Below are 53,240 nucleotides of genomic sequence, written 5' to 3' on the forward strand. Positions count from 1 at the left end.
GGGCCGTTGGAGCCGGGGAAACTGGAAAGATCGCGCTTAACGAATGGCCGTTGTCGGGAGCCCGGATCGCCATCCCCAACGTCCGATTGTGGGCGAAGACACCCTGCCCTACAGCTTCCGGCCAGACCCAGTGGCGGACACTCGCGACCTGTCTTCGGCAACCTAACTTCGGTCATTCATTCATGTCGAAGCTGGCGGTGATGCCGGCACCCATAACCTTCTCAAAAAACGATCGAGAAATGGGAATGGCTGGATTTGGGTCGTAGTCGTAAAGCTACCGCTCAACCCCATCATTGTTGAGGATATCCCATGAAGATCAGCGCCCGCAATCAACTCTCAGGCCGCATCGCCAGCATCCAGCCCGGTGCCGTCAATGGCTCAGTCAAGGTCGATATCGGCAACGGTATGATCATCACCGCGAATATCACCGAGGAGGCCGTCTCCGACCTGGCGCTCAGCGAAGGCGATCAAGTGACGGTGCTCATCAAGGCAAGCGACGTCCTGATAGGAAAATGACATTGCCCTCAGAACTGACGCTGGACCATTGTCGCGGTTTTCGCAGGAGATGCCAGCTTGGCTATTGATGGACCATTGAAGGTCAACGTTCAGTTTCTGAGAGGCACGGAGCCGGCGATAGGACCGGGCAAGGCGCTCGTTCTTGATGCCATCGGTCGTACCGGCTCTATTTCAGCCGCGGGACGCGATTTAAGGATGAGCTACCGACGTATCTGGCTGCTCGTCGACAGTCTCAACCATGCCTGGACCCAGCCGGTCGTCGAAACCCGCGTTGGGGGAGGAAAGGCTGGCGGCGCGCAGCTGACAGCGTTTGGTGAGCAAATGCTTGCCAGCTACCGCGACATTGAAGCGCGCATGGTCGCCGCTGCCAAGGGAGCAGACTTCGACTGGCTAGTCGACGCGCTCAAGCCGGAAAGTTGAGCCCGCGGCGCGTCACGGCGTGTCGTCCACCCATGCGTTGCCCGGGCTGAACGAGAAGCCACCGGCATCCATCGACAATTGGCGGGACCAAACGGTTTCGATATGTGGGTTCTCGATAGCATCGTGTCGGCAGGACGCTCTCACATATCGGCGAGGAAGCGGGCATAATCATCGGACCATGCCGGCGAAATTACGCCTGCTTCATTCTCCGTCTTCATGCGCTGCCAGGCGCGATACGTGGCGTCATGGCGGTGTTGTGCACGGTGCCCATGTTGAGTGAGGCGGGCGGCGCAGATTTCGCGGTGCAGGCAACCACAGCTCGCCGTGCGTCCTGATCGGACGTTACCTCCCGCTGCTACAAGCTCAGTCCCGCAATCGCACTGGAACAGCCAATGCGCGTGCCCGCTCCGGCTTTTGTGCGCGAAGCAGATGCCAATGAGCCGACCAAAGCGCATGCCCGTCATGTCGATCCTGATTTTCATGACCACGTCCGTTCTGAAGTGCACATCTATATTCAGACGGATATAGTTATTAGCATAAGGCTAAAGTTCATTCTGCAAGCCGGTCGAGGCACCGACGTCAGGTGGAGGGCACGCGCACGATCATCAGTGAAAGTGTCGGAGAAGCGTTACCAGCCACCTGCAAAAGGTAACGCCCAGGCTTCAGATCGAAGTCGACCATCTTGCGAATGCCCGTGCAATCAGGCCCGTGGCTGTGTGCCACGGATGTCGCTGGCGATGAGCCACTTAGGACGTCGATCCACGCGGCAGCTCCCAGCGCGACGCGGTAGCGCCCGGAGGCAGGCACGTTGAAGGCGAACATCCCGCCGCTGTTGGCGGGTGTGCCGGGCTTCTCCGGTCGGACAGCATAGGTAACGGCCGGCATCGGCAATAGCATGGCCGTAATGCCGGCGCCGAGCGGAAGTGTTGTAGCCGCCTTGACCCTCGCTCCGGCGCGAACAGGCCGCCTGCGTGTCCAACCCTCAAGCTCCGCCGGTAGCGGCACCGCCTTCGCCGGGCAGGCGTCGGGCGCGTGATCCATCTCCGGCGTCGCCTGCGGGCTGGCGGCAAGAAAGAGCAGCGGGATCAGGATTATAGCCGGCAAGGTCTTCTCCAATCGAGATAGGCCTGTATATGGCCGGATATAGATCCGGCATAGCCCGTAATAGCAGGGTGTTGGATGACAAGGGGAACTTCCGATGCGTCACCTGCTTTGCGCCGCCAGCCTCATTGCGCTTACCACTTCTGCCTATGCGCAGGATCGCTCGGTCCCGGCTGTAGATGCGGCTGCTGCGACCGACGCCAGTGGCGATGGTGGTCAAGTCGGCCTGCCCGAAATTACAGTAACGGCACGTCGCCGTGCCGAGGATGCGCAGCGCATTCCCGGTTCGCTGTCGGTCGTTGGTGGCGAACTGCTGGACCGGTCCTACACGGTGAATACGCAGCAACTGTCGCAGCTAGTGCCGTCGCTCAATTACAACTCGGCGAACCCTCGCAACACCGCCTTCACGATCCGGGGCTTGGGCAGCAGTGTCGTCGCGGTCAGCCAGGCCAATGACGGCCTGGAGCCGGGCGTCGGCTTTTACGTTGATCAGGTCTATCACGCGCGGCCGGCGACCGCCGCGTTCGATTTCAGCGACATCGGTCAGGTGGAAATCCTGCGCGGTCCTCAGGGCACGTTGTTCGGCAAGAACAGCACGGCGGGCGCGATCAACATCACGACGCGCGCACCAACCTTCACACCTGAGGCGACCGAGGAAATCACCGTCGGCAGCTTCAACTTCGTCCAGGCCAAGGCTTCTGCGTCGGGTCCCATCACCGATACGCTCGCCTTCCGTATATCAGGCGTCTCCACACGCCGTGACGGGGTGATCGACAATATCCGCACCGGCCGGGATCAGAACCAGATCGGCAACCAGGCCGTGCGCGCCCAGTTGCTGTTCAAGCCGTCCGAGATGTTACAGGTGAAGCTCAGCGCCGACTTCACCAGTTTCCAGAGCAACTGCTGCACGCAGGTTTATTACCGCGTCGCCACGCGTGACGTGCCGCGCACGGCAACGCGGCAGTTTGCCGGGCCGACCGGCCTTGCCGCGCAGTTCAACTACACCCCGCCCAGCACCAACCCCTATGACCGCGTGACCGACATTGACGCGCAACTCGGCGTCGATACCAACGAGGGGGGTGTCGCCGCGATCGCCGACTGGAACATTGGCGGCGCGACGCTGACGTCGGTCAGTGCGTGGCGTTTCTGGAACTGGGATGCGGCCAACGACCGCGACTATACCGGCATTCCGATCCAGATCGAACAGCACATCCCGTCGCGCCAGGATCAGTACAGCCAAGAACTGCGCCTCGCCTCGAACGGCGATCACGCCCTAAGCTACGTCGGCGGGCTGTATTTCTTCCGCCAGCGCGTCGAGGGACGGCCGATCTCGATCTACGGCCCGTCAGCCGCGCGCTATTTGATCGGCACCTCCGTCACCACCGGCACTGCGCCCAATCAGGTCGTCACGCCGGTTCCTGCGAACCTTCTCGACGGCTACGGCACCGATGGTCGCACCGATTTCCAGTCGAACAGCTATGCCGCGTTCGGCGAGGTCAATTGGCGGCCGGTTGATCGCCTGACCCTGACCGGTGGTCTGCGCTACACCTACGAGCATAAGACCGGCACCTACGACACGTTCGTCTTTGGCGGTCCGGCCACTACCAGCACTGCGCTGATCAACGCACGGCTCGGCATCCTGCGCGGCCAGACCTACGCCGCAAAGGTCAATGACGGTGCGCTGACCGGTCGCGCCAACATCGCCTGGCAGGCGACCGACAACGTACTCGGCTACGCGAGCTATGCCCGCGGCGAGAAGTCGGGCGGCATCAATATGTCGGGGCTACCGCTCAACGATCAGAACTTGCCGGCAGTCGGTACGGCCGTCGTGCGGCCCGAAAAGAACACGGCTTATGAGGTAGGCCTCAAGACCCTGCTGTTCGACAATCGCCTGACCTTCAACATCGATGCCTTTTATACCCGCGTCACCGACTTCCAGACCAACGTCAGCGACACCCGCGCCGCAGCAGCGCTGCGCACGTATCTCTCCAACATTCCAAAGGTGACGTCGAAGGGCGTGGAGGCCGACGCCGTTGCGGCCGTCACAGGCGACCTGTCGCTCTTCGCATCGGTCGCTTACGCCGACGGCAAGTATGACAGCTACCCGACCGGGCCGTGCCCTATCGAGCTAATCGGCAACACAGCCGCAACCTGCAATCTGAGCGGCACGGGACTACCCGGCCTTCCGAAATGGTCCTCGACCGTGGGCGGCGACTACCGTGTTCCTGTGGAAACCCTGGGTGGAAGCGTGTTCGCACATGCCGATGCCAACTACCGCAGCAAGCAGTTCGGCGATCCGACCGGTTCGCGCTTCACGACGATCGGCAGCTACACAGTCGTCAACGGCAGCGTCGGCTATCGCAGCAGTAAGGGCTGGGAGCTGGCAGTGTTCGCACGCAACCTGTTCGATCGGGACTATATTCAGAACGTCACGATCCAGGCCGGAAACTCAGGCCTGATTCTCGCTACGCCAAGCGACCCGCGCACGATCGGAGTGACGTTCCGCGCACATCCGTAAAGACCCATAAAGCGACATTGAAGCCCCCTGAGTCACGCCCCAAGACCCGACACTTGTTCAGGTTCGCTTGCGGCTTTGCCACTAGACGACTGTCAGGTATCAGAAGGCTGTGACGGCGAGTGTCAGTGCGCCCGATATGAACCCCAGCGCGTTCTCCTATCGACACCGACTGGTCAGGAAACGCGATGACGACATACCCCTTGAGTGAGCCGGCGACGATTTATTCGGTCGATGCGTCTGGTGACGTGACCTCAGACGCGCTCGGACAAGGAACGCTGGAAGACTGCGTTGAAATTATCGCCGGTCTGTCCACAGATAGGCAGAAAGCCATATCCATTCGTATGGATGGCCTTGCCCTAACGTTTGGACCGAAAGAATTTGGCGAACTCTTGCACTTCCTGCACGAGGAAGGCGCGGGTCTTTCGAACAACGAAATTACAGACATCAAGAGTACCAAACGGTGATTGCCCATTTTGGGGGTATCGCACGGCTTCGCCATAGCGGTAGGCGGATCCTATGATTACCGGGTCAGTCGACGTTCGCGCCGACCCATAGCCGGACGCTGGGGGTCGGCTTGTCGTTCCCCAACTTCGCCCGTTTGTTCATGTAGGCAAACCGTTGCCGATGGGGCCGTATTGATGGCGGGAATTGGGACGACCCTCGAGAGCCTGGCGATGCGTACCCCCGCTATAGTCGGCCCAATTGCGCACCGTCAGATGAAATACGCCGCGGCGCGCACCGACGAGGCGCTGACTTTCGAGGGTGATTGACGGGCGTTGCGCATGGCCGACGCCACAGCGCGATCTGCGAGTGAAACAGGCCAGGCCGACGCCTTCAAGAGTAGCGACGGCGATCGATTTTAGACCAGCGATAGCACGCCAAACGGCACATTTCTGCTGCGACCGGCCGTTGTGCTGGTCCACATTGCCGACTGGCTCGTTAGATCGGGATGCGCTTGAAGACATTGTACCAATCCACGGTCCCGCTGCTGATCCTGCTTACCCACGGAGCGGCGCACGCTCAGATCGTTCCGATCGACGCCGTAACCCGTCCAGACCCCATCGCGATTGCGATCGACAAGGCCGAAGTGACGGACCCCAGACTTCGGACGTTGTACGCCAAGTCGAAATGGCGAGCTTTGTGGTCCAAACAGAGCATCACGGCATTCCAGTCCGCGCTCGCCGACCGCGGCCGGCACGGTCTCGACCACCTGGCCTTCGCCGCCGCGGACGCAATGGATGCAAGCCCCGCCGTCGCCGACGTAGCGCGGTCGCGCGCCGCCCTGTCCTATGCCGAAGCGTTGGCAAGAGGACACATCGATCCTGCCTCGTTGCACGAAGTCTATACCCTGCCGCGGCCGAAAACCGACGTAACGGCCGGCCTCGGCGTCGCCCTTGCGACCGGTAAACTCACCGAGTGGCTGGCGTCGCTGGCACCGCAGGACGCAGAATACCGGGCTTTGTCCGACGCCTATCTCCGCTTCAGTCAGGCTGCGGCCGCGGCCGGACCAGCCCAGCCGATCACCGGTGGCCTGATCCGCGTCGGCGATCGAAACCCGCGGGTAGCGGCCATCGCCGATCAGCTGACGCAAAGCGGCTATCTGGCACCCTCCGGTTTAGCGACCGAGCCGTTGCAACTCGCGCCTTCCCCCATGTCGGCGCTCTACACGCAAGCGCTGGCGGACGCGCTGAAAGGGTTGCAAACCGATTACGGGATTGCCGCCGACGGCGTCGTCGGCCCCGAGACGCTGAAGGTGCTCAACCTTGGCGCCGGCGATCGCGCCCGGGCGTTGGGCGTAGCGCTGGAGCGCCGGCGCTGGCTCGAACGCACGCCACCGGCCACGCGGATCGACGTCAACACCGCGGCGTCACAGTTGCGCTATTACCGCGACGGCACGGTGGCGGACGAGCGAAAGGTCGTGGTCGGAGAACCCGGGCACGAGACCCCGGCGCTCGCATCGCCGATCTTCAGGCTGGTCGCCAATCCGACCTGGACCGTGCCGAAATCGATCCAGAACGGCGAAATGGCGAATGTCGACGACGCGTATCTGCAGGCGCACAACATGGTGCTGCGTGACGGATGGATCGTCCAGCAGCCGGGGCCCGACAATGCGCTCGGCCTCATTAAGTTCGACATGGCCAACAACCAGGCGATCTACCTGCACGACACCTCGGCACCAGCCCTGTTCGAGCGCAGCCAGCGCCATCTCAGCCATGGCTGCGTCCGCGTCGAGGACGCGCTCGGCTTCGCGCAGATGCTCGCCGAGGACGAGGGCGTCGCGGACGCCTGGCAGGCCGCGCAGGCGACGGGCGAGATGACCTTCGTGCCGTTGCCGCGTCGTATTCCGGTCCGGCTGCTCTATCACAATGTCTATGTCGGCGCCGACGGGGCGATAGCCTTCCGCACCGACCCGTACGGATGGAACGATCCAATCGCTGAGCAACTGGGTTTTGCCAAGTCGTCGGCGCGCCGGGCGGAAGCGCAGGCGATCGACATCGGCCCTTAGTCACAACCCTTCCCCTTGCCCGCGAACGCGAGCGCATGGGTTTGGCCATTGGTTCCTGCCTATTGAGGGATCGCTTAGACAAAGCGTTGCTGGCCGCTGGGCAGCCATACCCCACCAAGCGGATCGGCGTTGAATTCCAACCGCCGTCGTGTATCCGTACCGCACCACAAAAAGGGTTGATCATGAAGAAAGTTTTTGCTGTCGCCGTCGTTACCGGTCTGCTCTCGCTCGCAGCCTGCAATTCCAGCCCGCGCGAGCAGGCGGCCGATAAGATCGAGTCGAACACTGAAGCCGTCGCCGATAACCTCGAAGACGCGGCCGACGCCACGGGCAACGAAGCAGCTGAAGCGAGCCTGGAGAACAAGGCCGACGCAGTGCGCGCCACAGGCCAGAATCAGGCGGAAGACATGCGCACCAACGATCCGGATACCAATCTTTCGAATGGCATCTAAGCGACTGAGCGCTTAGAGCTGCAGGCAGGTTGCTCCCAAGCGGCTTGCAAAATTAGGGCATTCGAGGCGACTCGGATGCCCTTCTTGCGTCTTGAAGTAAGCTCCAGGGCTGTTGGCAGCTGTAGTCCTCCGATGCACCATGCATGATCGAAAGGCTGCCCCCGAACGTGGCGACTTCACCGGCGCTTGGCGCTTCTTCCTTGGTTGGGGACAGGTTTGGCTGACGCTGTTGCGGAACGAGTCGCTCCGACAGCAACTGGTCAGCTCCCCGCACTCGCGGGGCCAGATCCACGCGGTGAACCCGCTACGCAACGTGGATGCTTGGTACGCCGGGTGGAGGATCGATGCTAGCCAGAGGCAGTATCTCGCGCCGGCCGACCGCGTACGGATCTGGCTACAGTGTCATCCGCCAGATATCTACGCCGGGCGGCAAATGGGGAGTTCAGGATTGAGGTGACTTGCTGCCCCTATTCGTCCGCCAGCGCTACTCATCCGCGCGAAAACCCACTTGTGGACATTCAGATCGCCCTTTCCGGCCCCCAACTTCGGCCGTTCGTTAATGTGCTTTGAAGCGGTTTGAGACGCGCGTCCCGAGGCCGCTCAAAATCGCAAACTTGCCCATAGAGCTGCGTAAGACGAGTCCCGGTAACCCGCAGTCTCCAGCCCACTTTTGGCGAAAGCGTGTTCCAGCCGGCCGGTCAACGACAGGCGAGGACTGACAGTCCAGATCGTTTGCAGCCGTGCGACGTCGACAGTGCGTCGACCACCAGTGCCGGCCGTGTCAGCAAAGGGCGTCCCGTTCGATCGGTAGACGGCATCGCTCGTCCTCTCGCGCCAGGTGAACTGGTACTCGCCCGTCACGCGGACCGTCTTGGCAGGCGAGACGGTCAGGCTGGGCGCGATGGCGATGAGGTTGGTCGGGGTCAGATAGCCCTGATAGCTGTAGTAGATGTTGTTGCCGTAGGGCGCGAAGGCGGTCTTCAGCTTGCCCTGCCCATCGGCGCCTCCCCCGTCGCATAGTCGAAGTGGAGGCCGAGGCGCGGCGCGGTGTTGGCCTTGCCGAGGCGATACGTGCCGGCCAGCAGGACCTGCCACGCATCGAGATCGCGGCTGCCATAGCTGCCGCCCTGATGGTTGGCGGTCCAGTCGATCGTGACCGGCCCCGCCTCACCCCAGAGATGCGCGCCGGCATAGATCCGCTCTTCGCGCGCGGTCTCGGTTCCCCATGTCGCTTCCCGGTTGCGCAGACGCCAGACGAACGGATCGAGATACAGCTTCGAACCTCCGAACAGATGCTTCGGAAGGACGATGCCCGCCGTGACGCCGCTGAACCGGCGGCCCCAGTCGATCGGGTCGTCGCCGATGCCGCCGTTGCCGTAGGTCGTGTAGTAGAGATCGAACACGTCCGCTCGCAGCGTCGATCCGCGCGCCCAAGCCCGCACGCCGGTCAGGCTGGTCTGCACCGTGTTGTTGTCGCGGTTCGCCAGCAGCAGGTTCGAGCCGTCGATGAAGACCTGCCGGCCGACGCGGGCGCCGACGTCGACTTGCCCGACCTGCCACGTGCCATCGACGAAGGCTTGCTGGACCAGCAGATCGTTCGAAAGCGTGCCCGATGGCGAACCGATGTTCTTGCCGTCCATCGGCCCGCGCGCGAGTTCGCCGTATGCACGGAAATGCTCGCCGATGTGGAGGTCGGTGCCGACGAAGATGCGATAGCTGTCCTGGCGCTGATGCTCGGACTTCCGGCCTTGCGGATTGGAGAAATAGTTTACGCGCGTGCGCAGTTCGCCGGACAGCGTCAGGTACACGTCGTCCGAGCCTATGGGGATGTATTTCAGGCGGTCGAAAATGTCGTCGCGCTTGGCTGGGTCACACATGCTACGCCAGTCTTCAGCCCACCGTAGCGGATTGTAACCCTGCTGCGTGTTCCCGTCGCCGGCGGCTGCGTCGGGATAGGGTGTCGCGACTGGTGCAGCTGGCACCTGCGTGTTCTGCGCCTTGTCCTGAGACGGAGGCCGCTCTTGAGCGGTAGCGTGGTGCGTAACACTCAAGCCTACGATCGCAAGGCCGCAGCCATGCAGTAGCGATAGCCGGTTCATGCCGTACCTCTCCGCCGACCGGTCGATGCCAAGCCGGTCATATGTATGCTGGAGGGATCGGCAGGGCGGCTTCATGCCACCCTGCCGATCGGTGTCATTCCGCGAGTTCGCGCATCACCTTGATAAGGTCGGACTTGCCCTCGAAGCCGATGCCGGGAAGTTCGGGCATGGTGATGTGGCCGTCGATCACCTTCACGCCGTCCGGGAACCCGCCATAGGGCTGAAACAGGTCCGGATAACTCTCATTGCCACCAAGCCCCAGGCCAGCAGCGATGTTCAACGACATCTGGTGTCCGCCGTGGGGAACGCAACGCGATGGTGACCAGCCGAACTGCTTCAACACCTCCAGCGTCCGCAGATACTCGACCAGCCCGTAGGACAGCGCGCAGTCGAACTGCAGCCAGTCGCGATCGGGGCGCATACCGCCATGGCGCAGCAGGTTACGCGCGTCCTGATGCGAGAACAGGTTCTCGCCCGTTGCCATCGGGCCAGGGTAATATTCCGAGATCGCCGCCTGCAGCGAGTAATCGAGCGGATCGCCGATTTCCTCGTACCAGAACAGCGGGTATTCACGGAGCATCTTGGCGTAGGCGATGCCGGTCTCGAGGTCGAAGCGGCCATTGGCGTCAACTGCGAGCTGCGCTTCCGAACCGATCTCGTTCAGCACGGCTTCGATGCGGCCACGGTCTTCCTCGATCGATGCGCCACCGATCTTCATCTTCACGACGTTGTAGCCGCGATCCAGATAGCCGCGCATCTCGGCGCACAGCGCGCTGTTGTCCTTGCCGGGGTAGTAATAGCCGCCCGCTGCATAGACGAACACGCGCGGATCGGCCTCGCGGTCGTGGCGCTCAGCGAGCATGCGGAACAGCGGCTTGCCCTCGATCTTCGCGACCGCATCCCAGATCGCCATGTCGAGCGTCCCGACCGCGACCGAGCGCTCGCCGTGGCCGCCGGGCTTTTCATTGGTCATCATCGCCGCCCAGATCTTGTGGGGATCGAGATTGTCGCGCCCGTCGTCGAGCAGGCTTTCCGGTGCCGCTTCGAGAATCCGATCGCGGAAGCGCTCACGGATCAGTCCGCCTTGGCCATAGCGACCGTTGGAATTGAACCCGTAGCCGACGACCCGCTTGCCGTCGCGAACGACGTCGGTGACGACCGCGACCAGGCTCGCGGTCATCTTGCTGAAGTCGATATAGGCGTTGCGGATGGGGGACGAGATCGGCTGGGTAATCTCGCAGACGTCGATGATACGCATGATTGCTCCTTTGATCGATGATTGTTTGTGGTCAGGAATGGGTTTCGGTGGGGCCGGCGGGATGAAGGGTGATGCTGCGTGGCACCTCGCCCTTCTGCTCCGCGATCACGGTCCGCACCGTCTCGGCATCGAGCGCGCCCTCCCATTTCGCGATCGCGATCGTGGCGACGCCGTTGCCGATGAGATTGGTGACGGCGCGCGCTTCGTTCATGAAACGGTCGACGCCGAGTAGCAGGACGAGCCCCGCTGCCGGGATGTCGGGGAAGGTGGACAGCGTAGCCGCCAGCGTGACGAAGCCACCGCCCGCAACGCCCGCCGACCCCTTCGAGGTCAGCAGCAGCACGCCGAGGATGACGATCTGGTGCCACAGCGTCAGCGGCGTATTCGTCGCCTGAGCGATGAAGATCGCCGCCATCGTCAGGTAGATGCAGGTGCCGTCGGCGTTGAAGGTGTAGCCGGTCGGCAAGACTAGTCCTACCACCGTCTTGGCAACGCCGAGCTGTTCCAGCTTCGTCATCATCCGCGGCAACACCGCTTCCGTCGAGCAGGTAGCAAAAGTGACGAGTAGCTCGTCCTTGAAGTAGCGGAAGAATTGCAGGAGCGGAAAACCGGCCCAGCGCGCGACGCTGCCGATCACGAACACGACGAAGATGATCGAAGTGAGATACACCGCGAGCATCAGGTGACCGAGTCCCCAGAGCGAGCCGAGGCCATGCTTGCCGATGGTGTAGGCGACGCCCGCCCCCGCGCCGATCGGCGCCAGCTTCATGACCATGCCGACGATGCGGAACAGCGTCTGCAACAGCGACTCGATCACCGCCATCAGCGGCTCACCGCGCTTGCCGATCGAGACCAGCGCGTAGCCCATGAGCACGGCGATCAGGATGATCTGCAGCATCGCGCCCTGTGCGAAGGCATCCGCCATTGTCTTGGGGATGATGTTCAGGAAGAAATCAATGATGCCGTGCTGCTCGCCGGCTGTCGGCTGATATTTGGCGATGCCGCTGGCGTCGAGCGTCGAGACGTCGATGTTCATGCCGACGCCCGGCTTCATCACGTTGACGACCACCAGGCCGATCACCAGCGCGAGCGTCGAGACGATCTCGAAATAGATCAGTGCGCGGACGCCGATGCGGCCGACTTCCTTGACGTTGCCCATCTTCGCGATGCCGAGCACCACGGTGCCGAAGATGATCGGCGCGAGCAGCATCTTGATGAGCTTGATGAAGGCGTCGGCAAGCGGCTGAAGCGAGACGGCAATGTCAGGGAAGACGATTCCGATCAGCGCACCGACTGCGATGCCGATCAGTACCTGAATGTATAACTGGCCTAGAAGGCGTCGCACCATGGCTTCTCTCAGGCTCTCTCGCTAAAACTGCTCTTTCTTATTTTGTGCCTGCCTTCTCGACCGTGCGAGTATCAGGATCAAATGCCGATACGGTTGCGCCTTATGCCGTATCGGCATAAGTGACGCTGCGGTGCTGGACGAGGCCGTAGCGAGGAAGAGCCATGCAACTGGACTGGCTGGAAGATTTTCTGACCCTTGCCGAAGAGCGTAATTTCTCGCGCGCGGCACAGCGTCGCAACATCACGCAGCCCGCTTTCGGCCGGCGAATCCGATCGCTGGAGCAATGGGTCGGCGCTGCCCTGTTCACGCGCACGACGGCGGGCACCACGCTCAGCCCTGCCGGCGAAATGTTCCGGGGTTATATCCAGGTATCAGTACGCGACCTGTATCGCGCTCGGGCCGCAGCGATGGAAGTCGTGGATCAGGCGGCGTCGGTCCTCACCGTCGCCGCAACCCACGCTCTATCGTTCACGTTCTTTCCGCACTGGATCGTCGAGCACGCGCCGCACGAGCCGATCAACTTGAAGTCCGACAGCATGCAGGCGTGCGAGCGGATCATGCAGCGCGGGGAAGCCTCCTTCCTGCTCTCGCATCATCATCCGCTCCTGCCGACGTCGCTCGACACGCCGGATTTCCTCCGCGTCGAGGTGGGCGAGGATCTGCTCGTGCCGCTGTGCCAGCCCGACGATACCGGCGCGCCACGATGGACACTGGACTCCCCCGAGGTGCCGTACCTGGCCTACAGTTCAGAATCCGGCCTGGGCGGAATCCTGAAGGCGGATTGGGAGGCCCGTAGCCTCGCCCCCCGCCTCGAAATGGTGCTGCAATCGCGGCTTGCAGCCGCGCTGCTATCGATGGCGATCGACGGGCGCGGTGTTGCCTGGGTGCCGCTCTCGCTGGCGCAGTCGGCGCTCGGATCGGGCAAGGTCGTGCTGGCTGCCGATGACGTGTATTCGACCAAGATTGCGATCGCTCTCGTCCGGCCGGCTATATCGTTGTCGAAGGTGTCCGAGGCGCTGTGGGCATCAGCCTGCGAACCTGCCGGTTCGAAGGGGGGGCTGCACCGCCCCCCTCTCCCCCATCATCCCTGAGCCGCAGTGACCTCACGGTTTCGGGCTACGATCTGATCATGGCTGAGTGGAGCCTTCGCCTCCATGAAGCCCTTGATCAAAGCGTCGCGATCGACCGGCGCTCTTGCCTTGTCCGCAGCAGACAATGCGACCTGAAGCTCGGGCAAAGTCAGCTCGGTGCAATAGGCTGGCGCTCCCGGCTGCTGGTGCCAGGAGTGCGCAAGGTCGCCAGCATCCAGCGCATCGAAACCTGTCTCGTCCACCAGACCGCGCGCCACAGCCATGGCATGAGCATCATCGGCCGCAACGGGAATGGCAATCCGATGAGCCGTTCCGCTAGGCGTACCGCCATTCGCCAGCGTCTCGGCAAGAACTGCGTTGAACGCCTTTATCACCGGCCGGCCGAGGTGCTCGCTGACCCAGACGCTCTCCGGCTTGCCGCCGTCGACGTCTGCGATGTTGCCGTCGCGCATCGGATAATAGTTGGACGTGTCGATCACGACCGTGTCGGCGGGTACATCGACAAAAACACCGGCGACATCGGGTATCTTCGCAAACGGGATCGAAAGGATGATCACAGCGACATCCTTGACCGCGTCCTTGGCAACGACCGGGACAGCGCCGACCTCCGCTGCCTTATCGCGAACGGCTTCCGGCCCTTTCGACCCAGCGAGCTTCACCGTGTGTCCCGCCGCGACGAATTTCCGCGCAAGCGTAGCGCCAATGTTTCCCGCGCCGATAATGCCGATCTTCATGGTGATCCTTCCCAATGGTATGTGAGCTTAGCTGGCGTGACAGCGACGCCTTGGCAATCGCGGTCAGTTAATCGTGGAAATGGACGCTGTCGGCGACTGGTACGCGGTCCATCCGCATCCGGTTTCCCGGCGCCGTTTCGTCGGGATAGCCGAACGATATGCCGAACAGCATCTTCATCTCCGCGGGGATGCCGAGAACCTCACGGATCGTACCTGCGTAGAAACCTAGTGACGTCTGTGGGATACCGCCCAACCCTCTGGCCGCGAGCGACAGCAGGAATGTCTGGCCATACATGCCGATGTCGCCGGCTGTTCGCACGTTGTCACCAAAGGACGGCATGAACAGCAGCGCGACCTGCGGTGCGCCGAAGAACGAAAGGTTGAGCGCGGCCGCACAACGCCGCCCCTCCTTGTCCTCGCGCATGACGTTCATCGCCTCGTAATAGGCCTTGCCCTGCGCGTTCTTGCGCTCGCCGTAGCAGCCATAGAAGGCGCCCATGTCGAACGAGAAATCGGGCGAAAAGTCCGCCGCATCGTTCTTCTCATGCAGTATCCGCGAAAGCTCGGCCAGTTTCGCACCACGGACGATATGCACGTCCCAAGGCTGCGTGTTGCAGTTCGACGGGGCACACTGCGCGTCCTGCAGAACTGCGTCGAGAACGTCGTCGGGAACGACCTTGTCGAGAAACCCGCGATAGGAACGACGCGTGCGTGCCGTCTCTTGGAAAGACAGCGTGCCGCCCGGCAATGTGCCGTTGTCGGAAACGCTTAACGTATTGGTCACGGGGTACCTCGTTGATTTTGATGGAACGGAGCCGGAGTTTTTGAGGCCGACAGCTACTGGAGACGGGGATCCCGGCCATATTGCGCGGGCACGCCGAGATGATCGCGCAGTGTGGCGCCCTGATAGTCCCGGTGGAACAGGCCGCGCTCCCGCAGGATCGGCGCCAGTTCCTCGACGAGCGGGGGCAGACCGTCCTCATAGACGTCGGGGCATAGCCAGAAACCGTCTGCCGCCCCCGCTTCGAACCAGGTCTGCATATAATCGGCTGCTTCCACCGCTGGCCCGACGATCATCGGGTGATAGTCGATGACGCCGTGCGCCAGCACGTCGCGCAACGACCAGCCTTCGCTTGCTACCTTGAGCGCGTACGTCGAGCGCGGGTCTTGTCGCGACGGACGCGCGGCGGCGAGCTGCGCTTTCGTCAGCGGCTCGCCGAGCTGCGCCGGATCGAGCGCCAATCCGAGCATCTGCCCGAGATAGCCGACCCGTGGCTCGAAGCTGAAACCCGACATGGCGATCCGACGGTCGAGCGCCGCACGCCGGTCCGGCGCGATCGTCGTCATCAGGCCGGCGAAGAACTTGATCTCGTCCGGATCGCGACCGGCGCGTTTGGCCGCATCGCGTAGCGCCATCCGCTGCGCTCGGGCGTCTTCCATCGTGAAGACGGCCCCGATCACGCCACTTGCATACCGTCCCGCAACCTCCAGCCCTTGATCGCCTCCACCGGCCTGGAAGATCACTGGCTGCCCCTGTTCGGACGGGGGCAGAGGCAGCGGTCCGCTGGTCGCAAGGTGGCGGCCACGCAGATTGATCGGCTTGATCTTGGCCAGATCGGCGAAACGCCCCGACGCCTGATCGTGCAACCAGGCGCCTTGCTGCTGAGCATCGGTGGCGATGTCGGCTCTCAGCGCCGGAAAGTCGGGCATGAACAGGAACTGGAATTTGCCGTGCTCGGCAAGCTGCGCGTAGCGCACCATAGTATCGAAGTTGGTAAAGCCAGTGGGATCGACGCCCGGCATGCGCCACGCCCCCGCCTGAGAGCCGTAGCCGTTCCCGAAGACCATGCCGATCAGCATCTGTTTGGACGTAGTGATGTCGCGTTGCTCCCCACGACGAATGATGTCTGTTCCCAGACACCGAAGTCTATTAATGGGGACACTCCCCGCTTACAGGTCAGATATGGGGAGCATCCCCGTTTATCAAGAAAGAATTTTGTGGCGCCATCATCGACCGCTCGCACGCCTCGCAAGGACGCTCAGGAAAATCGCGCGCATATTCTGGTCGTTGCGGGTCAGGCGTTCGATACCGAAGGCATCGATGTATCGATGGATGCGATCGCGAGACAGGCAGGTGTCGGCTCTGCGACGCTCTACCGCAACTTCCCCAACAAGGATGCCCTTCTCGTTGCCCTGCTGGCCCCGCATCATGACAAATTGATGCGGGAAAGGGCCGCGATAGACCAGGAGGACGGTCATAGCGGTCATAAGCTTCAGCGATGGATCGACGCCCTGGGCGACTGGATGCTTGCCTATGACGGTCTTTCTGAGCCGTTGCGGGACGCTTGGTCAACCACGACCTCCCCTCTTAGACCGACCTGCGCAAACCTCATCGAAATCACCGATCGATTTTTACGGGGTGCGCAGACCGATGGCTTTGCTCAACCGGACTTCTCAGGTCAGGATATTTTCCTTGGAGCTCTAGCGATAGCGTGGGCAAGCGGACGATCAACCACGCATCCAGAAACGCGAAATGTCCTGCGGAACCTGTTGCGAAATGGATGGACCGTTTCGGTACGAGGGCGACGCTAAACGACGCCTGAAGGGCTACGTCCTAGCTCACGGCAGAGAAGTGCCCGCCTTTCCACGAGCCCCATAGTCCGCCATTCGTGCGCCCTTCCCCGTTTCCCAACTCCAGACACTCATTCATCCGCCAACTGCGACCACAGCTCAACCCGACATCCCGGCTGGTAACGTTGAGGCGAAACCGCGAGTACCCCTGATACCACCGAGTGTGTATCGGGGGGCATGCAGCTGACCTCACCACCTCCAGCACTCAGGTCCGAAACGGGCGACAGCCTGTCACCTCGGAGCAGCTGAGTGGCAGACGGCGTGAGACAAGGGCGCGGCGGCGTACCCGGCCGTCCTACCACGTGGCGCGAGCGGCTGGGCGCCCTGCGCAATCTACCGCCCTTCCTCGCCATGGTATGGGGTAGCAGCCGGAGTCTTACCGCCACGACGGTCGCCGTGCGGCTGGTGCGAGCGCTTCTGCCTGTGGCGACGCTGTTCGTGGGCAAGGTCATCATCGACGAGGTCGTGCACCTTACCCATTTGACGGACCGTCCGGCTGGACTCACGGGATGGCTGGGCTCCGGCCTGCTCGATCGGCTGGAGGCACTGCTGCTGGCCGAGTTCGCCTTGGCGGTCGCTTCCGACCTCCTTGGTCGGATCGTATCGCTCGTCGACGGGCTCCTTTCCGATCGTGTCAGCAACGACGCCAGCGTAAGGCTGATGGAGCACGCTGCCACCCTGGATCTCGCCGACTTCGAGGACGCCGCCTTCCAGGACCGGATGGATCGCGCGCGCATGCAGGCCAGCGGCCGCATGTCGCTGATGGGGCAGCTATTCGGCCAGGCCCAGGACATCGTCACGGTCGTGACCTTCGCCGCGGGCCTGGTCGTTTACGCGCCGTGGCTGATCGTGCTGCTGGCCGTCGCCCTGGTGCCCTCGTTCCTCGGCGAAGCGCACTTCAACGCGCTGAGCTATGCGCTCAGCTACATGCGCACGCCGCAGCGGCGCGAACTGGATTACGTCCGCCAGGTCGCCGCCAGCGCGGACACGGCCAAAGAAGTTAAGATCTTCGGCCTCAGCCCTTTCCTGATCGACCGCTATCGCACCATCTCACGCGAAACCTACAGCGCGAGCCGACGGTTGGCGCTGAGCCGGGCGGTTTGGGGCTCGGGGTTCGCGGCTCTTGGCACGATCGCCTATTACGCCGCCTACGCCTACATCGCCTGGCGCGCGGTCACCGGATCGATCTCGATCGGCGACCTTACCTTCCTCGCGGCCTCGTTCCTGCGGCTCCGCGGGTTGCTGGAAGGACTGCTCACCGGGTTCTCGTCGACCGCCGGCCAAGCATTGTACATCGACGACCTGTTCTCCTTCTTTCGGACCGAGCCCGGCATCCGCTCGCCCGAGGGAGCGCTGTCGTTCCCCGATCCCGTTCGCCAAGGCTTTGTCTTCGAGGATGTTGGCTTCCGCTATCCGGGCGCCGAGCGATGGGCGGTGCGACACCTGTCCTTCACGTTGGGATCAGGCGAGGTGGTCGCACTGGTCGGCGAGAACGGCGCAGGCAAGACCACGCTCGTGAAGCTGCTGGCCCGACTGTACGATCCGGTAGAGGGCCGTGTCCTGCTCGATGGACGCGACTTGCGCGAATACGATCTCGACGGCCTGCGCGCCGCGATCGGCGTGATCTTCCAGGATTTCGTGCGCTACAACCTGCCTGCCGCGGACAACATCGCGGTCGGTCGCATCGAGGCGCGTGGCGATCGCGGGCGGATCGAGGCGGCAGCGTCGGCGGCGCTCGCCGACGGCGTCGTCGCCAAACTGCCCGACGGTTACGACCAGATGATCGGCAAACGGTTCCGGAACGGTGTCGACCTGTCCGGTGGCGAATGGCAGAAGATGGCGATCGCTCGCGCCTACATGCGCGATGCTCAGGTCCTGATCCTCGACGAACCCACGGCCGCACTGGATGCGCGCGCCGAGTACGAGGTGTTCCAGCGCTTCCGGGAACTGAGCGCAGGACGCTCGGCGGTGCTGATCTCGCACCGCTTCTCGAGCGTGCGCATGGCGGACCGCATACTCGTACTCAGCGACGGAAAAGTTGAGGCGTCGGGTACTCATGACGATCTGCTTGCTGCCGGGGGCCGCTATGCCGAACTGTTTGAGCTTCAGGCCGCGGGCTATCGATGATCCGCGGGGACTCAGCGTCGTCCTCCCGAGAGAGCAACGCATGGGATTATGGGGCCAGAAATGTGCAGCATCCTGAACCCAGCGGTAAGCAACTGCGTCCCGTGCGAGCGTCTGGTGCCGTTGCCGTCTGATTACCGGGCGGCAACGCCTACATGTCCATCTCACCCGCCAAGAGCTTGCGATCGCGCTCCGCAAGCTCGGTCTCGTCGGCAGGAAACATCATGGCCAAGCCGTTAGTAGCAGCGCGCTCCTGAACCTCTTCGACGAATGGCCGCAGTTCGTTTTCGTAGTGGCGAAAGGCCGCACCGTGATCGTCGGGATACCGCTCGAGCGCGTCCGCTAGCCGGCCCGCGCCGATGATCGCCATCGAGCCGCCAAATCCTGCAAGCGGCGACACGCAGTAGCCTGCGTCGCCGACTAAAGTCACACGACCGTGCGACCAGCAGGGCATCCTGATCTGATTGATCCGGTCGAAATAGAAGTCGTCGTCCCCGTCCACGCTGTCGAGCATTGCCGGCACTTTCCATCCCAAACCATCAAACTGGTCGTGAATAAGGCGGCGTTGTTGCGCGCGATTGCGGTAGTTATAATCGATCTCACCGATCGTCCGAAAACCGAAGCCGATGTCGGTTCGATCCTCATAGCCGTTCAGCATCGCCATACGCCCAGGCACGCTGTAAACTTGTGACATGTTGGCGGGAAGCAACCCGATGTGCGGCACCACCTTCAGAAAGAAATAGCCGCCCATGAAGTAGGCGAATTGCTCGCCCTCGCCAAAAACGAGCTTGCGCGTGTTGGACCGGTTGCCGTCGCACCCGAAGACCAAAGCATAGTCGCGCCGGTCGCCGTTGCTCAAGCTCACCGACACGCCGTCTCTGCCCTCATCGAGTTCGACGATCGATTGGCCGAACAGGATTTCGACTTCGTCCTTCACCGCGGCAGAAAGGATATCCAACAGATCATCACGGTGAATCTCGTATCGTTCGTGCGCCTCTTGTTCGTTGCCGATACCGATCGAACCCAAGGTGGCGTCATCCGCGTCCTTGAACTCAAAGCCACGCGGGGGCAGCGCCTTCGTGCGCACCGCATCTGCAAGTCCCATGCGACCCAGAATTTCGATCGTCTCTCCTTCGATATCGACGGGCGTGCCGCCCCGCCGCAGTTCAGATGCCGTTTCGACGATAGTGACGCTGTGCCCGAGCCGGTTCAACCAGTAGGCAGTAGCGAGGCCGGCAAAGCTCGCACCACTGACGAGCGCCGATTTGTGGCCTGCTTTGATCGCAGCTAGCGTGACGGTTGACGAGTGCATAGGAACGGCCTCAGTATTGGATACGCTACATATCTATACTGAGTATATATTGATGTTCAAGCCATGACTGGACCGACCCTAGACCGTCGAACGCGCAAGAGGCTCGTGACCCGGCAGGCGATATCCGATGCCGCCACGCGCCTGTTCATGGAACGTGGCTTTGACCGGGTAACGATCGACGAGATCGCGGAGGCGGCCGATGTCGGACGCATGACGGTCTTCAATCACTTCCCGCGAAAGGAAGACATGTTCTTCGACCGCGAGCAGGAGGCCCATGATGTCGCTTTCGAGGCCATCAGATCGCGCTCACCCGGCACGTCGCCAATCGGGGCCCTTGGCACGCTCGCCCATCGCATTGCCGACCAACGTGAACCGGCGTTCCCGCTATTTGCGGATACCCAGGCCTTTGTCGAGACGGCACAGGCAAGCGAGGCGCTGAAAGCTCGCGCACGGCAGATGCGGGACGACTTTATCCGCGCTCTGGCCGTTGCTTTGGCGGAAGCTGTAGATCGCCCCAGCAATGATGCCGATGCCTACCTCGCTGCCGCGCTCATTACATCGGCGTGGAGCACTGCATTCGTACAGTCGCATGCCGAAATGAGCGAAACGGGCGACCTTGATGCAGCGAAGGGCACTTTCCTGGCCTTGGTCGACCGAGGAGTGCGCGGTACGCATGCTGCCCTGTATGATACACCTTACGCCGCAGGTTCTTGACCCACAATCGGACGTCCCCGCCCCCTTCCCAGCTTCCCAACTTCGTTGGGGTGGACGCCCCCTGACGGCATTGATGTGCCATAGTGGAGGTGTTGAAAACACCACGGAGGAGGCGTCCATGGGTGAGGTTAGCACAGTCGGCATCGATCTGGCCAAGTCGGTTTTCCAGGTTCACGGCTCGGATCCGACCGGTGCTGTCATCTTTCGCAAAAAGCTTCGGCGTGATCAGGTTCTGTCATTCTTCTCGACTTTGCCACGATGCGTAGTGGCAATGGAGGCCTGTGCGAGCGCCCATTACTGAGCTCGCGAGATCGCCGCAGTAGGTCACGACACGCGGCTCATTCCACCGGCCTACGTAAAACCGTTCGTGAAGCGGCAGAAGAACGACATGGCCGATGCCGAAGCGATTTGCGAGGCGGCGCAGCGCCCGACGATGCGGTTCGTGCAGGGTAAGAGCGCCGAAGCACAGGCCTCCGGAGTAATCTTCCGTACGCGCGATCTGCTCGTGCGCCAGCGCACGCAGCTGATCAACGCCCTACGAGGCCACCTCACCGAATTCGGCTACATCGTTCGGCAGGGTGTCGGGCATGTCGGAAAGCTCGTCGAGCTTGTTGCCGATCCTGCATCCGATATACCACCTGTGGCGCGGCCGGTGCTGACAGTTATCACTCAAAGCCTTCAAGCGCTTCAGTCGCAGATCGCTCTTTCTGGATCGCGAAATCGCGCACCGGGCCAAGACTGACCCCGTGGCGAAGCGGCTGATGACCATTCCGGGGGTGGGGCCGGTGATCGCGACTGCGCTTGTGGCGCTAGCGCCTGCTGCCAGCACGTTCCGACGCGGGCGTGATTTTGCAGCCTGGCTTGGCCTCGTACCCCGACAGCACTCTAGCGGCGGCAAGGAGCGGCCGGGGCGCACAACAAAGATGGACGAGCGTAGCTTGCGGAGGCTTCTTATTATCGGCGCAAGTTCGGTTACGAAGGTTGCGGCGCGTGACCCCGATAAAGCCGGCGCATGGCTGGCCGGCATGCTGGCTCGCAAGCCGCGCATGCTGATCACGGCGGCGTTGGCCAACAAGATGGCAAGGACCGTCTGGGCGCTGATGGCGCATGGCGGGTCCTACAGAACTCCGGCCGCGGCGGTGTAACCGTCAAGGCCTGAGGCGTCAGGGACGCAAGGAAGGTCAGTAGAGAGGTATGGCGCAACGGTCAGAAGACGGGATTGGGAAAACCAGGGATGTGTCCGAGCGCCTCGAGCGCGCAACTTCGGTCTGGACCCGATCCGCGATCTCCATACAGGCCAGCAGCCGTGATGATGGCTGCATCAACAGGCCGGACACACGGAAGCACCTGAACCTGCGCGAACAAATCTCTCAAAAACCCCTTGTATCCAGCGGGGCGTCCACACACGGACGCTGGTTCATCTTTGCGAATAACCGATTTTGAAGCCCGGCTATCCACTCGCGAACGTCGTGATTGGGCAGGAAAGCGGACGGACCGCTTTCGGGACGGCGGGTAGCAATAGCCGAAATTGCGGGCTGCTGCTTCTTCTAAAAGGATGGTCAATTGGGAAAGCCCACAACGGCCTTTGGCGAAGTGGCGCATATATCTGTGTAGCGTGTCTAATGATGGATCGATTGCTCTCAAACGGATCGCAGAGGTTACCGAAATCGGATCCAACATATAAGGTGCAGCCTTCTGCGCCTGCATGGTTTTCGAGGGAACAAATCCGATTTTATATCGATATGCGTCTATGGCCGGCATTAATATATCCCGGATCTCGACATATTAGTTGAACGCCCTCTTCATGTTATGTGTTAATCGATTTATCTCGATTCCAATTTTACATTATATTAATTAAATTTACTAAAAAGCGTGCGCTCACGAATTTTTGCAGATCGATGCCAAACATTTGGAGATAAGCCATGGTTCGATTCATCGTCGCCACGTTGACTGTCTTCATGCTTAGCTTTCCAGTGTTGGCGCAGGTTACGCGGTTCCCGTCGGCCTTCCGAACCGAGGAAATCGCAACAAATGGCGCCACGATCCACGTGCGCGTAGGCGGTAAGGGACCCGCCATCGTATTGCTTCATGGTTACGGTGAAACTGGTGACATGTGGGCCCCCATGGCTGCAGAGCTCGCACGCGATCACACCGTCATTGTTCCAGATCTTCGCGGTCTTGGCCTTTCGTCAAAGCCCGCCGGTGGCTTCGACAAGAAGACGCAGGCAGGCGACGTTGCAGGGGTGATGGACGCTTTGAAGGTCCCGAAGGCCGATCTTGTCACCCACGATATCGGAAATATGGTCGGCTACGCGTTCGCCGTTCAGCACCCCCAGCGCGTGACAAGATTCGTACTGATAGACGCGCCGCTTCCCGGCGTCGGCCCTTGGGAGGAGGTTCTCAAAAACCCTTTGCTCTGGCATTTCCGCTTCGGTGGACCGGATATGGAGCGGTTGGTAGCAGGACGCGAGCGCATCTATCTGGATCGATTCTGGAACGAATTCTCGGCAACCCCTGCGGCTTTCACGGAAGAGTCGCGTGACCATTATGCAAAGCTGTACGCCATGCCGGGTGCGATGCACTCAGGCTTCATGCAGTTTGCTGCGTTTGATCAGGACGCAATCGACAACAAGGCGTTCATTGCCGTCAAGGGCAAGCTGGACATGCCGGTACTGGCTATTGGTGGCGAAAAATCGTTCGGGCCGATGATGGCAACGGTGATGCGCTTCGCCGCAAGCAATGTTCAGGAGGGGATCATTCCAGGGTCAGGGCATTGGATCATGGAAGAAAACCCCAAGGCGACCAGCTTGATCGTCCGCGCTTTCCTTGAGCAAGGCAAGTGAGCGCCCGGAAGCCTATGCTCGGCCTAAGCTTGGCACTGACAGCGACCTCTTCCGCATTCGCTGCACCACAGGTCAGCGAAATCCGCCTGACGCCACTGGAAATCGCGGCGATGGCAAAAGGCGGCGCTGGCGTAGGTACGTCGGGCGTCACCGGTATACAGACGACCACCCTGTACGGCGACCCGGCCGTTACCGGCCCCTATACGATCGCGCTGCGTGTTCCTGCCAACACGCGGATCGCTGCACACTTCCACCGCGATCAGCGATCTGCCGTAGTCGTCTCGGGAACTTGGTATTTCGGGTATGGCATCAAGGCCGAAGAAGCGGCCGTCAAGCCTCTCGGCTCTGGTAGCTTCTATACCGAACCGGCGGGCGCACCGCATTTTGCGCTGACCCGCAATGAGCCAGCCGTCATTTATATCAGCGGGATTGGTCCGACCGACACACAGTATATCGAGGTGGCGTCCGATCCAAGAACTTCGGCCGCTGGCCGCCCTATCGCCAATTGAAACTAACACCGCGCCTGACGCGTCTCATTGCGGACAGCGTCAATGCCAGCCAAGCTTTCCGATAGCGAGACAGTCGCCGTAGCGATCACGGCGAGAGCCGTCCAAGGCACCCCGTTTCCCAAAATCTGTTCCCGATTGCTCTTTCCCGAAATGGCCTTTCGGAGACGGAGAAACTGGAAAGATCGCGCTTAACGAATGGCCAGTCTTGGGAGCCCGGATCGCCATCCCCAACGTCCGATTGTGGGCGAAGGCGCCCTGCCCTACAGCTTCCAGCAAACCCAGAAGCTGACACTCACGGATACTTTCTCGGCTCCCAGTTCCGGTCTGATCGGACGCTGGGAGACTCCTCTCTGCTCCCCAACTCCAGTCACTCGTTCATTCTCAAACCCGACGTGACTGGATCGAGTCCCCTTGCCCAGTTACAGCAATATCTTTCTCTGCTACCGCACGGTTCTATGCGTAGGCTCTTACCCTTCCTTGCCTGTCTGATGCTCGTCCTGACCGCCTGGGTCGGGGTGGCGCATGCGGCAGAGATCGGCGCGTGCATCGAGACTAGTCAGTACGAAGCCGCGTCGCACGTCGATGGCGACGGCGATCAGGTCGCTGCCGATACCGACAAAGGGTATCCGCACCATCATGGCAGCTGCCATGCCCACCATATGAGCGCGCCTGACGCAGACACGCTTTCCTGTACGAGCGGCCCGGCCAGCGGCAAGCTCGCGTCCTTCAACGACGCCACGCTCGTCGGGCGCGATGCCGACACCGCTTTGAGACCGCCGCAGGCCTGACGCGTCGATCGGGTGCGCCGTGCGCCCCCGTGTCCCCGTCGTCAGGAGCATCCCAATGCATCGCATCATCGCGGCCATCATGGTCGCAGGGGTCTGCGCATCGTCGCTGCAGGCCCAGACCCGTCCGCCGGTCTCGGCGGAACCGGTCCTCACGCTCGCCGAGGCGCTGGCCCGTTCCGGCGCATCCTCGCCCTTCCAGGACGCGGCATCCGCCGGGGTCCGTGCGGCCGAGGCGCAGCGTCGCGTCGCTGCGCTGCGTCCGAACCCGTCGATCATTGCCGAGGCCGAGAACGTCGCCGGCACCGGTATCTATCGGGGGCTGCGCTCGTCCGAGACGACCGTCGGCGTCGCCCTGCCGCTCGAACGCGGGGGCAAGCGCGGCGCCCGGATCGCGCTCGCCGAAGCGCAGATCGGTCGCGCCAGTCTCCAGGCCGACATTGCACGCGCCGACCTGCGCCTGCGCGTCACGCAGACCTATATCGTCGCGGTCGCGGCGCAGCGCCGCATCGGGGTCGCCCGCGAACAGCTGGGCATCGCTAGCGAGGTCCTGCGCGCCGCCAGCGTGCGGGTGCGCACCGGTCGGGCGTCGCCGCTCGAGGAGCAGCGGGCCGACGTTGCGCACGTAGCCGCCGATGGCGCTGTGGAGCGCGCGGAACGTTCGGCTGCGGTCGCATCGGCAAACCTTGCCCGGCTTCTCGGCATACCCGTCGGAACGCTCGACGTGGCCTGGTTCCAGCAGTTGGATGCTATCCGCCAGTCGCCTGCTGCCGGCACTGCGGGCACGCTGACCGCCGCCGCCGCCCGCGCCGATCTCAATACCGCCGCGGCGCAGGTCCGCCTCGCACGGAGCCAGCGGGTGCCGGATCTCACGCTCAGTGCAAGCGCGCGCAGGCTTGAGCAGACCAACGACGTCGCGGCGGTGTTCGGCGTCTCGATCCCGCTCGCCGTCTTCAACGGCGGCCGTTCCGCGGTCGCCGTGGCGGACGCCCAGCGTGACCAATCGGCGGCGCTGCGCCGCGTGGCCCTGCTCGACGCCGAACAGGGCATCGCCGACGCGCTGGTCGATGCGGCGAACGCCGCGACGACGGCGCGCAACGCTGCCGGCCCTGCCCTCGCCGCGGCGCAGGAGGCCGCGCGGATCGCGCGCATCGGCTACCGCGAGGGCAAGTTCGGCCAGCTCGATCTGCTCGACGCCGAACGGACACTTCTCGACACCCGGACGGCCGCGATCGATGCGCTGACCGCCTATCATGATGCACAGGCGCGTCTCGAGCGGCTCACCGCCGACGCACCCTCCCCCAAGGACACCGATCGATGACCATCACCATGCGGGCCATCGCGTCCGTCGCCATTGCCTTAGCAGTTGTCGGCTGCGAACGCTCGCCCGAGCAGGCGACCAATGCCAGCGCCGAAACGGGGGCCGAAAAAGACACGGGCGCGGGCGATCCCGGCGTCGCCACTCTTTCGGTCCAGCAAATCGCGGACGCCGGCATCGAGGTGACCCGTCCGACGGTGGGCGGCGTCGCCGGCGCGATCGAGCTTCCGGCGACGATCGAGGGCGATCCGCAGGGCGTCCAGGTCATCTCCGCCCCGATCGGCGGCAGGCTGGTTTCGCTCACCAGAAATCTCGGTCAGTCGATCGGCCACGGCCAGACGCTGGCGATCATCGAAAGCCGCGAGGCAGCGTCACTCAACGCCGAGGTAGAGGCGGCCGGAGCGCGGTCCGCACTCGCCGAGTCGAACCTCCGTCGCGAACAGCGCCTGTTCGCCGAACGCGTGTCGCCCGAGCAGGATCTCGTCGCCGCCCGAACCGCCGCGACCGAAGCCAGCATCGCGTTGCGTCTCGCGCGGCAGCAGCTGTCGGCCACCGGCGGCGGCGGCGGCGGCGGTGGAGCGCTCAATCGCATCGCGGTGCGCTCGCCCATAACCGGGCAGGTGATCGCCCGCTCCGCCACGCTCGGCCAGCAGGTCGCCGCCGACGTCGAGCTTTTCCGCGTCGCCAACCTCGCCAAGGTATCGGTCACTATGTCGCTCGTCCCCGCTGACGCCGGACGCGTGAAGCCCGGCGCGCGCGTCGAGGTGACATCCGCCGGCCGCCGTCAGGACGGCCGCGTCACCTTCGTATCGCCGATCCTCGACGAGACCACGCGTCTGGTCCCCGTGATCGCCACGATCGACAATGCGGGCGGCACATGGCGTGTCGGCGAGAACGTCGGCGTCTCGGTCCTGCTGCCCGCAAGCGGCGATCGCAGCGTCGCCGTGCCCTCCGCTGCCGTGCAGATGATCGGCGACAAGCCACACGTGTTCGTCCGCACGGCGTCCGGCTTCCGCGCCACGCCGGTCACGCTCGGCCGCACGAATGGCGGTGCGGTCACCGTTACCGCCGGCCTGACCGGCGAGGAGCGCATCGCCTCCACCAATTCGTTCACGCTCAAGGCCGAACTCGGCAAGGGCGCGGCGAAGGACGAGAATTAAGCCATGCTTTCCCGCATCGTAACGCTCGCCGTCGAGAAGCGCTGGCTCGTCCTGCTGCTGACGCTTGCCGCCGCGCTCGCTGGCGTTTTCGCCATCCAGCGACTGCCGATCGACGCCGTCCCCGACATCACCAACAACCAGGTCCAGATCAACGTCGTCGCGCCCGCACTCTCACCCGACCAGATCGAGAAGCAGGTCGCCTTCACGGTCGAGACTGCGCTCGCCGGCATCCCCGGTCTCGAATACAGCCGCTCGCTCAGCCGCAACGGGTTCGCGCAGGTTACCGCCGTCTTCGACGAGAAGACCGACATCTACTTCGCGCGATCGCAGGTGGCGGAACGATTGCGGACCGCCGAAAGCGATCTGCCGGAAGGCGTGAAACCCGAGATGGGTCCCATCGCCACCGGCTTGGGCGACATCTTCATGTGGACGGTGGAATATCGCGAGCTCGATCAGGTCAACCACCGGAACGGCGAGCCCGGCCTGCAGAAGGACGGCAGCTACATCACGCCCGAGGGCGACCATCTCGTCAGCGAACCCGACAAGGCGACCTATCTGCGCACCGTACAGGACTGGATCGTCACGCCGCAGCTGAAGAGCAGTGCGGGTCTAGCCGGCGTCGACAGCCTCGGCGGCTACACCAAGCAATATCTCGTCGTCCCCGACATCCAGCGGATGGCGGCGATGAAGATCACGCTGAACGACCTCGCCGCCGCGCTCGAGCGCAACAACACGAGCGCCGGCGCGGGCATCGTCGATCGCAACGGCGAAGGTCTCGCGGTTCGTGCCGATGGCCGCGTTCGCAACGCCGACGAACTCGCGCGCACCGTCGTCGCGACGCGCGAAAGCGTGCCGATCCTGCTCAGCCAGATCGCGCAAGTCCGTACCGGCCAGGCGCTGCGCATGGGGTCGGCATCGGAAAACGGCCACGAGGTCGTCGTCGGCACCGCGGTCATGCGGATCGGCGAGAACAGCCGCACCGTGTCGACGGGCGTGGGCATGCGGCTGGAGGAGATCGGCCGCGCCCTGCCCGTCGACGTCGTGGTGAAGCCGGTGCTCAACCGCACCGAATTGGTCAATTCGACCATCGCGACCGTCGCCCGCAACCTCGCCGAAGGGGCCGTGCTGGTCATCGTCGTCCTGTTCGTGCTGCTCGGCAATTTCCGCGCGGCGCTGATCGCGGCGCTGGTGATCCCGGTCACGATGCTGCTGACCAGCATCGGCATGCTGAAGGCAGGCGTGTCAGCCAACCTGATGAGTCTGGGTGCGCTCGACTTCGGGCTCATCGTCGACGGGGCCGTCATCATCGTCGAGAACGCGCTGCGTCGTCTGGGCGAGGCGCAGCATGGCAGGGACGGACCGCTGCCGCTTCGGGACAGGCTGGAACTGGTCGCCGCATCGGCGCGCGAGATGATCCGACCATCGGTCTACGGCCAGGCGATCATCATCCTCGTCTACGCGCCGCTGCTGACGTTCACGGGTGTCGAGGGCAAAATGTTCGAACCGATGGCGCTGACCGTCATCATCGCGCTCGTCTTCGCCTTCGTTCTGTCGATGACGTTCGTCCCCGCGGCCATCGCGATAGGATTGAGCAGGCCGGTCGACGAGAAGGAAAGCCGCATCATCGGCTGGCTGCGTCGCCGCTACGAGCCAGGGCTTGGCAAGGCGATGGGCCGACCGAGCATGACGCTCGGGATCGCGGTCGGCGCGCTCGCGATCGCGGGTGTCGCCTTCACCACGCTCGGCCAGGAGTTCCTGCCGCAGCTCGACGAGGGCAACATCCTCGTCCAGGCGGTGCGCATCCCCGGTACCTCGGTCGACCAGAGCCAGGCGATGCAGTTCCAGGTCGAGAAGATGCTCGCACGCCAGCCCGAGGTCCGCTTCGCCTTCTCGCGCACCGGCACGTCCGAGATCGCGAGCGATCCGATGCCGCCGAACGCCACCGACACCTTCGTCATCCTGAAGCCCAGGGCCGAATGGCCCAACCCGAGCCTAGCCAAGGAAGCGCTGGTCGGACGGATCGAAAAGCGGCTCTCGACGTTGCCCGGCAATGCGTACGAGATCACCCAGCCGATCCAGATGCGCTTCAACGAGCTGATCGCCGGCGTGCGCGGCGACATCGCGGTCAAGATCTTCGGCGACGACTTCGGCGGCATGAACGCCGCCGCCGACCGCATCGCCAAGATCCTGCGCAAGACTGAGGGCGCCGTCGACGTCCGCGTCGAGCAGACCGAGGGGCTGCCGATGCTCGACATCCGTCCGAACCGGATGGCGATGTCGCGGATCGGCGTGACCGCGGGCGATGTGCAGGATACGGTGGCCGCCGCGATTGGCGGGCGCGAGGCTGGCCTGATCTTCGAGGGCGACCGCCGCTTCCCCGTCGTGATCCGCCTGTCCGAACCGTCGCGCTCCGACCTGACCCAAGTGGCGCAGGTGCCCGTGCCGACGTCCGCCGGCGGTTTCGTGCCGCTATCGACGGTCGCCGACATTGCGGTCGTCGACGGCCCCAACCAGATCAGCCGCGAGAACGGCAAGCGCCGCGTGGTCGTCCAGGCCAACGTGCGCGACCGCGACGTCGCCAGCGTCGTCGCCGATGCGCGCACCGCGATCGATGCGCAGGTGAAGATGCCGCCGGGAACCTATGTCGAATGGGGCGGGCAGTTCGAGAACCTCGCGTCCGCACGCGATCGGCTGCTCCTCGTCGTGCCGGTCTGCTTCGCGGTCATCATGCTGCTGCTGTACGGCGCGCTCGGCTCGGTCCGCGATGCGGTGATTGTCTTTACAGGCGTACCGCTCGCGCTGGTTGGCGGCGTGCTCGCGCTCGTGCTGCGCGGCATGCCGTTCTCGGTGTCGGCCGCGGTCGGCTTCATCGCGCTGTCGGGGATCGCCGTGCTCAACGGTCTGGTCATGGTGTCGTCGATCCACGACCTGATGGCCCGCGGCATGGACCGGGTCCGGGCCGCGCACGACGGCGCGCTCGCCCGATTGCGCCCCGTCGCGATGACCGCGTTCGTCGCCAGCCTAGGCTTCGTGCCGATGGCGCTCGGTCACGGCGCCGGCGCCGAGGTGCAGAAGCCGCTGGCGACCGTCGTCATCGGCGGCCTGATCTCGGCGACGCTGCTGACGCTCTTCGTCCTGCCGACACTCTACGCTCGGTTCGGCGGATGGAGGGGCTCGGAGAATATGATCTTCGGCGACGTGCGCGATCGGGGACAACCTAGTTAAGCGAAGACCACGACGACCCATGCTCGGACATTCACAACCCGTTTTCCGTTCCCCCAACTTCGGCCATTTGTTCATCTTTGCTGCAAAGCCGAAATCAGCTCTTCAAGCCCTAGTCACATCATATTTTTTTCAGAGCCAAGAGTTTAGGGATATGCCGATTTGAATCAGGACCTTGCGACGACGTTTGCGGATTTCGATGTCTTGAAAGCACATCCGGATCTCAGTCGCTTCCTGCGCTGGATTGCCGACAAGACTGCGGATCTTCACGCCCCCACTCGCCGTGCCGAGATCCGCTGATTGCATCGGCCTCGACGATGGATCGTCATCGTCAACGGACTTTTATGGCGGCGGCACTTAACGATCGGATGACCGTTCCTCCAGCGACCCGAATAGCAGGACGCTTTCCATGACCGATGATCCGCGCACCAGCCACCCGACCAGCTTTCCCGGCGAACCGCAGCAGCCGCGCCCCGGGCTTGTCGCCAACATGACGACCAAACCCGACCACGGCGAAGAAAGCTATGTCGGCAAGGGCTTGCTGCGAGGGAAGGTCGCGCTGATCACCGGTGGTGATTCCGGCATCGGCAAGGCCATCGCCATCGCTTACGCGCGTGAAGGCGCGGACATCGCAATCTCGTACCTCGCCGTCGAGCAAGAGGATGCCGAAGATACACGCGCCTGGGTCGAAAAGGCAAGACGGCGATGCGTATTGCTGCCGGGCGACATTCGCGACCGCGATCACTGCGTCACGCTGGTGGAGCGCACCGTCAGTGACCTTGGCGGGATCGATATACTGGTCAACAACGCCGCCGCCCAGACGATGAACGAGGATCTGGACAGCATCGACGATGACGAGATGCAGGGCGCGTTTTCCGCCAATGTGTTCGCGATGATCCGTCTCGCCAAGGCTGCGGCGCCGCACATGAAGCCGGGGTCGGCGATCGTGAACACCACCAGCGAGCAGGCCAAGGTCGCAACCAAGAGCATGATCGTCTACGCCGCCACCAAGGGTGCGATATCCAGCCTAACCGTCGGGCTGTCCAACCTGCTCGTCGGCAAGGGCATCCGGGTCAATGCGGTGGCGCCAGGCCCGATCTGGACGCCGATCCAGCCGATCGCGAAATCGCCGGAGGAACTGGAGAAGCTTGGACAGGATACGCCTTTGGGACGCGCGGGTCAGCCCGCCGAACTCGCGCCGGCCTATGTCCTGCTGGCGTCGTCGGAGGGAAGCTACATGACCGGCGCGGTGATTGCGGTCACCGGTGGCGTGCCGATCAACTGACTAACGGACGGGCGCCCCGGCGCCCGTCCATCGATACGGCTAGGAGTTCGCCACTTCGACGCGACGCGCCGCGCGCGCATGCTCTTTCGTGAAATCGCCGACACCGCGGTCGGTGTGGCACAGCCTGTCCCAATGGCGGAAATACAGGCCGTAGTTGCAGCCATAGAGTTCGTGATGCCGCTGATGATGGCTGGCCGTGATCAGCCATCCTCCCAGCGGTCCCGACCACATGAAACGCGGGAAGATCTCCCATCCCATGTGGTTCGTGACCCCCATGACCGTCATGATCGTGAGCACGATACCGAGGCCGGCGATATGGATCGGAACGAAGAACACCAGCAACGGAATGACCACCGCGCCGCTCAACGCCTCGATCGGGTGAAACGCCATCGCAGCCCAGGCCGTCGGCGGACGGCTGGCATGATGCAGTGCGTGCGCCAGCTTGAAAGGTTTGGGACGATGCATCCAACGGTGCGTCCAATAGAACCAAGCATCGTGCAGCAGCAGATACAGGAAAACCGAAACCGGCAGGTACCAGAGCGGATAAGCATGGATGTCGGAGTACACCTGCGTCCAGCCGTGATGCTGCCATCCCCACGCGACCACGCCGGCCGGGATACCGTAAAGCGCTGCGGACGCCAGGCTCCAGATGATTTCGCGACGGACCTGCGGGTCCAGCCCGAGGTACAGCCCCGGATGCTTGCGGACCGTGATCCACGCGAACGCGCCCGATACGAGGAGGTAGCGAACGCCGACGATGACGGTCATCGCGACGGCGGAGAGAATGATGGCGAGCGTCATGCTTGATCCTCGACGACTCTGCGATCGGCGGCTCGCCCGGCAAGAGCGCGGCGACGCGACGGAAGCCCCCACCACGGCGTTCCCGGCGAGAGATGATGCTCGTGATGATACCCGCCGAAGTGGAAGCAGGTCAGCAGCGACAGGACCGGGCCCACATCGATGCTGTGCGCGCGGTGCGAATCGGCAAAGGGAGTCTCGCGTTCCCGGTGTGGCAACCACGTCCCAAAGACGAACAACTGTGCCACCGCACCCAGGGCCGGCAGAGCCCAGAAGATGACGATGTTGCCGAGCGGTGCCCCGAGCAGCAGCGTATAGATCAGCGCCACCACGGTGATCCGGATGATTTGGCCGTGGGAATAATAGGTCTTGAAGAACTGGAGGAACCAGCCGCCGAGACTTGGGTCTCCCCCGTGAAAATCGGGATCCCCCGCCCTTCCCGTTTCCTTGTGATGCAGATGATGCTGCGGCAACAGCGATGCATAGGACAGGCAGGCATAGAGCGACAGGCAGGTCGCACCGATCGCGCGGTTCAGGCGCGGCCGATCGGGTGCCAGCGCACCGTGCATTGAATCATGCGCAACGATGAACAGTCCGGTGCTCAGCCAAGTCTGGACAGCGACCATGATGATGGCCAACGGAATCGTATCCGGGCTCCACCGCCAGAAGAAGATGCCGGTTACGTGGATCGCCAGCCACGCCACGACGATCGCGGCGGACAGCGTCACGCCGACACGCGTCTGGTGCCTCAGGGCCTCCGCTTGGCGAACCGTCCCGCTCACTTCTTCGCGTCTGCCGAGACGAGGTTTCCGGCTCTGTCGGGACGTACCGCACGCCGCTGCGGATCGGCGTTCGCGCGCAATTGCGCCTTCAACACCGACGGCTTGCGCGCGAACAGGAAGCCGTGGCTGACGGTACCGTCCTTGCCCTCGACCGCGTGGTGCAGGCGGTGCGCTTGCAGCAGGCGCTTGAAATACCCCTGCTTGGGTACCCAGCGAAAGCCGCCGCGCTGATGCACAAGCATGTCGTGCACGAAGGCATAGATGCCGCCGTACACCGTGATGCCAAGCGCTGCCCACCACAGCGGTTCCCACCAGAGCCCGACGACGAACAACACGATCGGCACGATTGCGAACACGATTGCGTAAAGGTCGTTCTTTTCGAACCAACCGTCATGATCTTCGTGATGCGACTTGTGCCAGCCCCAGCCCCAGCCGTGCATGACGTAGCGATGCGCCGCCCACGCGAAGCACTCCATGAACAACACCATGAAGACGACGATCGCGAGTTTCTCGAACCAAGTCACTGTGCTCGATCGCACGAAATGACGATGGCCGGGTGCAACGAATTCAACATGATGCCTACATAACGGTTACCGGCGTTCGATGCGAGGGCGCGCCGCCACAAAATCTCGGGTCGGTGACGGCTGCGGCCGGCCTTTTGTCGTTGCCGTTTGCAGAACGCTGTCATGGGCCTTCGCGACGAGACGTCCCGGTAAAATGCCATCACCCTGGCACCCGAGGGTGACGAGCCGCGTTCGACCGCGATGATCGCCCGAGTCTTACGCGCCGACCACCGCGACACTCCCTCCTGGCTGTTGATCGCAGCCATGCTAGGGAGTTTTCTCGCGGCCCAATATCATCACCGCTTCTCGGTGGATCCGATCCGCGCGACCCCCGCGATCGCATCATTGTTGGCGCTCGCCAGCGCGCTGGCGATCGGCAGGTACACCGCGCGACCCCGGCTCGCAGCCGGCGCGACCGCGTTTCTTCAGATGACGCTATTCACGCTGCTCGGCGTCGTGCTGGCGTATGCGTTGGCGGCGAATGCCGGACAATTGTGGGACGCGCGGCTGGCCGCCGCCGACCGTGCAATCGGCTTCGACTGGCCGGTTTTGCTCGCCTTGCTGGACACATGCCCTCCTGTAATCTGGCTACTCGGATTGGCGTATCACAGCCTCACCTTGCAGATGATCGTCGTCATCGTCGCGTTGAGCGGCATGGGGAAATTCGACACGCTGAGGATAATGGTCTGCGCGGCGATCCTGTCCGGTTTCGTCACCATATTGATCTCAGGCCTTACCCCGGCGATGGGCAACCTGTTCGACCCATCCCGCTACGCGCATCTCTGGCCATCGATAGCCTGGCTGGAACAGGGGCTGATATCCGGGCTTCGCGACGGATCCCGACGCGTGCTCGACCTCACCATGCTCATGGGGATCGTCAGCTTTCCCAGTTTCCACGCGACGCTCGCCGCCATCTTCATCTGGGCATTCGGCGCGATGCCGCGGGTTGCCCTGCCGGGCCGGGCATGGGCCATACTGACGATCGTCGCGACGCCGGTCTTCGGCGGTCACTATGGGGTGGACGTCATCATGGGGCTTGTCCTCGCACCGCCTGCCCTCCTTGCAGCCCGCCACCTCACGCGGCAAAGGCAGTTGTTCCATCGGCTGGACTCAGCCCTGCCGGCCTGACGTCGGTCTCACGGCCGAGCGCCGCGTCGACCATCGCCGCCGCCTCGGCGGCGCCGCCTGCCGCCGCCATATCCGTCGCCAATCTCCGTGCCGCACGACGGTATTCCGGATCGCGCAACACCAGCCGCAACGCCGGTTCGAGACCTCCCTTGCCTGCTTCGGCAGCCGAGACAACGCGGGCAGCCCCGATCCGCTTCAGACGCGCCGCCGTCGCCGGTTGTTCGAATGCCAGCGGCACGGCAACGATCGGAACACCGGCCGCCAGCGCGTCCAGCACCGTATTGAACCCGCCATGCAGGATCGCGGCAGAACATAGGGGCAGGATGCGGGTCTGCGACCAGAATGCCCTCACCAACGGGTTTCCCGGTAGCGAATGGGCTTCGCGGTCGCTCAGCCCGCCGCCATGCGCCACCACGGCACGGGCACCCACCGCGGAACAGGCCGCCGTCATCGCCGCGAACAGCGATCGGCGCGCACCCTGCAACGACCCCAACGAACAAAATATGAGCGGTCGACCGTCGTCGTCCGGCAGGTTTTCCTCGGGCTCGTCTCGTCGCCAAGGCCCGCCGTATCGAAAGCTCTCCGGCAAGGCCAGGCGCGGAAAGTCCAGGCCTCCGGGGCATTGCGCGATCTGCAATCGTTCGGACCATTGATATCGGGGGTCGGGATCGAGCCCCCAACGCCGTGCATACGTCGCCACCATCGTCGTGATCGGCCGCATCAACAGGTCGCTGACTGCATACCCGCCACTGTTGCGATTCCGCCCCACCGCATCGGCACGATACGCCCACCCGAGAAAGGGTGGCGGTACCGTCGGCTCCCTGAGCAAGGGCAATCCGGTAACGGCGGTTACGAACGGCAGTCGGAGATGTCGTGCCACCAGTGCTCCGGCTGGCTCAACCGAGTCGGCGACGATCGCATCGACCCCCAGCCTCGACAGCGCCGTCGGGAGAGCCCTCAGAAGCAGTTCCGTCATCGATGCGGTGCCGCGGATCATCCGCGGTAGTCCGACAGGCCCCGATGGCTGCGCCAGCTTGCGGTAATACTCCGCCAGCAAGCCCTGGCCGTCGGCGGGATGATCGAGCGCCGCAAACCCAACACCGCAATCGGGCACCAGCGACGCGACCTCGGCCAAGTGGATTATCGTGACTCTATGCCCCGCTTCAACAAGCGACGTTCCCAATGCTGCTAGCGGATTGATGTGGCCCGCCGTTGGCGGCGCGATGATGGCAATATGCCGCCTTTTGACCGTCAATGCCGTGGAGCTTTCCGTCGCCGTCGTATTCGATCGGTTACTATCAGCATGCGAGGGAAGAGCGATAGCGCAATAATTCGGAGATAGTACCGCCTCACCAATGACCGCGACCGGCGAATTCTAAAAGGGAGGTTTGATGCGAGCGAAGCCGACCGGCGCCTTGACTTCCAAGCGTGTAACGGGACCGGAGCTGGTTAAGGATCGGTCAGAAGCACCAAAACGATCGATATAGCTTCGCTTCCGTTAGCGATACGCGGTAAATCACCCGAGCATACCGATCAACTATCGGCCGTTGCTAAAATACGGGCTCGGGCGTTCGTAACCGCATGAACGCCAACCCGCTATCGATCCGAGACCAGACCAAGAGTAGCATCGTAAGGCAGGTACGGACCCTGTTTAATGATCGGGCACGCGGCGAGGAGCCGGTGACGCGCAGCGACGATGCGCTGTTTCCGACCGACTCGATGATCTGGCGCGTGCATGGCGATGTTGTCAGCATGATGGTAGGCGGCGTCACCGCGCTGCTGCTTCAGATGCTGCATCCTGCAGTTCTGGCAGGCGTCTGGGACCATTCGAACTTCCGAACCGACATGCTTGGCCGGCTGCGGCGCACTGCCCGGTTCATCGCTGCGACCACCTATGGTGAGCGGACCGAGGCCGAGGCAGCGATAGCGCGAGTCCGCGCGGTGCACGCGCACATCGGCGGCACGCTTCCTGACGGTACGTCCTACCGGGCCGACGACCCAAACTTACTGGCGTGGGTCCACATATCCGAGGCGTGGTCCTTCCTGGCTGCCTGGCAACACTATGGGGATCGTCCCCTCATACCCGCGCAGGAGGATCTTTATTATGCCCAGTTTGCCACCATAGGCGCCGCACTGGGTGCCGACGCTCTCCCGCGGAACCGTGCAAGCACACATCAGGCGCTTCGCACCATGCAGCCGGTGCTGGTCGCAGACGGTCGCACGCGCGAGGTGGCGCAGTTGGTCCTTGCTCAGACACCGAGCAACCCTCTGGCGATACCGCTGCAACGGATCGTCGCGCAGGCGGCGGTGGACCTTCTCCCGAACTGGGCACGTCGGATGCATTGTCTGAAGGCTTCGCCAATATTTTTGAAACCGGTCGTCCGGTCCGGTGCACGACAAATGGCGAAAACGTTGCGCTGGGCCTTCGACGGGACTTGAATCCGAATACCCGGACGTGGACGCTTCTAAAGCGCATGGTGGTCGTGCGGTTGGGGTCATTGGCCCGCGGGCGAAGGGCAAGGTCTGGGCGAGCCGGATTATCGCGAGCCGCGCATCGAAGTATTGCAATGGCCTGGCGGAATTACGGCGGCCGACCTGCCCCTCCCAATCCTGACCGAGCTACCAGATAACGATATTCGTGCAGTATGTCGGCCGAGATAGCAAACTCATTGATCCAGATTGAGATGGCCAGGATCGCTGGAACATTGCCCATCCGTGCCGGTTCGGTTTGTAGCGGTGGGTTGAACGCGCCGCAGCCCCCAGGAGAATGTCATGACAAAGCTTCTTACGCTCGCAGCCATGATCGCACTGCCCACCGTCGCGGCCGTCGCGCAGGCACCGATGGCCGCGCCGACCTATGTAATGAAAGCGGGTGCCGGCGATCAGTATGAAATCCAGTCCAGCCGTTTGCTGCTCACCTCGACCAAGAACGCCAAGCTGCGTTCGTTCGCATCGATGATGGTCACCGATCACACCAAGTCGACCGCGGATGTGAAGGCGGCTGCAATGCGCGCTGGCCTGCACCCTGCGCCGCCCAAGCTCGATGTTATGGGCACGAAGAACGTCGCGGCCTTGCGCGCAGCCACCGGGACTGCGCGCGACCGGTTGTATGTCGAACAGCAGAAGTCTGCGCATCAACGCGCGCTGACACTGCACCAGACCTATGCACAATCCGGAACGGCGGCGCCGCTCAAGACGGTCGCGGCCTCGATTGCGCCGGTCGTGCAGACCCACATCACCGAGCTGTCCACGATGTGACCGACGCGCGATGGCCGGCGATTGCACCTGCGCGCCGGCCATCGCTGCATCAGGACCTGGCGCCGCGCGCATCGACAGGAGATCAGACATGAACGATACCAACCCACATAGCGACGACGCGCCGCCAACCACGTGGAAACGCGGCGATTCTCTCGGGGCGGCTGCTATTTCAGAGCGCAAGGACGATGCGATCGTCGCGCGTGCGGTCACTATCAACCGGCCCGTTGCCGAGGTGTTCACCTATTTTCGCGACTTTGCCAATCTGCCGACGTTCATGGAGAACGTCGAACGGATCGACATTCTGAGCGACACGCGGTCGCACTGGGTCGTGAAGGCACCCGCCGGCAAGACAGTCGAATGGGACGCGGTCGTGACCGAAGAGGCACAGGACAGATTGATCGCCTGGACGTCCGAGCCTGGTGCCGATGTCGCGAACAGCGGCCGGGTGGAGTTTCGTGATGCAGGCGCGCGGGGTACGGTCGTCACCGCGACCATTGCCTATGATCCGCCCGGCGGAATCGTCGGCAAGCTGATCGCCAAGATGTTTCAGCGTGAACCCGCGATCCAGGCGCGCCGGGACCTGCGCCGCTTCAAGCAATTGATGGAAACCGGCGAGATCGCGACTGCCGCGATGAACCGCAAGCAGCATGAAGAGGAACTCGCCTGATGCGCGCTTTGGCCTGGCACGGTAAACACGACGTGCGCGTCGATACCGTCGACGATCCCGAAATCGTCAATCCGCGTGATTGCATCATCAAGGTCACCGCAACCGCGATCTGCGGCTCCGACCTGCATCTGTACGACGGGTACATCCCGACGATGCAGGCGGGCGACATTCTCGGCCACGAATTCATGGGCGAGGTCGTCGAGGTTGGCGCCAGGTCGACGCTCAAGAAGGGGCAGAAGGTCGTCGTCCCGTTCACGATCGCGTGCGGCAGCTGTTATCACTGCGGCAAACATCAATATTCGGCGTGCGACAACGGCCTCCCCGCCGACAACCAGGATATTGCGCAGGAGCTGTACGGCCAGCCGATGTCCGGTTTGTTTGGATACAGCCACATGACCGGCGGTTATGCGGGCGGCCAGGCGGAATATGTCCGCGTGCCATTCAGCGATGTCGGCCCGATCGTAATTCCCGACGGCGTCGAGGACGAGAAGGTGCTGTTCCTCTCCGATATCCTGCCGACCGGCTGGATGGCGGCGGAGAATGCACAGATCGAACCGGGCGACACCGTCGCGGTGTGGGGCTGCGGTCCGGTCGGGCTGTTCGCGGTGCAGTCGGCGTTTCTGATGGGCGCCGAGCGCGTCATCGCGATCGACCATTTCCCGCGCCGGCTCGAGCTGGCAAAGAAGTTCGGCGCCGAGACGATCAACTACGAGGAAAGCGCGGTCTACGAGGCGCTGATGGTGATGACCGGTGGGATCGGTCCCGATGCGGTGATCGACAGCGTCGGGCTGGAGGCGCACGGCTTCTTCGTTGACAACGTGCTCGACCAGATCAAGGCGTCGACCTTCCTCGGCACCGACCGCGCGCATTCGATCCGCCAGGCGATCATCGCCTGTCGCAAGGGCGGGCGCGTATCGATGCCGGCGGTCTATGGCGGGTTCATCGACAAGTTCCCGCTCGGTGCGCTGATGGAGAAGGGACTGACGCTCAAGACAGGCCAGACGCACGTCCAGCACTATATGCCCGCACTGCTCAACGCGATCATGGAGGGCAAGATCGACACGACCTTCCTGATCTCGCACCGGATGGACCTGGAGGACGCGCCCAAGGGCTACGACATGTTCAAGAACAACCAGAACGAAGTGACCAAGGTCGTGCTCAAGCCCGGCTTCAACTGACTTTGCTCCCCTCCCTGAAAGGGAGGGGCTGGGGGTGGGTTGGCTCGTAGGTAAATCGCAGCCCTCACCCCGAACCGACCCACCCCTGCCCCTCCCTTCCAGGGAGGGGTGAAGAAGGAACACGACATGGCCGATAAATTCGCGATCATCACCGGGGCCTCGACGGGCATCGGTTTCGAACTTGCCACGCTCGCGGCGAAGGACGGCTACGACATCCTGGTCGTCGCCAACGAAGCGCTGATCCAGTCCGCTGCCGCCGACTTCAAGCAATTCGGCACCGAGGTCGCCGCGGTCGAGGCGGACCTGTCGACGATCGAGGGCGTTGATGCGCTGCTTGCCGCGACCAACGGGCGGAAGGTCGATGTGCTGTGCGCCAACGCCGGACACGGTCTCGGCCACGGTTTCCTTGACCAGACAGTCGACGACTGGCGCAACGTGATCGATACAAACATCACCGGCACGCTGTACCTTCTTCAGAAGGTGATGCCGGCGATGGTCGCGCGTAATGACGGCAAGGTGCTCGTGACCGGGTCGGTCGCAGGCTACATCCCCGGCGCGTTCCAGGCGGTCTACAATGGCTCGAAGGCGTTTATCGACAGCTTCACCGAGGCACTGCGCAACGAGATCAAGGACGCGGATGGCGTCACGCTGACGACGCTGATGCCGGGGCCGGTCGATACCGAATTCTTTGACCGTGCCGACATGAACGACACGTCAGTGGGCACAGATCCGAACAAGCGGGATCCGGCCGATGTCGCCAAGGACGGCTGGGATGCGCTGATGAGCGGGAAGGCGTCGGTCTTCTCGGGTTTTATGACGAAGGTCCAGGGTGTGCTCGCCAACGTCGTCCCCGGTTCGGTACTTGCCGAACAGCATCGGAAGATGGCCGAGCCCGGTAGTGCCAAGGACTGATTGGCGGCAAAGCTCGGGGTGCCCAGCCTCGATAGGATTGGGCACCCCGACGATGATGGGGAAATTACAGATGGCGGCACCGTTGACGGCTCGGCGATCGGTCGTCGTCATCAGCGACTGGGTCGATGGGCGGCATCCCGGACACGACCGCCCGTCACCCGCCGTGCTGCCAGCACACGCAGTCGATTCGGCCAGCCAGCCGTGGATCGGCGATCTCGTCCCCACTGACGTGACGGGCGGGTATCTGGAGCGGTTACCGCTAGCGCTGGTCGCCGCGGGTATCGTCGATCAGGCCGAAATCTGGCATCATTGGCGCGGCGCGGACGAGCCTCCATTCCGCAGGGACAACGCGGTTCTGGCACGTCGCGCCTTCCGGATCGACGACGAGCGCGCGCCCTTCGCATCGTCGCAAATGATCGCGTTCGTCGAGGCATTCGGCGCGCCGCATATCCTCGTCGTATTTGGCTTGGGCGTCGCGCCCGACCTGCTCGAACTCTGCGCGAACAGCATCATCCTCTACAATTCGATCGACGCGCCGTCGCTGCGCGTACCGCCCGAAGTCAGCGAGCATTTCGATCTCGTCATTACCGGCGCGCAGTGGCAGTCGGACGAAGTCGAGGCACGCCACCCCGGCATGTGCACCGCGATCCTGCCGGTCGGGCCTGAGTTCGCCGCGATCGACCAGTTCCGTCCGCTCGGCACACCCAAGGATTTCGACCTGATCTACGTCGCCGCAGCGCAGCCGTACAAGCGCCACGACATCCTATTCGATGCGCTCGCGCAGCTTCCGCGCGACATCCGCGCGCTTTGCGTGTTCGGATACGGCGAGAATGCCGACGCACTCCGCCACCGCGCGCAAGAGCAGAACCTCGCGATCGAGTTCGTCGGACCGCCGGGCGTGCCTATCGAAGAGGTCAATCGCTTGATGAACCGCGCCAAGTTCGGCGTGGTCTGCGGCATCGACGACGGCGCACCCGCGATCCTCACCGAATACATGCTCGCCGGCCTGCCGGTACTCGCCAATGCGGAATTACGCTGCGGATTGCAGTTCATTATGCCCGAGACCGGCATGACCGCTTCGACGACCGGGTTTGCCGATGCGATCCTTACAATGCGTGAAACCTACGCCGAATTCCGGCCCCGCGACGCCGTATTGGAACGTTGGACTTGGCAGCATAGCGTTGTGCGTTTGGGTGCGATTATCCAGCAAATACATGATGCAAAGCAATTACATTTGCATAGTCAGGTCTGAGGCGTGGGCTTAGGTTCGATCGACAACGCGGATAACCGCGGATTTGCGGATTGGAAGAGCGTGCACGGTACCGGACCTATTCTCACGCCCTCGAAGTCCGACGATGCCGCCCCGCCGCCGCTGATCTGCTTCTCGCACCTCCGCTGGGATTTCGTCACGCAGCGCCCTCAGCATCTGATGAAGCGGTTCGCGCAGGCCCAGAGCGTGTTCGTTTGGGAAGAACACATCCCCTGCGACCACCCGCTGCCGTTCCTCGAACACCACCCCTTCCCCGCCGATAACGTGATCGCGTTGCGCCCGCGGCTGCCGCATTGGTGGGGCGCGGAGCAGGTTGAGGCGGGTTTGCGGCAATTGCTCGACATGCTGGTCGCGACGAGCATTCGCGCCAAGCCGGTGCTCTGGTTCTACACCCCAATGATGCTCCCGTTCGCCGAGCATCTGGACGCCGCCGCGGTCGTCTACGACTGCATGGACGAACTGTCAGCGTTCCGCTTCGCGGACCCCGCCCTGCTCGACCGCGAAGCCCAGTTGCTCGCGCGCGCCGACCTCGTCTTCACCGGCGGCTACAGCCTGTACGAAGCCAAGCGCGGCCGCCACCGCGACGTCCACGCCTTCCCCTCGGCTGTCGACGTCGGGCACTTCGCCCAAGCGCGAACCGGCAACACCGAACCCGAGGACCAGCGCCACATCCCCGGCCCGAAACTCGGCTTCTTCGGCGTCATCGACGAACGCATCGACCTCGCATTGCTCGACGCCGTCGCTGCGCAGCGCCCCGACTGGTCGTTCGTGATTATCGGCCCGGTCGTGAAGATCGACCCCGCGCACCTGCCACGCCGCGCCAACATCCACTGGCTCGGCGGGCGCGGCTACGACGAACTCCCCGCCTATCTCTCCGGTTGGGACGTCGCGCTGATGCCGTTCGCGATCAACGCCGCGACCCGCTTCATCAGCCCGACCAAGACACCCGAATATCTCGCCGGCGGCCTGCCCGTCGTCTCGACGCAGATCGTCGATGTGATCCGCCACTATGGTGACGCAGCGGCCGTCTCGATCGCCGCCGACGCGCCCGCGTTCGTCGCCGCCTGCGAGGCAGCCCTCGCGCTTCCCCGCGAAGGCGCATGGCGCGACGAAGCCGACCGCCTGCTCGCCACGCAATCCTGGGACCGCACGCAAACTGCCATGGCAACCGAGATCGACCGCGTCTTAAACGGGAAAAAATACGCTCCCGCCCCGAAACGCGAACGTTACGACACGCTGATCGTCGGCGCAGGGTTCGCCGGCGCGGTCCTAGCCGAACGCCTGGCCAGCGACAGCGGTCAGCGCGTCCTCGTCGTCGACCGCCGCCCGCACATCGGCGGCAACGCGTATGACGAGCACGACGCGGCGGGCGTGCTGGTCCACCGCTACGGCCCGCACATCTTCCACACCAACTCCGCCGACGTGTTCGACTATTTGTCGCGCTTCACCGCATGGCGCCCGTACGAACACCGCGTCCTCGCCAGCGTCGACGACAAGCTCGTGCCGATGCCGATCAACCGCACCACGCTTAACGCACTCTACGGCCTGTCGCTCGAGGACGACGCGGAAGCCGCCGCCTTCCTCGCCAGCCGTGCGGAATCGGTCGAGGACATCCGCACCTCCGAGGACGTCGTCGTTGCGGCAGTCGGCCGCGATCTCTACGAGACGTTCTTCCGAGGCTACACGCGAAAGCAATGGGGCCTCGACCCGTCCGAGCTCGACCGCGCCGTCACCGCGCGTGTTCCCACCCGCACCTCGACCGACGACCGCTATTTCACCGACACATTCCAGGCGATGCCCGCAAACGGCTACACCCGGATGTTCGAGGCGATGCTCGATCACCCCGGCATCACGCTCGATCTCGGCGTCGAATATCGCGACGTGATCGACCGCATCGACGTCGACCACATCGTCTTCACCGGCCCGATCGACGAGTATTTCGACTTCCGCTTCGGCAAGCTCCCCTATCGCAGCCTCCAGTTCCGCCACGAGACGCACGACGTCGCGCAATTCCAGCCGGTCGCGGTCGTCAACTATCCCGACGAAGCCGTGCCGCAGACGCGCATCACCGAATACAAGCATTTGACCGGCCAGCTCCACGCGAAGACCAGCATCAGCTACGAATTCCCGAGCGCGAAGGGTGACCCCTATTACCCGATCCCCCGCCCCGAAAACCAGGCGCTGTTCAAACGCTACGAGGCACTTGCCGATGCGGAGGAAGGCGTGACCTTCGTCGGCCGCCTCGCGACGTACCGCTACTACAATATGGATCAGGTCGTCGGCCAGGCGCTCGCCACCTATCGCCGCATGGTCGCGAAATCTGCCGTCCTCGAAACCCCCGTGATGGCCGCCGAATGACCCGTATCTGCCTGCTGACCGACAGCCTTGCCCCGTCCGGCGTCGGCGCGCACATGATGACGCTCGCCGAAGGATTGGGCGAAGACGAGATCGTCGTCGCCGCGCGTCCCGGCACGGGCCTGCTCGAACACGCCGCCGCCAAGGGTTATGCAGTCAAGGCGCTCGACGACGATGCAGGCCTCGCTCGCTGGCTAGACCGCGCCGCGCCCGACATCGTCCACGTCCACGCCGGCATAGGCTGGGAAGGCCACGCCGCCGTCCGCGCCGCGCACGCCGCTGGCGTTCCGGTTATCCGCACCGAACACCTCCCCTACCTCCTCACCGACCCCGCGCAGCGCGACGAACACCGCGACACCTCGGCCGCGCTCGCACGCCTGATCTGCGTCTCGGACGCGGTCGGCGACAGCCATCGCGCAGCCGGCGTCGATCCGGATTTGGTCGCAACGATCCACAACGGCGTCGGCGCGCACAAACCCTCGCGCTCCCGCGAAGCCCTCCGCAGCGAATGGGGCGTCGCCGATGCCCCCGTCCTGCTCATGGTCGCGCGCTTCGCCGAGCAAAAGGGCCACGCGCTCCTGCTCGACGCGTTGCCCGCAATCCGGGCCGCACAACGGGACGTGATCGTGCTGCTCGCCGGCGAAGGCCCCCTCCTCACCCAGACTGCACGCGCCATTGCGGCAAAGGGACTGGCCGGCACCGTCCGCATGCTCGGCACCCGCAACGACGTCGCCGACCTGATGACGCTCGCGGACCTGCTAGTCCTGCCCTCCGCGTTCGAGGGCCTGCCGCTGGTCGCGCTCGAAGCGATGGCCGCCGGCCTCCCCGTCGTCGCCACCGTTGCACCCGGCAATGCCGAAGCGATCGAGGACGGCGTCACTGGTCGCCTGACCGCCGCGGACCCGGCCAGCTTCGCCGATGCGATCGTCACGATGCTAGCCGACCGCGACAGCCTGAAAACAATGGCCAGCGCCGCGATCGAACGCCAGCAAGACCTGTTCTCGGCCGATCGCATGATCGCCGACACGCGCGCGGTCTACGCCGCCGTGCAAGACCACAACACAAAGGGAGACGGCGTGGAGCGGACACGGATCGGGTTCATCGGCGCGGGCGGCATCGCCAATCGCCATTTCGGCGTACTGGAGCAGTTCGACGACGTCGCGATCGTCGCGGTCGCCGATGTCGACATGTCGCGCGCGACCGAAGCCGCCGCCCGCTACGGCGCGCGCGCCTTCGACGATGCGTCCGCGATGCTGGCCGCGGTCGAACTCGATGCGCTCTACATCTGCGTGCCCCCGTTCGCGCACGGCGAACCCGAACGCCTGGCGATCGAGCACAAGCTGCCGTTCTTCGTCGAGAAGCCCGTCGCGCTAGACCTCGGCACCGCGGAGGACGTCGCAGCCGCGGTCGACCGGCTCGGTCTCGTCACCGCGGTCGGCTATCATTGGCGCTATCTCGATACCGTGGATGAGGTGAAGGCGCTCCTCTCCGCTACCCCCGCCCGCCTGCTCTCCGGCTATTGGATGGACTCCACGCCGCCGCCGCGCTGGTGGTGGAAGAAGGACGCATCGGGCGGCCAGATGCTCGAGCAGACGACGCACCTCGTCGATCTGGCCCGCTATCTCGTCGGCGACGTCGTCCGCGTATACGGCCAGTCGGGCCATATCGACCGCGCCGCCTTCCCCGGCCTGGATGTAGCAACCACCAGTACCGCGATGCTCACCTTCGCCAGCGGCGCGATCGCCAACTTCGCGTCGACCTGCCTGCTCAACTGGAACCACCGCGTCGGCCTGCACCTGTTCGGCGAAGGCCTCGCGATCGAACTCACCGACCGCGACGTGATGATCGACATCGGCCGCGGCCGCCCGGTCCGCGGCACCGGCAGCGACCCGGTCGTGCTGGAGGATCGCGACTTTATCGACGCGGTGCGCGGGGGCGAGAACCGCATCCGATGCCCCTACCCCGCCGCGCTCGAAACGCTCCGCCTCGCGCTGGCGATCGAACGCTCCGCCGTCGAAGGCCGCGCGATCGACGTCCGCGAGCGGGAGGTGATCCATGTCTGAGTGGCGCCACGTCCGCTCGCTCGGAGTCGAACGTCCCGGTCAGGCGTATTTCTTCGGCTATGACGAAGCGCCTCCGGGCGACGGTCAGGTCCGGCTCGACCTGCTCTACACCGGGTTCTCCGCCGGGACCGAACTCACCTTCGTCAAGAACAGCAACCCGTATCTCCACTCACGCTGGGACGCAGGGCGCGGCGTGTTCGTCCCCGGCGAGCCGAGCGCGCACTATCCGGTGCCGTTCCTCGGCTACATGGAATGCGCGCGCGTCAGCGACAGCCGGGTCGACGATTTCGCCAACGGCGACGTCGTCGGCACCGTTTTCGGCCACAAGACCGGCCACACCGCGGACCCGTTCAACGACCTGCTGACCAAGCTCCCGCCGGAGCTCGATCCGATCCTCGGCATCTATATCGGCCAGATGGGTCCGATCGCCGCCAACGGCATTCTTCACGCGGACGTCGAATTGCTGGGACCCAACGTCGTCAACCTCGGCGACGGCATCCGCGGCCGCCCCGCTTTGGTGATCGGTGCAGGCATCGTCGGCATGTTGACCGCGCTGTTCGCGCAAGCCGCCGGCGCCAGTGAGGTCGTGATCGCCGACCCGTCCCCCTTCCGCCGCCTGCGCGCCGAATGCCTCGGCATCACCGCGATGACCGAGGACCAGGCCTGGGCCTACGCCAAGGCACGCTGGCTCCACGGCGGCGACGATCGCGGCGCGGACGTCGTGTTCCAGACCCGCGCCGATGCCGCCAGCCTCCACGCCGCGATGCGCGCGCTGAGACCGCAAGGCACGGTGATCGACCTCGCTTTCTACCAGGGCGGCGCCGACCGGCTCCGGCTCGGCGAGGAATTCCACCACAACGGCCTCTCCTTACGCTGCGCGCAGATCAACCGCGTCCCGCGCGGGCTAGGCTTCCAGTGGGACCGCCGCCGCCTCGCGAACGAAACGGTGAAGCTCCTCCTCGCCCGCGGCCCCGAGATCCGAGCGCAGCTCATCACGCATGTCGTGCCCTATGACGACGCCCCCGCCTTCATCGCCCGGCTGGTCGGCGAGCGGCCCGAATTCCTCCAGATCGTCTTCAAGGTCGGCGATTGAGTACCGTACTCACTGCCGACGCCCGCCCGATCCGCATCCTGTTCGTCTTCGCCTGGCTCGTCGTCGGCGGCGAGGAAACGGAGGTGCGCTTGCTCGCCCAGGCGCTCGACCCGACGCGCTACCGGATCGAGGTCGTCGCGTGCTTCCGAAAAGACGGCATGCCCGAGCAGACGCACGCGCAGTTGGAAGCGATCGGCGTGCCCGTAGATCGCACACCCTACGCGCTCGGCTTCGACGAGACCGTCGCCTACCTCGCGAGCAAGCTGCCTGCGTACGACGTCGTCGTCTCGTGCCAGAACGTCGCCGACATCTATCCCGCGCTCGAACGCATGCACCTCCGCCCGCCGCTGATCGAGCATGGCGGCCTCGTCTCCGAAGCGCTCGCCGGCCCCAAGCATCTCACCGCGCGCTATGTCGGCGTCTGCGCCTCGATCCGCGACGCCGCCGCCGGCCGCATGCCCGGCCGCGAACACCACGCGATCGAGATCCCATCGATGGTCGACACGCGCGCCTTCGACCCCGTGCGCCGCGCCCCCATCCGTGCGACGCTAGGGATCGCCGAAGACGTACCGTTGATCGGCTGGCTAGGCCGGCTCGACCCGAAGAAACGTGTCGAGGACTTCATCGAAGCCGCCGCAGTCGTCCATGCCCGCCACCCCCGCGCGCGCTTCGTGGTGATCGGCGGACCGGACGCCTTCATCCCCGAATACGCCGCCGCCCTCCGCAACCGAGCGCATGCCCTTGGCCTCGACACCGCGCTGACCTTCCTCGGCGACCGCGACGACGTGCCCGACCTGCTCGCCGCGCTCGACATCTTCGTCTGGCTCTCGCGCGGCGAAGGCATGCCGCACGTCATAGCCGAAGCCGGCGCCGCACGCCTCCCCGTCATAGCAACGCGCGACAACGGCTCCGAACAACAGATCGTCGACGGGGTGAGCGGCCTGTTCGTGCCCCATGAAGACCCGCCCGCGGTGGCTACCGCGATCACGAAACTCATCGAAGAACCGGCACTCCGAACCCGCCTCGGCACCGCCCTCCGCGCCAAGGTCGACAGCGAGTACGCCGTCGCCGCCGTCGTCCCCCGCTGGGAAGCCCTGTTCGCCGAAGTCCTGACCGACCGGCCACCCCTCCCCCGCCCGACCGGCCTCTTCCGCAGTTTCCTGCAAGGCGGCTTCGAATCCTCTACCCACCGCCGCGCGTACGACCGCAAGCGCGTCGACGTCATCGCCGCCAGCCATCACGACACCCTTGCCGCGCATGACTATAGCGAACTCGCCAAGCTCGGCATCCTGACCGTCCGCGACGGCCTGCGCTGGCATCTGATCGAACGCGAGCCCGGCCGCTACGACTGGTCCAGCCTCGACCGCCAGCTGGAAGCCGCCAAGGCGGTCGGCACCGAAGTCATCTGGGACCTGCTCCATTACGGCTGGCCCGACAACATCGACATCTGGACGCCGACCTTCGTCACGCGCTTTGCGGCCTTCGCCGCCGCCGCCGCGCGCCATATCGGCCCGGCCGCGCCCGGCGAGACCCGCTTCTACGCCCCCGTCAACGAGATCTCGTTCTTTGCCTGGGGCGGCGGCGACGCAGCCTATCTCAACCCCTTCGCACGGGGTCGCGGCTACGAACTCAAGGTCCAACTCGCCCGCGCCTCGATCGCCGCGATGGAAGCGATCCTCGCGATCGACCCCGCGGCGAGGTTCGTCCACGCCGACCCGGTCATCAACGTCATCACCGATCCCGCCCGCCCGAACGACGCCCCCGCCGCCGAAGGCCACCGCCTCGCGCAATACCAAGCCTGGGACATGATCGCCGGCAAGGCTTGGCCACAGATCGGCGGTCGTCTGGCGCTCCTCGATATCGTCGGCGTCAATTTCTACCACAACAACCAGTGGATCCACGGCGGCCCGCCGCTAGCGTACGACCACCCCCTCAGCCGCCCCCTCCACGCGATCCTCGCCGACGCCTATGCCCGCTACGGCCGCCCGATCTTCATTGCCGAAACCGGGATCGAGGGCAGCGCCCGCCCCGCGTGGCTTCGCATGATCCTGCGCGAGGTGAGGATCGCCCAATCACTCGGCGTGCCGGTCGAGGGAACATGCCTCTACCCGATCCTCGACCACCCCGGCTGGGACGACGACCGCTACTGTCCCAACGGCCTCCTCGCCTGCTCGCCGATCGTAAGCAACCGTATTCCACATGCCGCACTCGCAGACGTCATTCGGACTCGGCCACTTTTAGTAAATCCAGAGAGTGCCTGAACTAAAGTACGCTCGTATCTTCAAGGCAAACCTTCAGCATGTTTAGGTTTTTCAGCAAAAACTCGATTCTTGTGTAGCAGACTGCCGCCAGCTCTCTCGAAAGTATTTCAAATATACAATATTATTTAAGTCGACGCTGGGGTAGCTCAGCACAACTGCTCATGTCTCAGATTAATAAGTAATTCCCATATTTTGCGAAATTTCTCTTAAGCTGGATTTTGAACTTGAACGTCGAGATGGTTCGCATCGACACCTGCGATGTTCTGAGGACGGCAGATCGTAATTCCAGTAGCGCGCCACCTTTCGAATCAGGTTTCAATTCCTTTTTAGTAATAAGTATTACTCGAGCGGCTTCGGCTGCCTTGCAAGCGGAAGCCTTCTCTCGCTTACCCCACTCCAAAGCGACCGCTTCGCAACCCAGTGGGACGAGCGTTCAAGGCACCAAACGACGCGTAAACAAACGTCTATTTGTCTTTGAACGCTGGATTAAAGTCTAACAGCGGACGGGGCTTTCTACTAACAGCAGCCTGTTGGGCCCATGCCCCAAAGCCTGAACGAACGTCTGCTTACGATCATCGCCTTCCGAAGGCGGCCGGGCTGCAATCCACCAGAAATGCAGACGTTCCGCAACGCCGGATGATGTAAGCCGCGCGCCGTTAGAAACCTACGCCTTCACTCGCCTCAGCTTTCTTCGTCAGGCCCACAATCGAATCTGCCAGCGGCGAGATCGGCAAGTATGGGATTGCCGAAGACGACACGGCGGTCTTCGGGTACTTCGCCGAGATCATCCGGATGCCATGTGAGGACGCCCGACCTGCCACCCTGCGCACGCTCGATTCGTGAAAGCTGAGCTGCGGACACACCAGAGTGCCGCGAGAGCTCGGCTAACGACAGCCGAGAGCCTTGCGCTCGAGGCGCAGGCGCTGACAAAGCTGATAAATCTTCGTGCCTTGAAGGCTACCGTCGAACAAGAGCGCTGGACGACCACTGTCACCAGCGATCGCCACCTGCGGCCAATCGATTTCCAGTTCCTCCATGATCCGGTCAAGCGTGGAGCCTTGCGGCCAGGTGTGTCCGTTTTCGATCCGCGACAAGGCTACCCGGCTTATCCCGACCCTGCAGGCTAGTTTATGCTGGCTTATCGGGTCTACAACACCGCGCACCCCGGTACGATGATCCTTGAGGATCTGCCCCAGGTCGGCGCGCAGGTGGCTGAAGCCTTTTGGCAGTCGCATTCGGGCGAGGGGACGTTCCGTCTTCATGAAAGACCAATGATGACGACTGTATGTAGATTTCGGGCACGCCCGGTGACGGCCGTCCCAAAACGTCGCTATGGCCGTCGCCCGGATCATATTGGCACAACCTGTCGATGCGCAAGACGCATTAGCCGAGCTTGTACGCCTGCTGGCACTACAGGCAGCGGCCGAACATCATGCGCGCATGCAGGATTCCCGTGCGGCAAGAGCTGTGAAACAATAAGCCATGCTCACGACCACGCACCGCCGCATCGCACTCTATGGCCGGCACTCAACCGCCATGCAGTCGGCGTCGTCGAGCGCCGATCAGGTCGCGTCCTGCGCGCCGCTGGTCGGCTATCTTGGCGGCACCGTGACAGCGACGTGGCTCGACCCGGAATTGTCGGGGTACCGTCGCGACCGTCCCGGGCTCCGGCAGTTGCTGCGCGCAGTGGAAACGGGCGAGATCGACATCATCGTGTGCGAGGCCCTCGATCGGCTGGCGCGCGATGCCGAGGACGTGGCCTGGCTGGGCAAGAAGCTCGCCTACCACAGGGTCCAGCTACATACAGTGAGCGAAGGCCATGTCGACGAGATCAAATTTGCGGTCGCCGGCCTGCTCGGCTCGATCTTCCTCAAGCATCTGGTCGACAAGACGTTGCGCGGCATGGAGGCTGCCGTACTCGCGGGGCGGTTCGCCGGAGGGCGAGCCTATGGCTACAAGCGCATGGTCCGGCTAGATGCTAAGGTCGAAGTACAGCGCGGACTGCTCGAAATCGATGAAGCGCAGGCTAAAGTGGTCCGCCGTATCTTCGCGTGGTTTGCCGCGGGGCTTCCTCCATTCAGATTGCCACACGCCTGAACGAGGAAGGCGTGCCCGGCCCGGATGGCGGGCAGTGGAACGCCTCGACGATCCGCGGCGCCCCGACCAAGCTGGTCGGCATCCTCAATAACCCGCTCTACGCGGGTCGGCTGGTTTGGGGCCGCCGGCAATGGCGCAAGAACCCGGACAGCGAGAAGCGCGAACGCCGCTACCGGCTCCGCGATCGTACGGAATGGGTCGAGGTGGCGGTGCCAGAGCTACGCGTCGTTGACGACGCGCTGTTCGACGCGGCGCATGCCGAGATCGAGCGCCGCAAGCGTGCGCCACAGGCAGCCTCGCCAGCCGGCCAAACCCGCGCGCGGCATCTGCTGTCGGGCCTCATCCGCTGCAGCTGCTGCGGTGCCAATTACACGATCAGCGGCAAGGACTATTACCGCTGCGCGGGGCAGAAGGAGCGCGGCACGTGCGGAAACCGCGTGTCGGTACGCAAAGGTCCACTGGAGACCGCGACGCTGGCGGTCCTCCAAGAGCATATCCTGGCCGACGAGCATGTGCGCGTGTTCATAGAGGAGTTCGAGCGCGAACTGCAGCAACTGACACGCCAAGACACGGGCCAGCATGACGCTGCGCAAAAGCGCTTGAAGCAGGTCACCACCGAGATCGAGAATCTGTACCAGAACCTGCTGGCTGGCCTCGCCAGCCCGGCGCTGCGCGCGATGATCGCCGAACGCGAGGCCGAGAAGGTGCGACTGAAGGCGCGCGGAGGCGCCGTACACGATCGCAAGCCGACCGCGATCCTCTTGCCGCATCCGGTACTCGTCGAGCAGTTTCGGAGCAAGGTCGCCTCGCTCCGTCAGTCGCTGGACGACGCCTTGATCCGAACCGAAGCAGCCGCAGTGCTTTCGGCA

48 protein-coding genes and 1 pseudogene are annotated in these 53,240 nt (G+C 63.6%); 33 read left to right on the plus strand and 16 right to left on the minus strand.

What is annotated here, in order from left to right:
* Positions 1-309 precede the first annotated feature (309 nt).
* Together C8J40_RS18760 and C8J40_RS18765 are read left to right on the plus strand one after the other, a co-directional pair.
* Positions 310-516, plus strand: a complete 207-nt coding sequence (locus C8J40_RS18760; protein WP_132898313.1) for a TOBE domain-containing protein — start codon at positions 310-312, stop codon at positions 514-516.
* A 57-nt stretch (positions 517-573) separates the two neighbouring features.
* Positions 574-936: a LysR family transcriptional regulator gene (locus tag C8J40_RS18765; protein WP_243693494.1), complete on the plus strand. Its 363-nt coding sequence runs from the start codon at positions 574-576 to the stop codon at positions 934-936.
* Between the two features lie 140 nt (positions 937-1,076).
* Here C8J40_RS18765 and C8J40_RS18770 read toward each other — a convergent pair whose 3' ends face one another.
* Positions 1,077-1,418: a hypothetical protein gene (locus C8J40_RS18770; protein WP_132898314.1), complete on the minus strand. Its 342-nt coding sequence runs from the start codon at positions 1,416-1,418 to the stop codon at positions 1,077-1,079.
* Between the two features lie 97 nt (positions 1,419-1,515).
* Positions 1,516-2,052 carry a homogentisate 1,2-dioxygenase gene (locus tag C8J40_RS18775; RefSeq protein WP_243693495.1) on the minus strand — a complete coding sequence of 179 codons (537 nt, stop codon included), beginning with the start codon at positions 2,050-2,052 and terminating at the stop codon, positions 1,516-1,518.
* An 82-nt stretch (positions 2,053-2,134) separates the two neighbouring features.
* Between C8J40_RS18775 and C8J40_RS18780 the strand changes: the two genes are divergently transcribed.
* The 5 genes from C8J40_RS18780 (at position 2,135) to C8J40_RS18800 (ending at position 7,970) form a co-directional block, all read left to right on the plus strand.
* Positions 2,135-4,555, plus strand: coding sequence for a TonB-dependent receptor (locus C8J40_RS18780; protein ID WP_132898315.1), 2,421 nt, complete (start codon positions 2,135-2,137; stop codon positions 4,553-4,555).
* A 185-nt stretch (positions 4,556-4,740) separates the two neighbouring features.
* Positions 4,741-5,019, plus strand: coding sequence for a hypothetical protein (locus C8J40_RS18785; protein ID WP_132898316.1), 279 nt, complete (start codon positions 4,741-4,743; stop codon positions 5,017-5,019).
* Between the two features lie 491 nt (positions 5,020-5,510).
* Entirely contained in the window at positions 5,511-7,061 is a 1,551-nt protein-coding gene (locus tag C8J40_RS18790; protein ID WP_243693496.1) for a L,D-transpeptidase family protein, read from the plus strand.
* Positions 7,062-7,096: 35 nt separating this feature from the next.
* On the plus strand, positions 7,097-7,513 hold the full coding sequence (locus tag C8J40_RS20830; protein WP_243693497.1) for a hypothetical protein: 417 nt from the start codon (positions 7,097-7,099) through the stop codon (positions 7,511-7,513).
* Positions 7,514-7,652: 139 nt separating this feature from the next.
* Complete coding sequence (locus C8J40_RS18800) at positions 7,653-7,970, plus strand: M13-type metalloendopeptidase (RefSeq protein WP_243693498.1); 318 nt, start codon at positions 7,653-7,655, stop codon at positions 7,968-7,970.
* Positions 7,971-8,113: 143 nt separating this feature from the next.
* Here C8J40_RS18800 and C8J40_RS20945 read toward each other — a convergent pair whose 3' ends face one another.
* The 4 genes from C8J40_RS20945 to dctA form a co-directional block, all read right to left on the minus strand.
* Positions 8,114-8,608, minus strand: coding sequence for an alginate export family protein (locus C8J40_RS20945; RefSeq protein ID WP_277982672.1), 495 nt, complete (start codon positions 8,606-8,608; stop codon positions 8,114-8,116).
* On the minus strand, positions 8,494-9,390 hold the full coding sequence (locus C8J40_RS20835; RefSeq protein ID WP_243693499.1) for an alginate export family protein: 897 nt from the start codon (positions 9,388-9,390) through the stop codon (positions 8,494-8,496). The genes C8J40_RS20945 and C8J40_RS20835 overlap by 115 nt, the downstream gene beginning before the upstream one ends.
* Before the next feature lie 316 nt (positions 9,391-9,706).
* The gene (locus C8J40_RS18810) at positions 9,707-10,870 is read right to left on the minus strand and encodes a mandelate racemase/muconate lactonizing enzyme family protein (RefSeq protein ID WP_132898318.1); all 1,164 of its coding nucleotides are present in this window, start codon (positions 10,868-10,870) and stop codon (positions 9,707-9,709) included.
* Between the two features lie 31 nt (positions 10,871-10,901).
* Positions 10,902-12,218: a C4-dicarboxylate transporter DctA gene (gene dctA / locus C8J40_RS18815; protein ID WP_132898319.1), complete on the minus strand. Its 1,317-nt coding sequence runs from the start codon at positions 12,216-12,218 to the stop codon at positions 10,902-10,904.
* 161 nt (positions 12,219-12,379) lie between these two features.
* Between dctA and C8J40_RS18820 the strand changes: the two genes are divergently transcribed.
* Entirely contained in the window at positions 12,380-13,309 is a 930-nt protein-coding gene (locus C8J40_RS18820) for a LysR family transcriptional regulator (protein WP_132898320.1), read from the plus strand.
* Here the strand turns inward: C8J40_RS18820 and C8J40_RS18825 are convergent.
* The 3 genes from C8J40_RS18825 to C8J40_RS18835 form a co-directional block, all read right to left on the minus strand.
* Positions 13,300-14,043 carry an NAD(P)-binding domain-containing protein gene (locus C8J40_RS18825; RefSeq protein WP_132898321.1) on the minus strand — a complete coding sequence of 248 codons (744 nt, stop codon included), beginning with the start codon at positions 14,041-14,043 and terminating at the stop codon, positions 13,300-13,302. The two genes, C8J40_RS18820 and C8J40_RS18825, sit on opposite strands and share 10 nt — an antisense overlap.
* A 67-nt stretch (positions 14,044-14,110) precedes the next feature.
* Positions 14,111-14,827 (minus strand): nitroreductase, encoded by a 717-nt coding sequence (locus tag C8J40_RS18830; RefSeq protein ID WP_132898322.1) that lies wholly within the window; start codon positions 14,825-14,827, stop codon positions 14,111-14,113.
* Between the two features lie 53 nt (positions 14,828-14,880).
* The gene (locus tag C8J40_RS18835) at positions 14,881-15,903 is read right to left on the minus strand and encodes an LLM class flavin-dependent oxidoreductase (RefSeq protein WP_132898323.1); all 1,023 of its coding nucleotides are present in this window, start codon (positions 15,901-15,903) and stop codon (positions 14,881-14,883) included.
* Between the two features lie 138 nt (positions 15,904-16,041).
* Between C8J40_RS18835 and C8J40_RS18840 the strand changes: the two genes are divergently transcribed.
* Positions 16,042-16,635 carry a TetR/AcrR family transcriptional regulator gene (locus tag C8J40_RS18840; RefSeq protein WP_132898324.1) on the plus strand — a complete coding sequence of 198 codons (594 nt, stop codon included), beginning with the start codon at positions 16,042-16,044 and terminating at the stop codon, positions 16,633-16,635.
* A gap of 462 nt (positions 16,636-17,097) precedes the next feature.
* A complete protein-coding gene (locus C8J40_RS18845) occupies positions 17,098-18,801 on the plus strand; it encodes an ABC transporter ATP-binding protein (RefSeq protein WP_243693500.1) in 1,704 nt (567 codons plus the stop codon).
* Between the two features lie 148 nt (positions 18,802-18,949).
* Here C8J40_RS18845 and C8J40_RS18850 read toward each other — a convergent pair whose 3' ends face one another.
* Positions 18,950-20,110: an FAD-dependent monooxygenase gene (locus C8J40_RS18850; RefSeq protein ID WP_132898325.1), complete on the minus strand. Its 1,161-nt coding sequence runs from the start codon at positions 20,108-20,110 to the stop codon at positions 18,950-18,952.
* A gap of 63 nt (positions 20,111-20,173) precedes the next feature.
* Between C8J40_RS18850 and C8J40_RS18855 the strand changes: the two genes are divergently transcribed.
* Together C8J40_RS18855 and C8J40_RS18860 are read left to right on the plus strand one after the other, a co-directional pair.
* The gene (locus C8J40_RS18855; RefSeq protein WP_132898326.1) at positions 20,174-20,824 is read left to right on the plus strand and encodes a TetR/AcrR family transcriptional regulator; all 651 of its coding nucleotides are present in this window, start codon (positions 20,174-20,176) and stop codon (positions 20,822-20,824) included.
* A 118-nt stretch (positions 20,825-20,942) separates the two neighbouring features.
* A pseudogene (locus C8J40_RS18860) lies at positions 20,943-21,969 on the plus strand (IS110 family transposase).
* A 61-nt stretch (positions 21,970-22,030) separates the two neighbouring features.
* On the opposite strand, the gene C8J40_RS18865 reads toward C8J40_RS18860, so the two are convergent.
* Positions 22,031-22,585, minus strand: coding sequence for a hypothetical protein (locus C8J40_RS18865; RefSeq protein WP_132898327.1), 555 nt, complete (start codon positions 22,583-22,585; stop codon positions 22,031-22,033).
* Positions 22,586-22,746: 161 nt separating this feature from the next.
* On the opposite strand from C8J40_RS18865, the gene C8J40_RS18870 reads away from it, so the two are divergent.
* From C8J40_RS18870 to C8J40_RS18900, 8 genes are all read left to right on the plus strand, one after another.
* Complete coding sequence (locus C8J40_RS18870) at positions 22,747-23,667, plus strand: alpha/beta hydrolase (protein ID WP_132898328.1); 921 nt, start codon at positions 22,747-22,749, stop codon at positions 23,665-23,667.
* Between the two features lie 29 nt (positions 23,668-23,696).
* A complete protein-coding gene (locus tag C8J40_RS18875) occupies positions 23,697-24,176 on the plus strand; it encodes a cupin domain-containing protein (protein ID WP_243693501.1) in 480 nt (159 codons plus the stop codon).
* Between the two features lie 488 nt (positions 24,177-24,664).
* Positions 24,665-24,964, plus strand: a complete 300-nt coding sequence (locus C8J40_RS18880) for a hypothetical protein (protein ID WP_132898330.1) — start codon at positions 24,665-24,667, stop codon at positions 24,962-24,964.
* Positions 24,965-25,019: 55 nt separating this feature from the next.
* Positions 25,020-26,282, plus strand: a complete 1,263-nt coding sequence (locus tag C8J40_RS18885; RefSeq protein ID WP_132898331.1) for a TolC family protein — start codon at positions 25,020-25,022, stop codon at positions 26,280-26,282.
* Positions 26,279-27,439, plus strand: coding sequence for an efflux RND transporter periplasmic adaptor subunit (locus C8J40_RS18890; protein ID WP_132898332.1), 1,161 nt, complete (start codon positions 26,279-26,281; stop codon positions 27,437-27,439). The genes C8J40_RS18885 and C8J40_RS18890 overlap by 4 nt, the downstream gene beginning before the upstream one ends.
* Before the next feature lie 3 nt (positions 27,440-27,442).
* Positions 27,443-30,664 (plus strand): CusA/CzcA family heavy metal efflux RND transporter, encoded by a 3,222-nt coding sequence (locus tag C8J40_RS18895; RefSeq protein WP_132898333.1) that lies wholly within the window; start codon positions 27,443-27,445, stop codon positions 30,662-30,664.
* A gap of 159 nt (positions 30,665-30,823) precedes the next feature.
* Positions 30,824-30,961, plus strand: a complete 138-nt coding sequence (locus C8J40_RS20450; RefSeq protein WP_165911514.1) for a hypothetical protein — start codon at positions 30,824-30,826, stop codon at positions 30,959-30,961.
* A gap of 109 nt (positions 30,962-31,070) precedes the next feature.
* Positions 31,071-31,946 carry an SDR family oxidoreductase gene (locus C8J40_RS18900; protein ID WP_132898334.1) on the plus strand — a complete coding sequence of 292 codons (876 nt, stop codon included), beginning with the start codon at positions 31,071-31,073 and terminating at the stop codon, positions 31,944-31,946.
* 39 nt (positions 31,947-31,985) lie between these two features.
* On the opposite strand, the gene C8J40_RS18905 is transcribed toward C8J40_RS18900, so the two are convergent.
* Genes C8J40_RS18905 through C8J40_RS18915 form a run of 3 tightly spaced genes read right to left on the minus strand, consistent with a single transcriptional unit; the run spans position 31,986 to position 34,050 of the window.
* A complete protein-coding gene (locus C8J40_RS18905) occupies positions 31,986-32,747 on the minus strand; it encodes a sterol desaturase family protein (RefSeq protein WP_132898335.1) in 762 nt (253 codons plus the stop codon).
* Positions 32,744-33,472, minus strand: a complete 729-nt coding sequence (locus C8J40_RS18910) for a fatty acid desaturase (protein WP_243693502.1) — start codon at positions 33,470-33,472, stop codon at positions 32,744-32,746. The genes C8J40_RS18905 and C8J40_RS18910 overlap by 4 nt, the downstream gene beginning before the upstream one ends.
* Before the next feature lie 50 nt (positions 33,473-33,522).
* A complete protein-coding gene (locus tag C8J40_RS18915; RefSeq protein WP_132898336.1) occupies positions 33,523-34,050 on the minus strand; it encodes a sterol desaturase family protein in 528 nt (175 codons plus the stop codon).
* Between the two features lie 303 nt (positions 34,051-34,353).
* Between C8J40_RS18915 and C8J40_RS18920 the strand changes: the two genes are divergently transcribed.
* Positions 34,354-35,217: a phosphatase PAP2 family protein gene (locus C8J40_RS18920; protein WP_207901273.1), complete on the plus strand. Its 864-nt coding sequence runs from the start codon at positions 34,354-34,356 to the stop codon at positions 35,215-35,217.
* On the opposite strand, the gene C8J40_RS18925 is transcribed toward C8J40_RS18920, so the two are convergent.
* Complete coding sequence (locus tag C8J40_RS18925) at positions 35,165-36,352, minus strand: glycosyltransferase (RefSeq protein WP_347812488.1); 1,188 nt, start codon at positions 36,350-36,352, stop codon at positions 35,165-35,167. The two genes, C8J40_RS18920 and C8J40_RS18925, sit on opposite strands and share 53 nt — an antisense overlap.
* Positions 36,353-36,798: 446 nt before the next feature.
* On the opposite strand from C8J40_RS18925, the gene C8J40_RS18930 reads away from it, so the two are divergent.
* From C8J40_RS18930 to C8J40_RS18970, 10 genes are all read left to right on the plus strand, one after another.
* Positions 36,799-37,656: an oxygenase MpaB family protein gene (locus C8J40_RS18930; RefSeq protein WP_132898338.1), complete on the plus strand. Its 858-nt coding sequence runs from the start codon at positions 36,799-36,801 to the stop codon at positions 37,654-37,656.
* A 333-nt stretch (positions 37,657-37,989) separates the two neighbouring features.
* Positions 37,990-38,475: a DUF4142 domain-containing protein gene (locus C8J40_RS18935; RefSeq protein ID WP_243693504.1), complete on the plus strand. Its 486-nt coding sequence runs from the start codon at positions 37,990-37,992 to the stop codon at positions 38,473-38,475.
* Between the two features lie 88 nt (positions 38,476-38,563).
* Entirely contained in the window at positions 38,564-39,142 is a 579-nt protein-coding gene (locus C8J40_RS18940; protein ID WP_132898339.1) for an SRPBCC family protein, read from the plus strand.
* Positions 39,142-40,320: a zinc-dependent alcohol dehydrogenase gene (locus C8J40_RS18945; protein ID WP_132898340.1), complete on the plus strand. Its 1,179-nt coding sequence runs from the start codon at positions 39,142-39,144 to the stop codon at positions 40,318-40,320. Before C8J40_RS18940 ends, C8J40_RS18945 begins: the two co-directional genes overlap by 1 nt.
* 126 nt (positions 40,321-40,446) lie before the next feature.
* On the plus strand, positions 40,447-41,232 hold the full coding sequence (locus C8J40_RS18950; RefSeq protein WP_132898341.1) for an SDR family NAD(P)-dependent oxidoreductase: 786 nt from the start codon (positions 40,447-40,449) through the stop codon (positions 41,230-41,232).
* Between the two features lie 70 nt (positions 41,233-41,302).
* A complete protein-coding gene (locus C8J40_RS18955) occupies positions 41,303-42,484 on the plus strand; it encodes a glycosyltransferase family 4 protein (protein ID WP_132898342.1) in 1,182 nt (393 codons plus the stop codon).
* Between the two features lie 3 nt (positions 42,485-42,487).
* Positions 42,488-44,860 carry a UDP-galactopyranose mutase gene (gene glf, locus C8J40_RS18960; protein WP_243693505.1) on the plus strand — a complete coding sequence of 791 codons (2,373 nt, stop codon included), beginning with the start codon at positions 42,488-42,490 and terminating at the stop codon, positions 44,858-44,860.
* Complete coding sequence (locus C8J40_RS20605) at positions 44,857-46,920, plus strand: glycosyltransferase (protein ID WP_207901275.1); 2,064 nt, start codon at positions 44,857-44,859, stop codon at positions 46,918-46,920. The genes glf and C8J40_RS20605 overlap by 4 nt, the downstream gene beginning before the upstream one ends.
* Complete coding sequence (locus C8J40_RS20610; protein ID WP_207901277.1) at positions 46,913-48,013, plus strand: zinc-binding alcohol dehydrogenase; 1,101 nt, start codon at positions 46,913-46,915, stop codon at positions 48,011-48,013. The genes C8J40_RS20605 and C8J40_RS20610 overlap by 8 nt, the downstream gene beginning before the upstream one ends.
* Positions 48,010-50,274 carry a glycosyltransferase family 4 protein gene (locus C8J40_RS18970; protein ID WP_132898343.1) on the plus strand — a complete coding sequence of 755 codons (2,265 nt, stop codon included), beginning with the start codon at positions 48,010-48,012 and terminating at the stop codon, positions 50,272-50,274. The genes C8J40_RS20610 and C8J40_RS18970 overlap by 4 nt, the downstream gene beginning before the upstream one ends.
* An 884-nt stretch (positions 50,275-51,158) precedes the next feature.
* Here C8J40_RS18970 and C8J40_RS18975 read toward each other — a convergent pair.
* Positions 51,159-51,536: a helix-turn-helix transcriptional regulator gene (locus tag C8J40_RS18975; protein ID WP_165911515.1), complete on the minus strand. Its 378-nt coding sequence runs from the start codon at positions 51,534-51,536 to the stop codon at positions 51,159-51,161.
* Between the two features lie 220 nt (positions 51,537-51,756).
* Between C8J40_RS18975 and C8J40_RS18980 the strand changes: the two genes are divergently transcribed.
* Positions 51,757-52,371 carry a recombinase family protein gene (locus C8J40_RS18980; protein ID WP_132898345.1) on the plus strand — a complete coding sequence of 205 codons (615 nt, stop codon included), beginning with the start codon at positions 51,757-51,759 and terminating at the stop codon, positions 52,369-52,371.
* Positions 52,372-52,382: 11 nt separating this feature from the next.
* Positions 52,383-53,240, plus strand: an 858-nt coding sequence (locus C8J40_RS18985) for a recombinase family protein (protein WP_243693506.1), incomplete at its 3' end; no start/stop codon positions are given.

This window comes from Sphingomonas sp. PP-CC-3A-396, assembly GCF_004343105.1.
In the GTDB taxonomy this organism is placed as follows: Bacteria; Pseudomonadota; Alphaproteobacteria; order Sphingomonadales; family Sphingomonadaceae; genus Sphingomonas.

Excerpts from the sequence above, each read along its gene's own strand:
- C8J40_RS18820 (WP_132898320.1), top strand. The coding sequence starts at position 12,380 with ATGCAACTGGACTGGCTGGAAGATTTTCTGACCCTTGCCGAAGAGCGT.
- C8J40_RS18890 (WP_132898332.1), top strand. The coding sequence starts at position 26,279 with ATGACCATCACCATGCGGGCCATCGCGTCCGTCGCCATTGCCTTAGCA.
- C8J40_RS18935 (WP_243693504.1), top strand. The coding sequence starts at position 37,990 with ATGACAAAGCTTCTTACGCTCGCAGCCATGATCGCACTGCCCACCGTC.
- C8J40_RS20830 (WP_243693497.1), top strand. The coding sequence starts at position 7,097 with ATGGGTTTGGCCATTGGTTCCTGCCTATTGAGGGATCGCTTAGACAAA.
- C8J40_RS18835 (WP_132898323.1), bottom strand. The coding sequence starts at position 15,903 with ATGCTGATCGGCATGGTCTTCGGGAACGGCTACGGCTCTCAGGCGGGG.
- C8J40_RS18865 (WP_132898327.1), bottom strand. The coding sequence starts at position 22,585 with ATGCCGGCCATAGACGCATATCGATATAAAATCGGATTTGTTCCCTCG.
- C8J40_RS18770 (WP_132898314.1), bottom strand. The coding sequence starts at position 1,418 with ATGAAAATCAGGATCGACATGACGGGCATGCGCTTTGGTCGGCTCATT.
- dctA (WP_132898319.1), bottom strand. The coding sequence starts at position 12,218 with ATGGTGCGACGCCTTCTAGGCCAGTTATACATTCAGGTACTGATCGGC.
- C8J40_RS18785 (WP_132898316.1), top strand. The coding sequence starts at position 4,741 with ATGACGACATACCCCTTGAGTGAGCCGGCGACGATTTATTCGGTCGAT.
- C8J40_RS18780 (WP_132898315.1), top strand. The coding sequence starts at position 2,135 with ATGCGTCACCTGCTTTGCGCCGCCAGCCTCATTGCGCTTACCACTTCT.
- C8J40_RS18905 (WP_132898335.1), bottom strand. The coding sequence starts at position 32,747 with ATGACGCTCGCCATCATTCTCTCCGCCGTCGCGATGACCGTCATCGTC.
- C8J40_RS18950 (WP_132898341.1), top strand. The coding sequence starts at position 40,447 with ATGGCCGATAAATTCGCGATCATCACCGGGGCCTCGACGGGCATCGGT.
- C8J40_RS18880 (WP_132898330.1), top strand. The coding sequence starts at position 24,665 with ATGCTCGTCCTGACCGCCTGGGTCGGGGTGGCGCATGCGGCAGAGATC.
- C8J40_RS20610 (WP_207901277.1), top strand. The coding sequence starts at position 46,913 with ATGTCTGAGTGGCGCCACGTCCGCTCGCTCGGAGTCGAACGTCCCGGT.
- C8J40_RS18800 (WP_243693498.1), top strand. The coding sequence starts at position 7,653 with ATGCATGATCGAAAGGCTGCCCCCGAACGTGGCGACTTCACCGGCGCT.
- C8J40_RS18920 (WP_207901273.1), top strand. The coding sequence starts at position 34,354 with ATGCTAGGGAGTTTTCTCGCGGCCCAATATCATCACCGCTTCTCGGTG.
- C8J40_RS18870 (WP_132898328.1), top strand. The coding sequence starts at position 22,747 with ATGGTTCGATTCATCGTCGCCACGTTGACTGTCTTCATGCTTAGCTTT.
- C8J40_RS18810 (WP_132898318.1), bottom strand. The coding sequence starts at position 10,870 with ATGCGTATCATCGACGTCTGCGAGATTACCCAGCCGATCTCGTCCCCC.
- C8J40_RS18975 (WP_165911515.1), bottom strand. The coding sequence starts at position 51,536 with ATGAAGACGGAACGTCCCCTCGCCCGAATGCGACTGCCAAAAGGCTTC.
- C8J40_RS18895 (WP_132898333.1), top strand. The coding sequence starts at position 27,443 with ATGCTTTCCCGCATCGTAACGCTCGCCGTCGAGAAGCGCTGGCTCGTC.
- C8J40_RS18825 (WP_132898321.1), bottom strand. The coding sequence starts at position 14,043 with ATGAAGATCGGCATTATCGGCGCGGGAAACATTGGCGCTACGCTTGCG.
- C8J40_RS18900 (WP_132898334.1), top strand. The coding sequence starts at position 31,071 with ATGACCGATGATCCGCGCACCAGCCACCCGACCAGCTTTCCCGGCGAA.
- C8J40_RS18945 (WP_132898340.1), top strand. The coding sequence starts at position 39,142 with ATGCGCGCTTTGGCCTGGCACGGTAAACACGACGTGCGCGTCGATACC.
- C8J40_RS20605 (WP_207901275.1), top strand. The coding sequence starts at position 44,857 with ATGACCCGTATCTGCCTGCTGACCGACAGCCTTGCCCCGTCCGGCGTC.
- C8J40_RS18855 (WP_132898326.1), top strand. The coding sequence starts at position 20,174 with ATGACTGGACCGACCCTAGACCGTCGAACGCGCAAGAGGCTCGTGACC.
- C8J40_RS18930 (WP_132898338.1), top strand. The coding sequence starts at position 36,799 with ATGAACGCCAACCCGCTATCGATCCGAGACCAGACCAAGAGTAGCATC.
- C8J40_RS18940 (WP_132898339.1), top strand. The coding sequence starts at position 38,564 with ATGAACGATACCAACCCACATAGCGACGACGCGCCGCCAACCACGTGG.
- C8J40_RS18955 (WP_132898342.1), top strand. The coding sequence starts at position 41,303 with ATGGCGGCACCGTTGACGGCTCGGCGATCGGTCGTCGTCATCAGCGAC.
- C8J40_RS18885 (WP_132898331.1), top strand. The coding sequence starts at position 25,020 with ATGCATCGCATCATCGCGGCCATCATGGTCGCAGGGGTCTGCGCATCG.
- C8J40_RS18760 (WP_132898313.1), top strand. The coding sequence starts at position 310 with ATGAAGATCAGCGCCCGCAATCAACTCTCAGGCCGCATCGCCAGCATC.
- C8J40_RS18980 (WP_132898345.1), top strand. The coding sequence starts at position 51,757 with ATGCTCACGACCACGCACCGCCGCATCGCACTCTATGGCCGGCACTCA.
- C8J40_RS20835 (WP_243693499.1), bottom strand. The coding sequence starts at position 9,390 with ATGTGTGACCCAGCCAAGCGCGACGACATTTTCGACCGCCTGAAATAC.
- C8J40_RS18850 (WP_132898325.1), bottom strand. The coding sequence starts at position 20,110 with ATGCACTCGTCAACCGTCACGCTAGCTGCGATCAAAGCAGGCCACAAA.